Here is a 57,671-nt window from a genome sequence, read left to right as displayed (position 1 = left end):
AGAAGAACAATTCTACATATTCTTCCCTATCGTTCTACTGTTTTTACTTAAGAAAGTTAAGAAACTCAACAAGATTTTCACGATATTATTCATACTTTCTTTAGTGTCACTTGTGCTTATGATCATCATTTTCTCAATCACAGACAACAGTTCACGCGTATACTTCGGCACAGATACACGACTTCAAACCCTATTACTTGGTGTGCTACTCAGCTTTATCTGGCCACCATTTAATTTAAGACAACATCCACCGAAACGCGTCGTGATGTTCATTGATATTCTAGGATTTATCAGTTTAGCATTACTCATCCTATGTTTCTTCTTTATTACAGACAAGACAGGATGGATTTACAACGGCGGCTTCTACCTAATTTCGTTAATGACGTTATTCTTAATCGCCGCTTGTGCCCACCCAGCATCAAAGCTTGCGAAACTGATGGGTAACAAAGTATTCGTTTACATTGGTAAACGATCATACAGTTTATACTTATGGCATTTCCCTGTTATCACGCTACTTCATAACCATTTCGTCAAAGGCCAATATCCTTGGTACGTTTATCTATTAGACATTCTGATTATGTTAGCGTTAACAGAGTTCTCTTATAACTTCATTGAAAAGCCAATTCGAAAAGGCGGTTTCAAAAGTTTCAGTATCAACCCAGTTAAAGTTAAACGCTTTGTTAGAACAGCGCTAACAGCGTTAGTACTCGTTCCATCAATTCTAATTCTTTGCGGGGCTTTTAACCATTTAGGAAAAGACACAGCGAAAAAAGAAAAGAAACAAGAATTTACAAGTAACCAAGGCAATGCAGAACCTAAGCCACCAAGCAAAGAAGGCAGCGGTAACGAAAGCGAAGAAGAAGCAAACTACTTACTCATGGGTGACTCCGTTATGGTTGATATCGGTGAAAGAGTGAAACAAGATCACCCTAACGCCGTTATCGACGGTAAAGTCGGTCGTCAATTACGCGACGTTATCCCATTAGCAAATAATAAATATCAGAAATTCAATACCGAAAACTCTAAGATCATCTTAGAACTTGGTACAAACGGTGCCTTTACGAAGCAAGAGATGGATCAACTGACACAAGCATTTGATAAAGCACAAATTTACGTTGTGACAACGCGTGTTCCACGTGAATACGAAGCACAAGTTAATACTGCATTACATCAAGTAGCTGACGAAAAAGAAAACGTCAAACTGATCGATTGGTACAAAGCTTCAGAAGGTCATCAAGAATACTTTGCACATGACGGTATCCACCTAGAAAAACCTGGTATCGACCGTCTCGCACAATTAATTAATGAAGAAACTGAGGAAAAACCTTAAGAAGAGAAATAAAAAGATGAGGAGCATTTACGATTGCGTTCGTAAATGCTTCTTTTTTTATGGGTTATCGGGATTTTAGGAGTTGGGTATTTCGAGATAGCGTCGGTTTGATACTGGCATTCCGACGCTATTCGGCTTTTGCGTCGGTTTCGGTTGCTCATTCCGACGCTATTAGCGTTTTACATCGGTTTCAGCCTTTCATTCCGACGCTATTTGAGTTTTACATCGGTTTCAGTCGCTCATTCCGACGTTATTGGCGTTTTGCGTCGGTTTCGTTCGCTCATTCCGACGCTAATATTGAGTATTATTAATATCTAACTATTGATTCTATTGATATAGGCAACTTGTCGCATCTCCACTAGTTGCTTACGGGGCTTTTACCAACTTGTCATATCTCCACTAGTTGCTAACGAGGCTTTTACCAACTTGTCACCGAACCACAAGTCGTTATCAGCGCATTACAATTAACATTACTCCTCAAATACCCTACAACGCAAAAAAGCTACCGACACATTAGTGCCGATAGCTCTCTATTTTAAACATTCATTATATTTAATCGATTAGGATTATGCAGTTACCCAGTGACCTGCACCGTAGTTGTTGTATAAGTCCATAGCTGCTTGGTCTTGTACTGATTCAGGAGCTTGAGCTGGTGATACACCAACGTATTCAGCTGGAGCTACAGTGTCCCAAGTTGATTGTAAGAATTGGTATTTACCTGCTGCACCTGAAGATGGGTTGATAGCAGTTGGGTTATTACGTGATTCTCTGTAAGCGATAGCTTGTAAGTGTTCGTTTACTTGAACGCCACCGTTGTTAGCTTCTTGAGCTGGTTGCTCTTGAACTGGTTGTTGAACAGCTTGAGTTTGAGGAGCTGCTTCTTGTACTGGAGCTTCCTCTTGAACTGGAGCTTGTTCAGTAGTTTCTTCTTGTACTGGAGTTACTTCTTCTTGTGCTGGTGCTACTTCTTCAGCAGGAGCTTCAGTTGTTTCTTCAACTGGTTCACCTTCTAATAAATCTGAAGCGTCTTGTTCACCTGCACCATAACTCCAAGCCCAGTAAGTACCATTTGATACGAAGTTATAGTTTAAACCATTTTGTGAAAATGAGATATCATATGAACCTTCTTGAACAGGAGCATTGTTTAATGCTTCTGGGTTATTTTGAGCTTTGTTAGCTAATTCAGTTTGGTTACCTTCAGCAGCGTTAGCGTTACCTGCTACGCCAGTTACTCCTAGACCTAATGCTAATGTAGATGTTAATAATACTTTTTTCATTATAAAAAACCTCCAAAATTTTTTATTATCTATTTTTCTATAAAATTTCGTGATAGTTCATTTCTGAGTTACTTTGTTTCAAAAGACAATTAACACTTTAACATAAAATTCCGGGTTGTAAATTACAGACGTATAACAATTTACTATACACTTGAAATCTTTTGTTAATCATTGTTTGCAACTTATCTAGAAATCGCATAGGGACGGCATTAAAATTATTACAAAATGATTAAATCAATAAATTGTAAGATGAAATATTTTCAAATTTATTGATAAATTATCCATAGAATGCACAAAAAAGTTATTGTCAAAGAAATAGACCTGTGTTTAATGAGATTTTAGAATAGCCTATAACAACGCTTATTCCCCTTATTTAAAAAGCAATCCAAGAATATTAAATTGCTTCAGAGATCGACAACTTTTATGTGTCAATAACAATATTCAAATTAATTTAAGCATACTTGCTACTATTAATAGAATTACTTGTTAAAAGGAATATCCTTTAAACTATGTAATAGCTAACATACGATTTAAACTATCTTTAGCTGGGTGTGCGATATCCGCTTCAACACTAATTTGATTAGAAGTGTCGCCATTCATTATTTTATCTAAGCACCAAGTAAGATGCGGTAAATCAATACGGTTCATAGTTAAACAAGCGCACATAAGTGGATTTAATGATTCAATATTTAACTTAGGATAGTTTGTCCGAATACGATTCACCAAATTCATTTCCGTACCAATAACCCAACTACTACCAGGCTTAGCCTCTGATATCGTCTTCAAGATATATTTCGTCGACCCAGCATAATCTGCTTCCTGCACCACGTCAAACTTGCATTCTGGGTGAACAAGTACATTTACATCGGGATTGTTCTCTCGTGCGCGCTTGATATGCGTCGTATGAAATTTCTCATGAACAGTACAATGCCCTTTCCATAAGACAATTTTAATTTGATCGATATCACCGTCATAATAAAGTTCTTTACTTATAGGATCATAAGTCGCCATGGCTGATAGCGGTATACCTAATTCAAACGCTATATTGCGACCAAGATGTTGGTCAGGCAGGAATAAAACACGTTTACCTTGATCAAGTGCCCATTGAATGACTTTTCGTGCATTACCACTTGTAACGCATGATCCCCCTTTTAAACCGACAAATGCTTTAATCTCTGCAGTAGAATTTACATATGTTATAGGTAATAATGCTTCATTGAAGGTATCGGTCAGAATATCAAAGGCATTCTTTGCTTGATTAATATTCGCCATATCTGCCAAAGCACATCCGGCTGATAAATCAGGCAAATATATTTTTTGGTGATCATGTGTAAGAATATCAGCTGTTTCAGCCATAAAATGTACGCCATTGAACACAAAATATTTAGCTTCGGTGTTTTCACGGCAAATACGTGCAAGTTCTAAAGAATCACCCATAACATCTGCAAATTGAGCAACCTCATCCTTTTGATAATGATGTGTAGGCATGAAAAGGTCTTTTCCTAAGGTGTCTTTAATCGTTCTAACACGTTCTTCTAACTCTGCCGTAGTCATTCTCAAATAACGTTCTGGAATTTCACTTTCCATTTGAAATACTGAACCTTTCATTTATATCACCACTTTCATTGAGATATCGAGCGCTTTTGCTTCATAAAATAAAGCACCCATTGAAATAAAATCGACGCCTGATTCCGCATATGATCGAACATTCTTTTCCGAAATGTTGCCAGAAGCCTCAGTTTGAATATGTTTAGGTACGCTCGAAATATGTGACTTAATCCAATCTGCTGAACAATTATCAAACATAATAATATCTGCTTTAGCATCGATTGCCTCTTGTAGCATGTCTGAATTTTCAATTTCAACTTCAATTTTATCCATTGGATCTAAATGAGCACGTGCCAGTTCAACGGCTATTTTTAAAGATGGACTGTAAGCAATATGGTTATCCTTCAACATCAAACCATCATTTAAGTTACGACGATGATTCACACCGCCACCAACGCGCACGGCATACTTCTCGAACATACCAAGCCCTGGGGTAGTCTTTCTTGTATCCGTTAACTTCGCCTCAGTATGACTAATTTGGCGCACAATACGATTCGTTTTAGTAGCAATACCTGACATACGTTGAATTAAATTTAAAGCAATACGTTCCATTGATAAGATAGCACGTAAATTACCTTTAACTTCCGCTATCGTATCACCCACTTTAATTTCTTCTCCGTCACGAACATTTAGGCAAATTTTAGATTCGTTATCGACTAGCTTAAATGCTTCCTTTAAAATAAGTTCTCCTGTAAATACGCCATTAGATTTCGCTTTCACGTATAACGCACCTTGTTCATCATGATTAAAAATCGCACTAGATATATCTCCATAGTGACTATCTTCTAAGTAAAATTGTTTTAGTTTTTCTCGAACTAATAAAAGGTTCAATTTAAATTCCTCCATAAACTAGATTAAATATACCACACCGAAAATTTACATATAAGTTTACACATATGTTAACATATAAATGTTTAATATGTTTACAGTTAATTTAGTTTTAGGAGGATGTACCATGATTTATCTAGACCATGCTTCAACTACAAAACCTACTCAATCAGCACTTAACACTTATTTAAAAGCCCAAGAAAAACTTTTTTTTAATAGTGAAAGCATACATCAAGGCGGCGTCTTTGTGCAGCGTGCTTTAGATCATAGCCGTCACGTTATTCAAACATATTTCCAATGTGATAAAGATGTTATCTTCACGACAACCGGGTCTGAAGCAAATCGAATAGCGATTTCGATGTACTTAATTCATAAAAACTCTGGCACTATATGGGTAAGCCCTTATGAGCATCCTTCTATCTTTGCAAGTCTTTCCCCTTTTGAAAAGGACTTTAAGATACGTTATTTACCTTTAGATACAAGTGGTGAAATTGACGTCGAGGCTTTTAAAAGAGAGGACCACAATGATGATGTGTTAATTATTATGCAACACGTGAATTCAGAAACAGGCTATCGTTTACCTGTCGAATCTATAGGTGAAATTGCGAATGGCCACGGCACCCCAATGCACGTAGATGGCATCCAAGCAGTATTAAAAGTAGAACCGCTTAATATAGCATATGTGTCCTCTTATTCGGTATCTGGACACAAATTTGGTGGCTCTAAAGGGGCGGGGTTTCTTCTTGCAGACTTCAAATATATAAAACCATTAAACACTCATTTCCATCATGAGTACGGTATGCGTAATGGAACTCTAGATGTACCGAGTATTCTCGCAATGGTTAAAGTACTTGAAGAAACGCATACTCAAGCAAATGTTACATCCTTGAATCAGTTATTTAGGGAAGCGCTTGAAGATCTAGGGTTTAAAGTAATCGACTTTAGTTCGCAATCACCGTATATTCTAGGCGTATTAACACCTAAATTTGAAGGGCAATTCGTTATGCAAAGTTTATCAAGTCGCAATATCTATGTTTCGACTGGTACAGCATGTGGACACGGCACTTTAATGAGTAAAGGACTGCTTAATAAAATTTCGAGCTACGATAACTTTTCTGAAAAACAGTATTTACGGATTTCACTATGTGACACAACCCGTTATACTGAGATTAAGATATGTTACGAAACACTTGGTAAGATTTTAAAGGAGTAGAACCATGAATAAAACGGATAAACGCAGAGAAGCAATAGTTAAATATTTAGAAGAAGCTAACACGGCAGTAAGCGGTCGTGAGTTAAGTGAGACTTTCGAGGTTTCACGACAAATCATTGTTCGAGATATTGCTACACTTAAGACGATGGACTACCCTATCACTTCGACAAGTAAGGGTTATACCATAAGTAGAAAACCAGAAGGTCGTGCGTTTAAACGTGTCATTATGTGTTATCATTCGATGGGTCAAACGCAGGATGAACTTGAAATCGTGATAGACAATGGCGCAATGGTTGATGATGTGTTTGTCGAGCATTCTGTATATGGAACGATTAAGGCTGAGCTTATGATTGAAACTCATGAAGATATTGAATACTTTATTACATCAATGAGTAAAGAGAATAGTCACTTACTTGCACACTTAACAGATAATTATCACCTACATACTATTTCAGCACATACGTCCAAAATTTTAGAAAATGCAGTTGAAGATTTGAGCGCACATGGTTATTTAGTAGATGATGTGAAGTAGAAATGAAACATAGCACCGTGTCAGTTTTATAATTACAGGCTTTTGATTAAAGTGTTCTTACCATATTTTCCAGTAAGAACTACAACTTCCTTATTTATATGAAGAAAAGAGGCATACAGCCTCTTTTTCTAGTTTCTTCTATATAAATTGAGTTGTTGGCTTGAAAGGGCTTTTCAAGGAGGGGCGGTAAGGTTAATTAAATTAACGTGCTAGCTTTCGATGTAATCGATGACCATTTGTTCGACGGTTTCTTTAGCGTGGCTACGAAGCATGAGATGGGTCGCGTCTGGAACGCCGTCTAGTGTCTTGTGGTCGGTGCCCAGATGTTCGTGAATCCAGTGCGCACTTGTATGATAGCTCTCTGCGTCGTTTAAACCATACAGCACGTGCATCGGCGTGTCGATGTCTTGAACGTCCGCCATAATCTGCTCAATCATTTGAATGAATGCATCTGTACCTTTCGAATAAGTTTCAATCGCATTGGCCTCATGTTGACGTTCGTCCTCATCGAAACCGAGGATATCGTTCATGCGACGACCATAACTGTGCAGGCGATCGTGAATGCCTTCTGCGTCCTTCTCAATCGGAACAGACATGATGATGCCTTTATCGAATGATACGTCCTCAGCAAGCTTCAATGTAAATAGACCGCCAAGTGACGTGCCCACTACAATAATCTTGTTGTAACCTTCCTCTTTTAAAAAGTTAAACGCCGCCACAACGTCGTCGTACCAATCATTTACATCGTACTTAACAAGTTCACTTACATTAAGACCGTGACCACGGTAGTTCGGAATATAAGTCGCGTAACCGATCTTATTAAACCTTTTCGCAAAAGGACGGCACTCGTTAACGTTTCCTGTAAACGAATGTAGCAGAAGTATTGCGGTATCGGATGGCATTGCTTCATATATGTGCTCTGGACTTTTAATTTTCAATTCGTCGTCCCCTTTCGTTTGAGTTCGTTTATGTACAACATTTATGTTACCAATATCATTTAAATGGAACCAAAAAAATGACCCTAGCTTTGAATATCAAAACTAGGGTCGGTATGTATCTATTAGCGGAGGGAGAAGGATTTGAACCAACGCGAGCATAAGCTCCTAATTAATATAAAATATTAATCCTCTTAAGCCAGACTTGAGTATCCCTCCATGAACAAGACAATTAATAATATACCAATAAACTTCATAGAAATCAATACTAAATTTACAAAAAATTACTTTTTCATTAATATTATTCGTAAACCTTATCTCAGTGGTAACTGAATTTGTTGTTTTTTTATCGTTATTGCTATAAAATTACTAAATGGAACAATAGTCGTTGTTATACGATAATTGCTTTTCATACATATTAAAACGATAAATTTGAGCAATTATATTATGATGAATTTTTTAAAATTAATTAGATATGAGAATGTAAATACGTTAGCGAAAAGAGGTAAATTTATGCAATTTGTGAATATATCACGTGAAGAGTTCGAACGTTTTACGTCGGAACATTTTTCACACTATACGCAACTTGTTAAACACTATAACTATCGTAGAAAGTATCAAAACGATGTTCACCTTGTTGGTGTTAAGGACGATGACGGCAATGTTTTAGCGGCTTGCCTTTTAACGGAGGCGCCAGCGCTTAAGGTGTATCGTTACTTCTACACGCACCGCGGTCCGGTTATGGATTACACGAATATACCACTTGTTGAGTTCTTCTTCAAGGAGTTAACGGCGTATTTAAAACGCTTAAATGCTTTATTTGTGCTTGTAGATCCATATGAGCTTGAGAATTATCGCAATACTGAGGGCGAGATTATTGAGTCATTTGATAACCGTGCTTGGATGCGCACACTTGAAAAGCTAGGCTACAAACACCAAGGTTACACGGTTGGTTATTCGTCTACGAGTCAAATTAGATGGCTCTCTGTTCTTGATTTAAAAGGCAAGTCCGAGGATCAATTATTAAAAGAAATGGACTATCAAACACGCCGTAATATCAAGAAAACGTACGAAATGGGCGTTAAAGTGAAGACGTTACCGATTGAAGATACGGATACATTCTTTAAATTATTTAGAATGGCTGAGGAGCGTCACGGCTTTAAGTTTAAGGAAAAAGATTATTTCTACATTATGCAAAATATATACGAAGAAAACGCAATGTTAAAGCTTGCGTATGTAGACTTAAATGAATACTTAGACGAACTTAATAAAAAACATGATGACTTAACTTCTGAGCTTAATGAAGTTAACGAAGCCTTAAAAGAGAATTCAAATTCTAAAAAGCAAAAAAATAAAGCGAAACAGCTTGAGCAACAAGTTAATAGTAGTAAGAAAAAAATTGACCAAACTGAAGCGCTTAAGGCGGAACATGGTGATGTGTTAAATCTTGCATCAGCGTTATACATTTATAATGACCATGAAGTCTATTATTTATCAAGTGGCTCAAACCCTGAGTTTAACCGCTTCATGGGCGCGTACCGCTTACAGTGGGAAATGATTAAGTTTGCGAAGGATCATGGTATCGACCGTTATAACTTCTACGGTATCACTGGTGACTTTAGTGATGATGCTGAAGATTACGGTGTGCAACAGTTTAAGAAAGGCTTTAATGCGCATGTTGAAGAATATATCGGCGACTTTATTAAGCCTATTCAACCTACTGTTTATAAGCTTGCGAAAAAGCTAGGTCGTCTTTAAATCGTATATATTATAGAAGAAACTGGTTTATCCGATGCGGGTAAACCAGTTTTTCTTTGTTTGGGTGGAGGTGGTGGTCGTGGCTTTAAGGGGCGTGGTGACAATGGTTTCGGTGGATTGATAGATCTTATGCCTCGGGCGGTGGTATTTTTCGATCGCAGTTGCGGCATTATAGGTAACTCGTAGGGCTTGAGACTTGATTAGAATTTCACCATCAAGTTTGAACGGGCTTGAGACGTGATTAGGATTTCGTCATCAAGTTTGAAACGACCTGAGACTTGATTAGGATTCCGTCATCAAGTTTGAACGGGCTTGAGACGTGATTACGGTTCGCTCATCAAGTTTCAAACGCCCTGAGACTTGATTAGAGTTCGCTCATCAAGTTTCATATCTCATTTAACAGAGCGCGCAATATTGAAGCTTAAAATATCTCCCCTTTTATCAGTTATTATTTCCTAAACGCTGTAAGCGGCCGTATACCCCCATTTTCAAAAAGGCCTCTCGAAAAAGTTCATTTATCCCATGTAAAAAGAATACAAACTCAATACCTTAAACTTTCTAAATATTAGAAAATCTAAAAACTTAACTAAAAATAAAACTCCCAATATTTAATATGTTATATTAATATATAGTACATCTTAAATAAACAATTATTAATTATTATAATACATACTTATTAAATACGGAGGCAATTACCATGAAGCACGATTTCAACATTGATGTAGAACGTCGCTTTAGACCTGAAATCGAGGGTTTACGAATTGTAGCGGCATTGCTTGTAGCAATCTATCACATTTGGTTTAACAAGGTGTCTGGAGGCGTTGATGTTTTCTTCGTAATATCTGGCTTCCTCATCACGACTTCCATTATTTCTAAATTAAATAAACAAGGCGAATTAAAAGCGTGGCCTTACTTTAGAAATTTGATGAAGCGACTCTTACCAAGTGTACTAACGATTTTATTTATCGTGAGTATCCTAAGTTTTCTCTTCTTACCTGAGTCGATACTCGTTCAAACGATAAAGGAAATTATTGCATCACTCTTTTACTTTGAAAACTGGCAATTGGCCTTTTCAAACACGGATTACTTAGCACAAGATCAAATGAAGACGCCTGTTGAGCATTTCTGGGCGATGTCTATTCAAGGACAATTCTATATCATTTGGTTCTTACTATTTTCAGGCATGATTATCCTTGCCAAATCTTCGCGAAAAGTGAACTTAACGAAGCTGATTAACATCGTTTTAGGTATATTGTTTATCACTTCATTTAGTTTTTCTGTGTATCAAACAATCGTCAACCAACCATTTGCGTACTTTAATGTCGCAGCTCGCGTATGGGAATTCGCACTCGGCGGCTTACTGTGCATGAATATCTCGAAGTTTAAATTACCGAGTTGGTTATCTGTCATTATTGGTTGGTTAGGCCTAATCATGCTAATTATTACGGGCATGTTATTCAATGTATCGACGATGTTCCCTGGTTACATCGCTTTATGGCCTATGGTCAGCGCAATATTCATTATGATTGCTGGTAACAATCCTACGAATTTAGGCGTAGAGAAATTCTTAGGTTCACGCCCAATGATTAAATTAGGCGGCATTTCATTCGGAATTTACTTATGGCATTGGGTAATCCTGTCCTTTTATAGATACAACATCTCAACTAAGGTAGGCATCTTACAGGGTATCGCAATTATCTTAGTGTCAATCCTGCTAAGTTATCTCATGACACGCTTTATCGAGTCACCGGTTCGTAATTGTAAACAAACACCCTCTATCTTCAAGCGTCTTATCCCGATGTTTATCGTGAGCGCGCTTACGATTAGCGTGTTAGGCGTTCGCACTTATGCCATGAACAAAGCATCTTCAGAAATCAACTCATCGCATCCTGGTGCCATGGCTCTTGAAAAGGACTTTAAGAAATCTGATGAGAAGCCAATTCCTTCTTTTGCAAAAGCCAAAGAGGACACTGCCGACGCATATAAAGATGGTTATGATACGAAATTAAAGAAGAGCGACTTAAAAGTCGGTGAATATGGAGAAACTGAGAATTACAAGAAAACGATTGTCTTAAGTGGTGCATCTCATACGACGCATTATCTCGGTGCACTTCAAGAACTTGGTAAAAAGCACAACTACCGAATACTGTCTATAACAAAATCAGGTTGTCGCTTAAGTTCCGAACAAGACGACGACCCAGGTTGTGCACCATGGCGAGATAAAGCTATGAAGAAAATTATAGAAATCGACCCTGACCTCGTTGTGACTTTAGGTACCATTACGCATGAAAAAGAAGTCCCTAAAGGCTTTATCGATTACTTCAAGAAATTTAAAGAACACGACATCGATGTGATGGCGACACGAGATACGCCACGTTACAAGTTTAGTATTCCAAACCATCTTGAAAAGCTTGGTGAACAGAAAACCATTGAGGCTATGAACCAAAAGCCACAGCTAGAACACGAACAAGAATGGAAAGGAAATCCTGATATTCCAGATAACGTACACTTTGTTGATTACACGAAGTACTTTAAGGAAGATGGTAAATTTAAACCAGTAATCGGTAATGTCATCGTTTACTTTGATAAAGGTCATATATCTAACACATATGCTAAATCAATGGGACCTATCATGTATAAAGATATCAAAGAAATTATTGAAGAGAAGAAATAATGAGATGAAACCCCTGTTTCCGTTGTGGAAAACAGGGGTTTTTAGGTTGGTGTGGTATTTTTCGATGGTGGTTACGGTATGATAGGTAACTCGCGGTGCTTGAGACTTGATGAGGTTCCCGCCATCAAGTTTGAAACGCCTTGAGACTTGATTAGAGTTCGCTCATCAAGTTTGAACGGCCTTGAGACTTGATGAGGTTTCCGCCATCAAGTTTGAAACGCCCTGAGACGTGATGACGAATCCACTATCAAGTTTCACCATCTAAACAGTACGACCTGCTCTATAAGCATAAGCCAAATTCACCACTACCATCCCCGTACACCACCAATACCACAAAAAAAGCGACTTCCCGAAAGAAGTCGCTCTACCTAAAATTCTTATTTAAATGGACCTACTGTACCAGCGTCTTTATCGTGCTTGCCGTGTACGTAGTAATCAACGTATTCAGGTTCTAACGGTTTCTTACCGCGGATGATGTCTGCAGCTTTCTCAGCAAGCATTAATACTGGTGAGTGGATGTTACCGTTTGTAGTACGTGGCATTGCTGAAGCGTCTACAACGCGTAGGTTCTCCATGCCATGTACTTTCATCGTTAATGGGTCAACTACAGCCATTGGGTCTGTTTTAGGTCCCATCTTCGCACTACAAGATGGGTGAAGTGCTGTTTCCGCATCTTTACGTACCCAGTCTAAAATTTCTTCATCTGTTTGAACAGATGGTCCTGGTGAAATTTCACCTGCGTTAAATGGATCCATAGCTGGCTGAGATAAGATATGACGTGCTACACGGATTGCTTCAGTCCACTCACGCTTATCTTCTTCTGTAGATAAATAGTTAAATACGAAGTCTGGCTTTTCAAAAGGATCCTTAGACTTGATCTTAAGGCTACCACGAGAGTTTGAGTACATTGGACCAACGTGAACTTGGTAACCATGAGATGTCTTCGCCTTCTGACCGTCGTAACGTACGGCTAACGGTAAGAAGTGGAACATTAAGTTTGGATAGTCAACGTCGTCGTTAGAACGTACGAAGCCGCCACCTTCGAAGTGGTTAGATGCTGCGGCACCTTTACGTCTGAAGATCCAGTTTAAACCGATTAACGGCATCTTAAGTTTATCAAGACTTGGTTGCATAGAAACTGGCTGCTTACAAGCATGTTGGATGTACACTTCTAAGTGGTCCTCGAAGTTCTCACCAACACCTGGTAAGTGGATACGAGGTTCGATACCTAATGAACGTAAGTGTTCTGAATCACCAATACCTGATAATTGTAATAGTTGCGGCGTATTGAACGCACCACCTGATAAGATGACTTCATCAGCGTCTACAGTGTGTTTCTTGCCGTTCTTCTTATACGTAACACCAGTTACACGGTTGCCTTCGAATTCTAAGCTTGTAACGAAAGCACGTGTCTCAACTGATAAGTTTTTACGCTTCATAGCTGGGTGTAAGTAAGCTCTTGAAGCTGATACACGACGACCGCGGTGTACTTGGCTGTCGAACGGTCCGAAACCTTCTTGACGGAAACCGTTTACGTCAGGCGTTCTGTTGTAACCTGCTTGAACACCCGCTTCGAAAAAGGCATTGAATAATGGGTTCTTCGCTGGACCACGGCGTAACTTAATTGGACCATGGTGACCGCGGAACTTATCATCTTTCGTAGCACCAAAGGTCTTTTCAAGACGTTTAAAGTAAGGGAGACAATGTGCATAGTCCCAAGTGTCCATACCTTCAGGCTCGCCCCAACCTTCGTAATCGAGTGGGTTACCACGTTGGTAAATCATACCGTTGATTGAACTAGAACCACCTAGCACTTTACCACGCGCGTGACCGATCTTACGGCCGCCCATATGTGGTTCTTCGTTCGTTTGATAAATCCAGTCATAGAACGGATTACCTGATGGATACATTAAAGCTGCTGGCATTTGAATAAATAAATCCCAGAAATAGTCACTACGCCCTGCTTCTAATACAAGTACTTCTTTATCTTTATCTTCTGTTAAGCGGCTACCGAGCACTGAACCGGCACTACCGCCGCCGATGATAATATAATCATATTTTTTTGACATGTGATGAAACCCTCCTATTTGTATATCGTTTCATGTGTTACAAGAAATTTATTTACTGAACCAATTTACAGGCTCTGGATTTAAGTTCGTTAAGATGTGTTTTGATGTTAAATACTCTTCTAAACCTTCTTTACCGAGTTCACGGCCAATACCTGATTGCTTATAGCCACCCCATGGCGCTTGTGCGAAGTATGGGTGGAAGTCGTTAATCCAAACAGTTCCCATTTTAAGCTTCGTTGCCATGCGTTCAGCTTTGCCGATGTCTTTTGTAAAGATAGCGCCCGCTAAACCGTAGATAGAATCGTTCGCAAGCTCGATTGCTTCTTCCTCACTTGAAAAGCCCTCTACAGTTACAACCGGACCAAAGACTTCTTCTTGTACAATGCGCTGCGTCGTATTGCAGTCTGTGATAACTGTTGGTTCAAAGAAGAAACCGTCTTGTAGGTCTTCACGTTCAGGACGCTTACCACCTGTAGCGATTGTAACGCCTTCTTCTTTCGCAATTTCCATATACTTTTCAATCTTGTCACGGTGTGCTTCAGAGATAACCGGACCGCATTCAGTATCTTCGTCAAAGCCATTACCTAGCTTGATTTTCTTAGCACGGTCGATTAACGCCTTTTCAAATTCATCTTTAATATCATTGTGTACTAAGATACGTGAGCCTGCTGAGCAAACTTGACCTGCATGGAAAAAGGCACCGTTAAGTGCTTGGTCAACAGCAAGTTCAAAGTCCGCATCGTCGAAAATAATGTTAGGGTTCTTACCGCCAAGTTCTAACGCAATGTTCGTCACGTGATCGGCAGTTTGTTTCATAATGTGCTTACCAGTTTGAATACCACCAGTAAATGACACTAAGTCAACGTCTTTGTGAGATGATAAGACATCTCCAACTTCAGAACCTTTACCTAATACTAAGTTGATAACACCTTTAGGGAAACCAACCTCTTCCATTAATTCAAATACGCGAATTGTCGTAAGCGGTGTAATTTCACTTGGTTTCATAACAAGTGAACAACCTGTCGCAAGCGCTGGACCAATTTTCCATGAAGCTTGTAGTAATGGGTAGTTCCAAGGTGTGATTTGTATAACGACACCAACCGGTTCTTTAACGACTTTAGATTGCGTATTAGGGATCGGTGAATCGATTACTTCGCCACCATCTTTATCCGCTAAACCTGCGAAATACATAAATACATTTGAAATATCTTCCATATCAGCGCGTGATTCTTCTAACGTCTTACCAGTATCAAGCGTTTCTAACTTCGCTAATTCTTCTTTATGTTCTAAAATTTTATCCGCAATTGCACGTACTTTTTGACCTCTGACTTCACTTGTTTCATTTTTATAAGTGCCTTCTTCAAAAGCGCGTCGAGCAGCTAAAATTGCACGTTCAGAATCTTCCTTCGTACCTTCAGCTACTTCCATGATTACTTCTTGGTTATAAGGATTGATGATTTCGCGTGTCGCACCGTTCGCACTATCAACCCATTCGCCATCGATAAACTGACGACGTTCTAAGTTCTTTACAAGTTCCATCAAAATACCTCCGTTAAGTTTGTTAAATGTTTATTTAACGAATTTCACAAAGTTATCGTAGCACAATTCTAAAAACAATGTCAATCTGCCTAAGTTGGTTTAGAGTGAGTCGTGTGTCTGTACTTTCTTTTATTTTAATTTGGAAAAGCCACGTTGAGATCGTTATGGAATTTTGGGGGTAATGCTTCCTCTCAACTGAAAAATCACGCGTGCTTGCGCGAACTTAGGACAATACATAATTCTAGAATTGTGTAAAATTCCTCTCCTTTATTGTTTACGCTTCTCACAGAATTTAAAACATTGGTAATATATTCCAAATTTAAACAATTTCATGAATTATTTAATATGAAGGCTAAGAGTTTATTTAGAGGTACGGGTCGGGGTGTTTACGGGGGCTGTAATGACGTTAGGTTTTGTTGTATTAGTACTCGTTATGCGATTGTTTTTATTTTCTTTCGCGTAACGGGGCCCTTATGCGATTGTTTCGAATTTCTTTCGCGTAACGGACGCCTTATGCGATTGTTTTTATTTTCTTTCGCGTAACGGGGCCGTATAACTAAAGGGCTTTTCAGAAAGGGAATCAAAAAGAGGAAAAAAAGAGACAGGAAAATTGGGATAAAAAAAGAACAGCACGCCTAAGTGACGTGCTGCCTTATTTAAATGATTTATAGATTGTCGTCTTGCTTTGGTTCGCTCACTTGTGTGATGCTGAGTGATCTGCGTTCGACTTCTTTGAGTTTGTCGGCGCGCTTCTCGAGTTTGATACGGTCGCGTGACAGTGTGGAGATGAATGAAATCATCATCATGATGAAGATGACGATTAACGGCACACTTGCGAGGATGGACGCTGTCTTAAGGACGTCTAACGCACGTTCGCCGCCAACTAGCATCAGTGAGAACGGTAGTAAGCATAACGCGAATGCCCAGAATAAACGGTTCTCACGGATTGGTTCGCCAATGACTTTCTTTTGAGAAGCTGACGCTAGAATGTATGAACCTGAGTCGAATGTTGTCGCTAAGAATAAGAATGCTGAAATTAAGAATAAGACAATAATTAAGTTTGAGAACGGTAAGTGATGCATAACTTCAATAATTGTAGCCTCAGTACCATGTGAATTTAAGAATTCGATCACATTGAATTCATTTGTGATTTGTAGGTAAACTGCATAGTTACCAAAGATACCGAAAAATAATACGCAACCTAACGTACCGTATAGTAACGTACCTAGTACAACCTCTTTAAGCGTACGGCCTTTAGAAATTCGAGCGATGAATAGCCCGATAAACGGTGCGTACACGATCCACCATGACCAGTAGAAAATCGTCCATTGTTGTGGGAAGTTCGTTTCTTTACGACCATCGATACCACCAAATGGTTCTAACCATGTTGCCATGTGGAAGAAGTTCTTAAGCATGTTACCCAAACCTGTAACGGTCGTTTCCATTAGGAATACAGTTGGTCCGACGATAAAGACGAACGCGAGTAGTAAGAACGATAACCATACGTTCACGTCACTTAGCTTCTGAATCCCTTTCTTAAGTCCTGTGTACGAGCTGACTGCGAAGATGACTGTGATTGTAAGTAAGATAATACTTCGAACGAACATGTTCTCGCCGTCAATGCCCGTTAAGCGTTCAATACCAGCCGCAATCATTGGTACACCTAATGCAAGTGATGTAGCGGCACCGCCGAGTAGACCGAAGATAAATAAGATATCCACGATTTTACCGAGTAATTTATCTGTCTGGCCTTTTAAAATAGGGCGACACGCTTGGCTGATCTTATAAACCGGTTTCTTCTTAACGAAAACTAAGTAACCGATTGGTAAGGCAGGTAGAACGTATATTGCCCAGGCAATAGGTCCCCAGTGGAACATACCATACATTGTCGCGTATTCTAACGCTTGGTCAGTCATGCCTTTCGCGCCGTATGGTGGGTCTTGGTAGTAATACGCCCACTCAATAACACCCCAGTATAGAATGTCAGAGCCAATTCCAGCGCAGAATAACATCGCTGCCCAACTGAAATTACCAAATTCCGGCTTGTCACTTGCTTTACCTAGTGTGACGTTTCCATATTTACCAAAAGCAATGTATAGCACAAAGCAAAATATTGCTAAACCTAGAAATAAATAGACAGACCCCAAAGAACTTGAAATCATATCATTAATGCCCGTGATGACGTCTTGACTTGCTTTAGGAAAAATCATCATCGGTAGTACTGCGATTAATAATACGATTACAGTTCCTATGAAGGTCGTCCAGTCCATAATCTTGCGTTTTTGCAATTTAGACACCCCTCATCGAATATTTTTTCGCTTGAAACATGACGCAGATTCAGTTTTCAAATTTCTCTCTATTAGCCATTAAGAACATTAACTAAAATACAATTCCAATGCAAATTACATACAAAAGAATAAAAGCGGATAAATGAATAAATATATAAATTATAAGTTAAAAAAACATTTACACAAACGTCGTGATACTTACGTTAAGTTAATACTTAACAATCTTAACAAATTTTACCTATGCTTTAATATTGAATAAATATAAATTTAAAGTGAATAAAAATTCTTTTTCTTAAACTAGGTTTTACACATTAAAAAAGGAAGCAAACGCTTTAGACGTTTACTCCCTTAAAGTGTGCTATTTTGTATCTTCGGTAGAAATTAAATAATCAATTATGTCATGGTAAAACCCTTTTAATTCTTCAGGTGTTCGATGGATATCTAATGCGTCCTGACCAGTAAAGTCAGTATGGTCAAAGTCGTGCATGATCGGCATTACTTGCCAGATACCCTTCTGAGGTGCGTCACCTTTCTTAACATTGACGTGCTGCTCGTTCGTTGGATAGTCAGCCGAATATTCAGAGACCATTCCATCGTTTACACACCACTTTTCATCTTCAACACCACCGATTAAAGAACCTGTACCTCGGTGGATTAAGTGCATGTATGGATTAGGTACTTGTTTACCCGTAGGACCCTTGTGCACTGCTTCGCCACGATACGTCTTGTAATAAACATTAGGATTGACTGAAGTTTTTTCATTAAGTTTTTCGGCACCCTCACGTGTTAAATCATAGAGACCAGTATCGTTACTCGTCCAAAGTTTACTCTTTTCAACACGTTTTGAATACTCAATGTAAGACTCACCTTCACGTTGTTCAAGCCCCCATTGCTTAAGACCGAAATCAATCTTAGAACCGCGGTGTCCTTCAAGTTTTGCGACTTCATAAAGAATACGCTTAATCGTTTCTTTGTTGCCGAAATCGTCCGATGCATGCGTACCTTTGTGAGGTGTTGCGATCGTCGTAATTGAAGATATCATACCATCTTTATTTCCTGTATAAAGTGGGCTGATGTGACCGCCGTGCTCTTTTTGAAAAGCCCTTTCTTCAGGATCACCATTTCTTAAGTACTCTTCCAATAATCTTAACGTTTGACCACCCATACTATGTCCAACTAAGTGAACCTTTTGACCAGGTTTCCAATTCTTCTTTACACCTTCGTAAGTTTTGCCATAGCGCTCGTGACCATATTTCTTAGCATGCGCAGCACCATAGTCAACCTGACCGCCTTTTAAATAGTAATAAAGCTCGACAGCACGATCGTGATTACTCGCAAACGAACTTACATTCGCTTCATAAACTTCGTAATCATTGGCTTTAAGGTCCTCCATCATGTGATACTTCTCGCCACCCCAGTGCTTCATGCCATTTGGCATATGTGCTTCCGTAAATACGCCGAATCCGTGCAGAAAGACTACTGGATATTTGTTTTTATGAGAAGAATCATCTGCCTGAGCTTTGGCTTTCTCTTTAGATGAAAGGTCGCTTAACTGCGCGTCTTCAGGTACTGCACTTGGATTAAATTGATTTGAGTAATTTGAGCCTTCTTTAATAGGTGCTTCCGGAACCGTTTCGTCCGCATGAGCTGAGTATGCGAACGTCGTGAAAGATAGCCCTGTCGCAAGCGTTAAAGATACAATTCGTTTAAAAGCAAAAGTTTTCATTTAGAACCCCCGTGTAAATTTTTGTGTTTGTGGATGCTTAAGTTTCCTGATTACTTTTAACAAAAAGTATTTTATTAAATTTAGTGGGGTTTTTGGTACATTTTGCCCAACTCGTTGAAAATGGTTCCTAAGTGTTTTAGGGGAATAAAAAAGCGAGAATTAAGGATAGATCCTCAATCTCGCTATGAAGTGATTTAAAATTTGAATACTGAGTTTCATTGAAGAAATTTTTGAAGTCAGTATCTTGAACTTATACCTAAAATTACAGAGTACTAAAACGACGTGGTTAGTTACTTACGCAACATCAATGAATCACTTATACCTAAAATTATAGAGTACTAAAACATGCTCAAATAGAGTCGTGCAATCTTCCCAGAATCACTTATACCTAAAAATACAGAGTACTAAAACGCCATCTAAAAAATTAATAGTGTGTGTTTGAATCACTTATACCTAAAATTACAGAGTACTAAAACCAGAATAACCAGTTGTTTGACCAGTTACAGAATCACTTATACCTAAAATTACAGAGTACTAAAACGCATCTATTAAGGTTAAGAAACCGGATGCCGAATCACTTATACCTAAAATTACAGAGTACTAAAACTGTCGATAAGTTTGTTATTCGTTGTCATTTGAATCACTTATACCTAAAATTACAGAGTACTAAAACCTCTAGTAAATCAATTAACTTGTACTTAAACCTAAATATAATGCCAGTGGTTCACTAATTTTAGTATCATCAATATCTAAAATGTAATCTAATTTACAGAATCTAAGAAATCGTACAATTACATAGATATCTATATCTTTGAATACCATTATATCACCCAGGTGATAATTCGTTATAGTTGGATGAATTTCAAAACAGTGACTATATTGATCAAAAACATTTTTCAAACTAACTACTATATCTTCCCTCTTAAAATTCAATGGTGCTTCCCAATAACAATTTTCTATAAAATCGACTGTAATCATTTGCTTAGAATTACGTAAATAATTTAATCCATCAATAGAGTCTGCTAGAAAATAGCGAGATTGTGTTAGCACAATGATTTTAATTGGTAAGTCATTCAGTACTTCCCTGAAGATCAATCGTTCTTTAATGCTTAAATTCGCTTCAGGGTAAAGATAAATCAGTAGCCCTTTGTTATTTGATAGGTTGTTCATTTGCTCAACTAACAATGGCAATAATTGTTTCAACCTAACAATCAACCTTGAGTAATCTGCTTCTAATTCATATTCAAAATTTAATTGCTTAATGAATTGTTTAATATCAAATGGCTTAACTTTAAGAGGTAATTTTCTTTTAACTTCTTCAAGCAAATCTTCCATTAATACGTTTATGGAATTAATATAGCCGCTTACTTCGATATTTTGATTCATGTCATATTGTAACTTTTTATTTAAAATGCTCGAGGCCGCAAGTTGGTGTTCTTGCTCAATGTCATTATGACTTATCATGAAAGCAACGTGAGATTTACTTGATACCTCTACATCTTCGATTAATTCTTTAATCAACACATCTTTGTTTCGATTACGTGGCTGAAAATATTGATAAATAAGGCTTAATATCAATTCCTCATTAGTCTCATTCTCATTATAAATAGAGGTATACTCACCTAGGTTTAATGTTACATGATTAAGTTGGCTTGATCTTATTTGCCATATTTGTTTCATTGCTACACCTGCCTTAGAATAACAATGTTCTATTATCATTTAGTATTTTAATATTCTCGTCCTCATGTCCCAATAAAATTTGCATCTTTTCATATTGTTTCTCAGTAATCATGAGAGCCCGAACATGACCATTTGGTGGCAACATACGCTTAACAGAATTAATGCTACTATTGGCTGCATCTTTATTAATGCAACTTTTAATATAAATAGAATATTGCATCATTAAGAAGCCCTCTTGAATTAAGTGCTTTCGAAATTTATTATAAATGCGCACATCGTATTTCGTTTCTACAGGTAAATCAAACATGATTAATACTCTCATGAATCTATAACTCATAAAATGATACTTTCTTTAGACTTGGCATTTTCAATGTTTCATACTTACCAGATCTAAAGAATTCGATTATGGACTGAACCATGATTTCTATTGCTTGAATCACTGTTTGATTTTTACCGTCTATTAAAATACGTGCATGCATTAAGTTTACGAGTTCTAAACGATACGACTTCGTCATAAAACCTTCTTCAGGAGGATGTTGCAATAGATATAAATCAACCAAAGGTCTAAATACTTCAATAATATCAGATGTCAAATTAAAATGATTACGTCCACCGATATGATGAATCCCAATAGCTGGTATTAATCCTTTCGCGACGATTGTTCTGGCAATCGCCGCGTTAAGGACTGTATAACCATAATTAAGCACCATATTCTCTATTAAATCATCACGATCTCGTTTATAGTTTTTAAAGAATGAATTAAAATAATATTTTGCAGCCTGTCCTTCGATATTAAACTCATCTTTAATTGATAATTGTGATAAAATTTGACGCATTTTAATAATCCGCTCAGATTCTATTTTCAACTTCCTCATACACTCAATTTGATTACTGATTTTACGTTCAATAATGTAATACCATAATTCATCTTTACGATTTTGTGGCCATGAAAGTTGTTCTTTCATTTGATGATATTGTGTAAAATGACCATTTATAGGTTGCAATTGGCATTCCGGTAAGTGTTGCTGGTTACAAAAGATAACTAAAACATTATAATCAGATAATTCTACGAGAAGTCTAGCTGTTATACTTACTGTTAAATCCTCAATTATAAGTGCAAAAATATCGCGTAAGGGAACCTTAACTTCTAAATCACCTTTAACTATTTTTAAATTATTCATACTTAGTGCTAAGCGATCGACTTCAGAAGCATAAACGATTCGCCAAGCCATAATTAATCCCTAACCTTAAAGATAAATTGAGGTTTTTCAGGTGAAGATATTTTAAAAGTGTTACCGAGTATATCAGTAGTGTACTTCTCTAATATTGTGATAGATTTACCGATATTTTTTCTAATTCTAGGAGTTGTTGCTAAATTCATATTTTCTACATAATCACGGTACGATATATCAATCATATTAAGTTCTAACGTATTTTTAGCATCATCGTTTACACCAATTACACGTAGCAACTCACCATTAATTTTAATTAAGTCATTATTATAAAAACTTCCTATAAACTTAGCATTTTCACTAATTTTCTTTTGTTGCAATGCAAGTTTGTATTTCTCTTCGTCAATGACATAATAAGTATCCTTCTTAATAATATCTAGATATTTCACTGTAACAAATTTATATTTTCCGTCATCTAAATAAACATCGAATCGGAAAGGTTTAAGAGATAATTTAACAACTTTGTTATTAGAATTTTCATAATCATTTGTAATGTCTAGATGTGCATTTACTTGCTTTCCAATATATTTCAGCGACTTTACAATTGGTCCATTATCTTTTTTAGCATATTTAGTCAGATACTCGCCTGTTTCATCATGAAATTTATATAATGGATTCTTCTCATTCTTATATTGCTTCATAATGGTAGCTAATTTATCAAAAGTTTTAGGATCATGTTTATACATTAAGAACTTTTCAGGTGACTTATTAAACAATTTCTTTAATTGATCATTTTGCTTATCATAGATGTTATTAACTGTTTGGATTGTATAGGTTTTATTGTCAACTTTACGAGTAGAGTAAATCGTATCATTAATAAGCTCTCGATTCGGCTTTTTATCAACTCGGTGAGAGAATTTATAGTTATCATACAACTTGATCTCTTTAATTTGATCAGGTTCTCTAAACAATGATTCATAATGTTCATTATCTTCGACATTGTCTTTTTCAACTTGAACCTTACGACCTTCCATTACTTTCTTCGCGTTATCAAGTGCTTTAAGCTGTTTAAAAATAAAATCAACATTCGCAATAATTAAAGCATCTTCAGCATGATGTTTATAACCTGCATTACGATCTTTCTTGAAATCCCAACGCTTTCTTAGATAACTTGTAAATCCACCGTTAATGGCCTTAACTTTAACGTCGAGTTCATTAGCAGAAAAGTAAGCGCGTAATAACGTCATTAACTCTCTTGTGGCATAACGCGTATCAACTAAGTTACGGTTAATAAATTCCTTTTGAACACTAAATTTATTAATATCTCGTTCCTCTAATAGATACTCTTTCTTCTTCTTCGTGATGCGATCTTTAGTTTTACTAAGATTTAAAACATGTTGTTTAAATTGTTTAAAAGTAATATGCGTGTTACTAGAATTAAAGTACTGGAACGGCGTTTGATTACTCTTCTTAGAATTTTCTTCCTGAAGCACTAAAACTTTATTGTTCATAGAGTTATCATAAGACACTGAGCGTGGAATGATATGGTCTACTTCATAATGATGCGGATTATTAAGCAAGTCTTCTAATGGAATACTCTTTAATGAATATAAACATTTACCTTCTTGCTTATCGTGTAATATAAGCTTTTCAACCATACCTTTAGCTTTAGTTTTACCAGTTTCTTTAATGACTTTATCTACTAGGTCACGTGTTTGCTGATTACGTTTTTGAACGTCTCGAATAATTTTTCTTTCCTCATCAGAGTTTTTCTCACGTGCAAGCTCAATAATTATATCTTTAGGCAAACCATATTTTTAATTACAGCATTTATTACTTTAATAGACTGAATGAATGCGCGCTTAGCAACTGGTGAAATGATGAAGTCTTCCACTAATGATGTAGGGATTTTATTCGCTTTTGCTAAATCAACTTTTTGAGGTTTCATATTTAAACGAGTAAAGATTGTCATTTGGTTGTCGTTCGTTTCCCATAATTCATCGATAACGATTTGAATGGCTTTTAAAGAAAGTGCATGTGTACCAGTGTAACCAGTTAATTTAGAAATTCCCTCGATTTCTTCTTTCGTTAAAATAACATTCAAACTCTCAAGTTTTTCTTGGACTTCAATAGGAGATTGATATATCGTTAATACTTCAGCAATCGCGTCCAAAAGCTCTGTATCTTCTAACACTTTATCGTTAGATGTAACGGATTTAATATCATGATAAAGTTTAAACGACGTAAAGACTGGCGTTCCAGAAGCTGTCACACGATAGCCTCGAATATCTTCTGGTGCGACGTCAATCTCTTTAGCTATTTGTTTAAGCGTTGGCTTTTTCCTTTGTTTAAAAACATTCTCAACGATATGATATTTTTCTGGATACGTTAGCTTATCATTTTCATCCCTCACAATAACAAGGTTGTTTAAATCATTAAGAGCGTTAAATAAGTCTGCACTGTAAGCATATTTCACACTGCGCAATGATTCAGGGAAGTAAGTACAACGCCCCATAAGAAGTTCATACCATTTCTTAATGTCGCCATCCCAACCGTACGGACTACCTTTACCAGGGCCTTCATAGTATTCGCGTCTTGTTTCTAAAAGAGAGATATATTTATCAATAAATACTTGGTCTAGGTTGTGATGATCTTTCTGAATAGAAAGAATTTGTTTTGCTTCACGAACAAAATCTTGAGTTTTAAAGCGATTATTAGCACCACGTACTTTATTATCATTTAATAATCGTTCAAGTTGAAGTTCACAAACATAACGACTTTCAAGAGCTTTCTGATTCTTCGCTAGTTGTTCTTTAGTTGATAAGCCATTATCTGAACTATCTGATTCAGTATCCGTCACGTGAACATTATCAATTCCACGACGTTTAGCTAGGTGAAGTAGCGCAGCACTTAATTCGTCTGAAGTTAGCACTTCTTTCAAGCCTTTTACACGGATTTCATAAGGGTTCTTTTCACATTTTGGAAAAGGATTAAGTTGATAAGATTCTAATAGATTCCTAGTTCGAGCTAAGCGGTGCTTACGTCTACGTTGTAATCTTCTGGATCCACGTTTAGAACGACGCCCCTCATTATTTTCTACATTGGCTTCCTTAAATAAGCGCACACCTGCATCAATAACAGATTTATCATGATAATCAATTAAACCATATCCGACAGAAGTTATACCTATATCCAAACCTAATATGTAATCTTGTCCCATAATTTCAACCCCTTAAAAAATTATAAAAAAAATCTCGCCAATACAATTGACGAGATAAACACGGCATATTGCCTTGTTTTAGTAGATTCTGTAATTTTAGGTATAAGTACAAAATTAAATTTGTTACTTTATTTAAATTATAATACACTTAGTTTTGTACGTCAATACTTAATACGTTTAAATAAATTTTTTTATTTAAAAGCGTTTATCCTTACACCATAACAAATATTTACATTTTCTTCATATTTTATGTTTATTAATTGGATATGGTGGAATATTGGAAGTGCTTGAAATATACAAAAGGAGCATGATATATATGGGTATTATTATTATGTTAATTGTTGGCGGCCTTATCGGTTGGTTAGCCGGCATGATTCTTGGTAAAGATATCCCAGGCGGTATCATCGGTAACATCATCGCTGGTATCCTTGGTTCTATTTTAGGCGGCAAATTAATGGGCGGTTTCGGTCCAGAATTTGGCGGCATTCACATTATCCCAGCATTAATCGGTTCACTAATTTTAATTTTCTTAGTGTCACTAATTGTTAAAATGCTTAGCAAAAAGAGATAATTAGTTATATTTAAAATACCAACTAACCATCGTGTTAGTTGGTATTTTTTATTAGCTTATTCACGCTCATATATCTTTAACCCTTTCGCGGTATCCTCAACAAATCCTTCCTTCGAACACTTCCTTAAAATTAACATGATCATATAAAAGTCGCCTGTGCAACCGCCAGTATGAAACGTACCAACTACTTTAAAAATCTCAGGAGTTATAACATTTAAATGATACAAAATAAGCAGTAGTGTAGTTAAGACTAAGAATGGCGCTATAATAATAATGTTAAACTTCATTCTCGAATAGAGCGATCCCGGACTCGTAGTATACAACATGCCGGATACAAACCCATACTTCACTGGGCGTTCAGGCTTAAACACTTTAAAGAACAAACCGTGAATCAGTTCATGAACTATAAGAAATCCTATAAATAATAAAATAATATCTAGAAAATTATAGAAATTTACTACAAATTCTGAACCATCAAATATTGAAACATAAAACGCAAAGATGAGATAACTTGCAATGACCACAAATAAGCCATAAATATTTAATCGAATAGCCAACTTCTTATCATTTAAAATATCTAACTCATATGTTTCTTTCATAACTTATCCTCCCTATCATTTACGTCGCTTCGTCCCCCACTCATGTTCATCCATAACTTCAATACCGTATCGCTTCAATAAACTCGTGAAGACACCTTGACCGCTTCGTTTACCACCATTAAAGTGACCGTCATAGATTTCACCGCTACCACACGAAGGACTGCCTGATTTCAATATGACAAGCGACCCGCCAAACTCTCGTACAACTTCCAATGACGCTAGGGCACCCTTTTTGAAGTTCTCTGTTACGTCTCGTCCGCTTATCGTCATTACTTTCGCGCGACCTTCCCAGACATCATCACCGTTGCCGCCAACGATTTCAGAAGGCTCCCTCGGTACCGCCAATCCGCCTAGCACCTCTGTACACACGCTTACAGCCTTACCGTCCGCGACAAGCTGCCTTAAATCTTCTTTTAATTTATGGTCACCGTCGTATCTGACTGGTTCCCCCACCAAACATGCACTCACAATTATCACTGTAACACCACATTATAATATTTATAATAATCGTATCATATATTTTAGCAAATTTACGCATAAATTAAGACGCTTGTACATGACTCGTATACAAGCGTCAGATCCTGAATTCTCTATTTTCTCTTTTTGAAAAGGCCTTTTAAAAAGGGAACGCAATGGTTCTTAAAATTACATGTAAATCACATCTAATTACCCTATTAATACGCTAATTGATATAAAACTTCTGCCATGACCTCAATACCTTTCACAAGGTCGTCTATATCGGTATCTTCCTCAGGACTATGCGATATGCCATCAATAGAAGGTACGAAAATCATGCCTGTTGGTACATGTTGCGCGAATATTTGGGCGTCATGTCCGCCACCAGAACTCATGCGCTTGTATTTGCCAGGGGCTCTTAAAGAGGCGGCCTGCTCAATATCATGAACAATATTGGCATCAAGTTGTGTCGGCGCTTCGTCCATCCAGCAATCCATTTCAACATTCAACTTATGGGCGTTCGCGATATCTTGAATCGTACTTTCAACCTCTTCTGAGAATGCCTTCAGTTTAGCGGCATCATCGTGTCTCGTATCAACTGTAAACTCAATTTCGCCTGGCACGACGTTGACCACATTAGGGGTTAGACTGACCTGACCAAACGTTACTACAAGCGGATCCCCTTCTTCACGCGCACGTTTCGTAAGCGTTTGGATGATCTCAGCGTACGCAACCATCACATCGCGGCGCATACCCATAGGTGTCGTACCTGCATGATTCGTCTCACCTACAAGCTTTACCGTATAACGTTTCTGACCTACAATGCTTGTAACGACGCCAATTTGCTTCTCTTCCGCTTCAAGCACCTTACCCTGCTCGATATGCATTTCGATAAACGCCTTGAGGTCATTGTGCGGGTAGTCTTTTTTCCGAAAATCATACCCTGATTTATGCATAGCATCTTCAAATAAAATGCCCTCGTCATCCGTAATACCTGCTACATCCTCAGGCTTTGCGATATTGAAGAAATTCTTACTACCCCAGAATGTGTATGGAAAGCGGCTACCTTCCTCTTCGGCAAGAACGAGTAACTCAAGCGAACGTTTCGGTTTACCATAAGTATCCTTTAAATACTTCATCGCAAGAAACGCAGCCAAGATACCGTACTGTCCGTCTAAGTGACCACCTTCAACCACGGTATCGATATGAGACCCGGCCATAATCGTCTCCTTATGGTGCGTCGTCCCTTCGATTCGACCGATTAAATTACCGATATCGTCACTGCGCACTTCGAAATCTTCATTTTTAAGTAGTAATTTAAGATGATTAATGGCTTGTTCCCATTCTTTCGTATAAAGAAGCCTTGTAATTCCACCATTTTCAAGACCGCCAAAACTTGTAAACACGCGGTCGAGCTCCGTATAAGCTTGTTTAATGTTCAAATAATCATCTCCTTCGATATCTATTCTTAGCTATTTGAACACGTCGACTCATACTTTGTTATAACACAAAAAAGGATTAGGACGAAAACGGCTTGCCCTAACCCTTTTAATTTATTGAACTAGTTGCGTTAGTTCTGAAAGATCTTTGATTTCGTAAGTCGGTTTAGAGCCATTATCATTAAATAACTCACCGTTACGATTAACCCAAGCCGTGTCAAAACCAAACGAACTTGCGCCATTAATATCCCACGAATTCGAAGACACATACAGGATGTCCTCTCGCTTCAGCTTACTTTTATTCAAGATCAGGCGGTAACTCGCCGGACTCGGCTTAAACTGCCTAATCTGATCCACGCTGATAATATATTTGAAATGTTGGTCAACCTCTTTATTATAGGCAAGTTGATCCAGCATATGATCCGTACCATTCGATAGAATCGCATAATCCGCAATAGGCGCCTTCTTTAAAAGCCCTTTCGCATCTTCGAAAAGCGTAAGATCTGTATATTTACTTGCGATATACTGAATTTCCTTCTCAGTATGACCGACATTATAGTAATTAAGCGCATAACGGAGCGCGTTAATTGTTATCTCCTCAAAGTCAACATAGCTCTGCATCGCCTGTCTTAAAAACGCATGTTCAAGTTGCGTCTTACGCCAAAGCGCGCCGATTTCTTTAGTACGTTCACTTTCAAGCTGATCGATGGCCCCATCTATTGAGCGTACATCGAAAAGCGTTCCATATATATCAAAGACAATTAATTTATATGTCATCTCTCTCATCTCCTCTATCTTTATACTCTTATATCCCAAAATGTAAGCGATTAACCTGTGAAATTATGGAATTTTAGGAAATACTAGGAGTTTGTGCAGTTTCGGGACGAGTAGTGGTAGTAGACTGGGCTTTAGATTGGAGGCACGGACGCCCTTGTTACATTGTTTGTCTCAGTCTTTGTAACATGGCTTCCTTGTTTCATTGTTTGTCTCAGTCTTTGTAACATGGCTTCCTTGTTTCATTGTTTGCCTTAGTCTTTGTAACATGGCTTCCTTGTTTCATTGTTTGACTCGGTCTTTGTAATATGGCTTCCTTATTACATTGTTTGCCTCAGTCTTTGTAACATGGCTTCCTTATTACATTGTTTGTCTCAGTCTATGTAATATGGCTTCCTTATTACATTGTTTGCCTCAGTCTTTGTATTATGGCTTCCTTGTTACATTGTTTGTCTCAAACAATGTAACAAGCCTTCAGATTTATTATATTTGATTATATTAAAGAAATAAGATCCAATCATTAATAGTTTTATCTTTTAAAACAAGCATATATTCATGTTATTATATTTACAAACTACTCAGAAGGTATGTGAGCTATCTAATGAAATTACTTCGCAATACGATTAAAGCCTTAATTATAATAAGTTTGCTCTTTTGTATGCTTAATATATTCGAAATTCTACCACTAAATGACCCTGTCTTTTACTCATTAATATTAATAATCACTTTATCAGGTACTTTTCTAAACTTTACACGGACTGACTATGATAAATATCAATAAGTGTTAGTGCTTCTACCAAAAGTATGACTCGTAATTGTCTCGACCTAATACGCACTAGAACTACTTCCTACCCCTCTGCACAAGCTACTTCTCACCCTACTAATTTCGCCGCTAAAGACAGCGTTCGCTTAACTAAAGTGCTTTTCAAAAGTAATGGAAAATGAAGTCATACACATAATGATATTTATATAAATATTAAACTTTCGATAATGGTGAAAGTTTTGAAAAGTCATGTAATAATACTTGTGTTGTAGGGTGTTTTTTATCATACTAGATATGTAAAATAAATCAAAGGAGTGGAACTAATGAACCAAGAACAATTCGATAAGATTAAAAATGGTGAAGGGTTTATTGCAGCATTAGACCAAAGTGGTGGTAGTACACCTAAAGCACTTAAAGGTTACGGTATTGAAGAAGATCAATATAATAATGAAGAAGAAATGTTCGACCTTGTTCATGAAATGCGTACACGTATTGTAACATCACCTGCATTTACTTCAGATAAAGTAATCGGTGCGATTCTATTCGAACAAACGATTGACCGTGAAGTTGAAGGTAAATACACTACTCAGTACCTTGCTGACAAAGGCATTGTACCTTTCCTTAAAATTGATAAAGGTTTAGCTGAACAAGAGAACGGTGTTCAACTTATGAAACCTAATCCAGATTTAGAAGATTTATTACGCCGTGGTAATGAACGTGAAGTATTCGGTACTAAAATGCGTTCAAATATCCTAGAAGCTAACGAAGACGGCATCAAAGCTGTTGTTAAACAACAATTTGACGTTGCTAAAGAAGTTATCGCTGCTGGTTTAGTACCAATCATCGAACCAGAAGTTAACATCAAAGCTGAAGATAAAGAGAAGATCGAAGACATCTTAGCTGATGAAATCAAAGCTGAATTAGACGCTTTAAACGACGATCAATATGTAATGCTTAAATTAACAATCCCATCAGTTGCGAACCAATACAAGAAACTTATCGAGCACCCTAACGTTGTGCGCGTAGTTGCATTATCTGGTGGTTACACACGTTCAGAAGCTAATGAAATTCTTAAGAAGAACGATAACCTTATCGCAAGCTTCTCTCGTGCATTAATCAACGACTTAAACGTTAACCAAACTGATGAAGAATTCAATAAAGAATTACAAGAAAGTATCGACACTATTTACGATGCTTCAGTAAATAAAGGTTAATTTAACCGACTAGCTCAGTTCGCTTATTATGCGAGCTGGGCTTTTTCTTTTTGAAAAGACCTTCCAGGTCAGCTTCCTAATAAATATATTTTAAATTAATTGGTGTAAAATTTAATTATCTATGATATATTATAATTGTTAGAGGCGATGTGCTTTTAACGCTATATCATAGCTTCTGAGAAGTTGCCTAATTGTAGAGAGTTTTGTGTTTGTATTCAAGTTGCTAGCTGATGAATTTTGAATTCATTATCTCCTGATGTATTTACTGGGTTTTTTTCGTTTTTATTCCTAGTCTCGTGTATTTACCTACACCCATAGCGCTTAATCACTATACTTTTAGCCACATATCTCTGAAGTTATCACACTCTTCGAGACTTATGTCTCCATAAGAAAAACGGTGCAACAGATTACTCTGTCGCACCGTTCATTTATTTCTAAGAATTATTTACGGAAATTGTCGTCATTTGCTTTGTTTTCGAATTTGTCTAATTGTCTTTTAGCAAATTCTTTACCACCGATACCGAATGAGATAGCGAATGCTACCGCAACAGCACCAAGGATTAATAAGAATGCACCGTTTACAATGCTAGCTGCTAAATCTAATTGATCTAATGTCATGAATACAGCTACGATTACAACGATGTACTTAACTGCTTCACCAACCATGTTGTTACCAGTTGATTTTTTAACAACTTTGCTTAACATGTTACCACCGATGAATCCTAGTGCTAAGATGATTGCACCTGATAATAATAGTGGTAAGTAACCGATGATTGCAGTACCGATTTTGTTAAGTACTGATAAGTTAACTGTGTTAATAGCTTGAACTACGAAGAATAAACCGATTAATGCAGTTACGATCCAACCTGCTGTTTCAGGAATGTCTAAACCGTCTCTGTCATTTTTACCAAAGTTTAAGTAATGGTTATATTTGCTAGCGTTAATGCTGTTTAATAAGTTTTTGATTAATGTACCTAATACTTTTGCGATGAACATACCGATTGCAAGAATTACAACTGCAACGATAATTTTAGGTAAGAAATCAAAGATAGTGCCCATCATACCATTGATTGGTTTAGAAACTGATTTCATTTCTAAAGCGTCGAATACTGCTGGTAAGAATAATAAGAATACTAAGAAATAAGCTAATTTACCAAGTGTCTTGATAAGACCTTTAGACTCATCTTTTTTCTTGTCTGGGTCAGTTAAGCCTTTTTCACGAAGTTTCTTATCTAAGCCAATTGCTTTTAAACCTTTAACGATAATTGTTTTAACGATTGTCGCTACAATCCATGCAACTAATAAAAGAACTAATGCACTGATAATGTTAGGAATAAAGTCAATGATTGTCTTAAGAATTCCCATAAATTGATCTTTAATGTTTTCCATTTTAGAATTCCTCCTTTATAGATAATAAGTACCCTTACAAAAAGAAAATTAATCATAATTTGATAATTATTCTAAATAATTATAGATTATTACAACATTTTTTGTTTTCAAAAAGACACTACCTAAGACATTTTTGAAATTCTAAAATATGTAATAACGCTAATCCTTCGTAGTTACTAATTTAAAACAACAATCAAATTTAATGATTTATTTTTAAATGCTACCCTAATTCAAGGTTTTGTATTCATAATTTAGTCAAATTGTTAAGCGTTTGTTTATTTTGAAAAGTAAATTCAAAAAGATAATAGAACTTATATTTAAAATATTTATTATCTTTTTACGTCATATATATCCGCCGTCAAAACTTTTCAAGTAGTGTAAAAGTCGGAGGTGGATTTAACAATGAAAAAATTACTTATCGCAAGTTCAATACTTATAGGTGGCATCGCACTTACAACACCAATCGCACACGGTGCATCAGCGCAGTATGAAGTTAAGGTATACGCAGACGCAGATAAAATCGTGAAAGACAATCGACACATTGATCATGACGTGTTACACGACTTAGGCTCTGAAGATAAAGACGAAGACTTCAATGTACAATACATAGACGACGGAGCACGTTCCAACTTCAATAAGAAAACGACTTTCCGTGTAAGAAAGTCCGAAAACGATGATGAAACGAAGCTTCAATATAAAAAGCGTTATCCAATAACGGATGGTAACGTAGACGCTGCCATTCAAAAAGCTCAAGCTGATGGCTACGATGCAGAAGAATACGAAGTTGAATACGGGGAAGGTAAACAAACACTAAGCGTATCAAATAAGTCCAAAGTCACTTTAGACAACGAAGGAACGACACTTCCTGGTGCGACAAAGAGCCTTGATTTATTAAAGGCTGAGGCAGCAGCACCTTTCTCAACGCTGCTTAATCAAATTAAATCACCAGAAGTCATTGGTCCCGTTCACTTCGAACGCCACGAAGGTTCTATTGACGGTCATGATATCCGTATTGAGAACTGGAATATTCAAGACGATAACGTTGTAGAGGTCTCTGCGAAGGTATCTAGCGAATCTGAAGCCAAAGCCGTTCAACAAGCGATCATTAAGAAACTTGATGCATTAAATATTCATGAAACGAACGACCAACTCAAAACGAATATGATTTTCGAAAACTATTAACTAAAGAACCCCAATTCAAGTGAATTTCGACTTGAGTTGGGGTTTGACTTTTATATTGATTTATAAAGAAGTGAAATAAAGTTTTGTATCATCGGTGTAATGTAACGGTCAGATTTAAACACGAGCGATATATGACGGTTCTTCGGTGGATTTGGTAGTGGCTTAGATATTATGTCGGGATGATTCACGACACAAGCGCTCATTAGACTTAAAAACTCAGAACCTCGAATCGTCTCAATCAGGCTATTCATATTATTCGATTGCATCGTCGCATCTATTTCTAACAGATTAGCGTTTAACCACTCATCAATACTCTCTCTTGTAGAACCAGTACTATGTATGACAAAAGGGTATGATTTTATGTCTTGAAGGTGTATGTCGTCTTTAGAAGCGAGCGGATGTTCTTGATCCATCGATAACATTAATGGATTCTCAGTGAGCCGTTTTACTTCAAGACCTTCTAAGGGCAACCCATTTTCAGAAATGACGCCGACATCAACCTCCCTATTATGAATCATTTCGATAACGCGCGGCGCCGTATCTACAGATAGCTTCACATCTATTGTAGGATAAGCCTCTAAATATTGTTTTACCGTGTCAGGTAAGATACTGTATATCGGTGCGTTACTAGCACCAATTCTTAATGTGCCACGTTTCGACGTTTTAAAGTCCTCCATCAAATCTTCAGTTTCACTCATTAGCGTTAATATTTTGGTGCTATTTTGATATAACATTTGCCCCGCTTCTGTTAAATTGAGCTGTTTCCCCTTTTTTAAATAGAGCGGCACGCCGTACGATTTCTGTAGATTTTTTAGATGAAACGTGACGGTCGGTTGTGAAATTTGAAGCATCTCAGCAACGACATTTTCATTTTGTTGTTCAACGAAATGCTTAAATATCATTAATTGTTTCGTGTTCATTCAAAGACTCCTTTTCAAAAAGCGATTACCTAAATGAATCAAATATAGATTTTTTCTATACAGTTATACATATTACATATAAAATTTTGATTCTTCATTAACACGTTGTTTAATATTTATTAATACATTTTTATTATAGTAAGAGTTGAGTGAGGTGAAGACATGGAATTATCTATTAAAAATCTAAAAAAATCATTCGACCAAAACGAAGTTATTAAAAACATTAATCTTAACGTCGAAAAAGGACAATTCATATCGCTACTCGGTGCTTCTGGTAGTGGTAAAACGACACTACTTAGACTTATTGCTGGCCTTGAGAAACCAGATAATGGAGAAATCCTTCATAATGATCAAACGTTTTATCACGGTGCTGACCGCATTTTCGTGAAGCCGTCTAATCGTCAAATAGGTATGGTCTTTCAAGACTTTGCGTTATGGCCACATATGACCGTGTTTGAAAACGTCGCTTACCCTTTAAAGGTCAAAAAAGATACGAAAAATTTAAAACAGCGCGTTCGTGAGGTTCTTAAAGAAGTACATTTAGAAGGTTTTGAAAAACGCGCGGTACACGCTTTATCAGGTGGACAACAACAACGTGTCTCACTAGCAAGAGCAATCGTTTCTAAAGCAGACCTTATTCTAATGGATGAACCACTTTCTGCACTTGATGCTGGGTTACGTGAAGACATGCGCTTATTGATTCAACGCTTAATTAAGACATATGGTATGACGACGATATTCGTTACACATGATCAATACGAGGCTATGACCATGTCAGACAAAATCGCCGTTATGAAAGATGGCGAAATCGTTCAATTCGATACTCCAGAAAGATTGTACCAGCACCCTAAAAATAAAGCCGTCGCTACGTTCATCGGTAAAGGTACATATTTAACAGGTTATGTTAAGCATGGTGAATTTAGAACGCATGAAGGTATCACGTTACCAGTTAGTCAACCCGATGGTAAATACGGTTTATTCATTAGACCAGAACACGTGCACGTAGTAAATGACGGTATTAAAGCTCAAGTTGAAACGGTAAGTTTCACTGGAGAACGCTATCAGTACACCGCTTCAATAAAAGATAAAGAAATTAAATTTTATAACACACGTTACTTTGAACCCGGTACATCTGTTCATTTAGACATTCATTATAATGAAACAAAATTATTAAAAGTGGAGGCTTAAAATATGAAACAATTATCTAAATATGTTGTTCTTTTGATTGCTACAGTTATGCTTTTAGCTGCATGTCAAAATAAACCAGAAGGTGACAAAGGTAGTGACGCTAAAAGTAGCGGTGACAGTAAAGACAAACTTGTCGTATATACTTCAGGCCCTGGGAAAATGGCTAAAGATTTAGTTAAAGCTTATGAAAAGAAAAGCGGTAAGAAAGTTGAAGTCTTCCAAGGTACGACTGGTGAAGTATTAGGACGTCTTGAAGCTGAAAAAGACAATCCTAAAGCAGACGTTGTACAACTTGCTTCATTACCAGCAGCACTTGACTATAAGAAACAAGACTTAATTGAACCATACAAAGTTAAAAACCATGACAAGCTTTACGAAGATTGGGTTGATAAAGACGGTTACTACTACGGTTTCAGTGGTAGTGCACTCGGTATCTCTTACAACACAGACAAAGTTAAAAACCCACCTCAAGATATTGAAGACTTAACTAAAAAAGAATTCAAAGATCAAATCGCAGTTCCAGACCCATCAGAATCAGGTACAGCACTAGATTTATTATCAATTAAAGTTAATAACGAAGGCGACAAAGCTTGGGACGATTACCAATCACTTAAAGACAACGGCATGAAAGTTGCAGGCGCTAACAAACCTTCACTTGAAACAGTCATCAAGGGTGAGAATAAAGCAATCTATGGTGGCGTAGACTACATGGTATACAAAGCTAAAGATAAAGGTGAACCAGTAGACATCAAGTTCCCTAAATCAGGTACGTCAATTTCACCACGTCCAGCCTTCATCTTAAAATCAGCTGAACACAAAGAAAATGCGAAATCTTATATGGACTTTATTACAGGTAAAGAAGGTCAACAAATCGTCGATAAACACTATTTAATTCCTGCAGATAAATCTCAAAAGAAAAATAAAGCAACTAAAAAACGTGAGGATATTAAAGAACTTGAGTACGATTGGGAATCATTATCTAAAGACAAAGAAGATGTACTAAAAAAATTCATGGATCAAATGAGATAATATGCAACATCAAGTTAAGAGACTAAACCAAGTCCTTGCTTTGATTGTATTATTCATACTTGTGGTATTACCCCTATGCTTAATTTTGTATAGGGGTTTTGCACCAAGTGAGGCATCATCTTTCTTAGAGAATGTGCAACAAATTATACAATCAAGCAACTTAAAAATTCTTTGGAACTCTGTATTACTCGGACTTTCAGTGGTAATTTTGACAACACTAATCGCATTACCACTTAGTTATATCATGGTTAAAACATCTTTAAGTCGCCATCAATGGTTAGATGTACTCATTATGGTTCCTTTTATGACACCGCCATACATTGGCGCAATGGGCTGGATGTTAACAATGCAACATAACGGATTGCTTCATCAAATCAGTCCGATATTTTCACATTTAACACCGATATTCTTTTCATTCTTTGGAATGGTCGTTATCATGAGCTGTCACTTAACACCATTCTTATATGTCGTACTTAAGAAATCTTTATTAAACATACATCAATCTCAAGAAGAAGCAGCACTTATATACGGTGGTTCTTTCATGTACCGCTTCAAACGTATTATCGCACCACTCTTTGTATCAGGTTATAGCATGGGTGCCTTACTTGTTTTTGTAAAAGCCATTGGAGAGTTCGGTACGCCTGTAACTATGGGTAACCGCATTGGCTTTAAAGTTTTAACATCTGAAATTCACCATAGTGCATCGATTTGGCCTATCGACTTCCAAAGAGCTGCACTCTTATCTTCATTACTGCTGACGGTAAGTATGGGTGTCTGGGCCTTCCAACAGTGGTTCCAAACACGAACTAACTTTATCTCAAATAGCGGTAAAGGACAGAAGACACGCATCCTTCCGAAAGGCAAATGGGATATATTACTTTATCTCTTTGTATTTATTGAACTATTCGTAACAATCGTTTTACCTTATGCAAGTATTGTTATCAATGCTTTCGTAAAACGTTTATCTAAAGGTTTAACTCCTGACAACATTACGTTAGATAACTTTGTACAAGTACTAAGTGGTAACGGTGGTATCGCCCTATTTAACAGTGTATTACTTGCGGTTATTGCAGCAACGCTCGCAAGTATCTTAGGGTTATGGTACGTTTTATCGTCACAAAAGAGAAACCCTTTAAGTAAGCTAATAGACTTTTCAAGTTTACTTCCTAACACGGTTCCAGGGATCATTGTCGTAATTGGTTTAATCCTATTTTGGAACAGTAAGTTCAATCCAATACCACTTTATAACACTATCTTCATGTTAGTAGTGACGTATACCGTATTGTATATTCCGTACGCTGTACAAAATATCAAAAACGTGAAGCAAAACATCAGTCCTAACTTATTCGAAGCAGCTGAAATGAGTGGTAGTACAGGGTGGCAGAAGTTTAAGTCCATTACACTACCACTCCTTAGACCAGGTATCATTTCTGGGTGGATATTAATTTTCTGTATTTCAATGCGTGAACTTGTAGGTTCGCTAATGTTAAGACCACCTAATACTGATACGTCAGCTACGTTTATTTATCGCCAGTTTGAACAAGGTGATTCATCACAAGGTATGGCTATGGCGTTGTTATCAATAGGTATTACATCTATTATTTTAATCGCTATGGAACAATGGGAACGAAAACGTAAATTATAATCTTATATAGCTTTTCTCCCAAACTTTTCAAAAAGAAAGGGGGACGACCATGACACAACATCGGCTACTCGCAATCTCAGACATACACGGACATAAACAAGCACTTCAAAAATTGCTTCATGAAGCACAGTATAGCTCGCAAACAGACCAACTCGTCTTACTAGGCGACTACGTAAATAAAGGCCCCGATTCAACCGGCACTTTAGAATATGTTGAAGCTCTAGTTAGAAATGGTGCCAAGGCACTCATCGGTAATCATGAATTAAAATGGATTCATGAATGCACGAATCTCGACCATAAATGGGTGAATATAATCGGTCGCTTGGACTGCGTGATAGAACACGAACGCTATATTTTCGTACATGCAGGCATCGACACGCGTTATGCTTTAAATAACCAACCAGTGATACGTGCTACAGGGTATGAACCAAGCGATTATATCCAAACTCAATTTCCTGGGAAATGTGTCGTTCACGGGCACGTTCCAACATTCCGTGAAGGTTGTCATTTAGATGAAATTGTGATGTCTGAGGAAACGATTAATATTGACACTGGTGCTGGGCATGGTTATTACTTAACACTTCTTGATATTACCAATGAAAAGACCTATTCAATAAACGTTAATGAACTCGATTCGGTTAAAGTAAAGCAATTATAGTGTTTCAAAAAAGGACGTTGGCTCTTTAAGGTCACGTCCTTTTCTTTATCTAACGTTTATAGTTTTGTCGGTACTTATTCACCCTTCTCGATATCACGTCGTACCATTTCTTCATCTATCTTTTCATTTAAAAAGGCTTTATTGTCGATTGGGAAATGTTGTTCAAAGGTTTCGAAATTTTGTAACTCTATAGATGCATTCTCTATTTCAAAGTCTAATATATGTCCGCCATACATATTTTGATCATCCACAAAATGAATATGGAATCCCTTAGCGCCTATACCATGGAATAGATCTGGTGTGAAAAAGCCTACGATTGTACCTTTAATATCCATCAATGTTACTTCAGGCTGACTTTCTACAGAGTCCATAAGTTTCGTATAAGGTGGATCCTGCTTTGGCATCATCCGAACATGCATAGACTTAAAAGTACCTGTAGCCTTAACAGCCGAGAATAAATTCTCACTTAGCATCTCGCTCTTAACCTTATCTTTAAATGTATTTGAATCCATATGCTTTACGTTAAATTGGTGATCAGATTTAAAATGAGCAATTGTTGCATATGGTGTGCGTTCTTCACCAGAAAGTTGAACAAAGTCTCCATGCTCGTTCGCATGAAAGGCTTCACCCTCTAGGAAGATGACTTCACCATCAGACCCCGTTAAGGTCGCGATGCCAAAGTCCCCTTTAGTTAGTAATTCATCAACAGTGGCTGTCCCTTCAAGTAGCCCAGCCATTAAGGCACCAAGTGTGCCATGTTGATATAACTTATGCATGCCTATCCCTCCGTTATTTCTCTTTTCTAAGAATGTTTTCCATCTTTTTACCTCTACCAACTTCATCCACAAGTTTGTCGAGATAACGGATTTCTTGCATAAGGGGTTCTTCAATGTCTTCTACACGAACGCCACAGATTTTACCAGTTATAAGTTTACGATTTGGATTAAGCTCTGGTGCTTGGTCAAAAAATTCTTTTAGTGAAACCTTATCTTCCAATTGTTGCTCAAGCGCTTCTTGACTATAGCCAGTTAACCATTTAGTTACTAAATCTACATCATCTTTAGAAAGCTCTTTTTCTCAGCTTTAGTAATATAATGCGGATAAATTGAAGCTAAACTCATATCATAAATTTTATGATGTGCCATTTATAGATTCTCCTAACACGTTTAGTATAAGTTTGATGCAATTCATTTCTTATATTAACATAACACTTCTCATGTGTACCGCAGTATGTATAGTCCATATAAATATATTATAAGAAGAGACATACCCATTTTCTTTATTTAAAATACAGAATATGTCTCAACTTCAAAATTTACACTTTAAAATATCTCAGTGTTTGCGCTGCTTCACGTGGAATTATACGTTTTGATATAATTCCTAAACCTTCAACATTAGATTCAGAGATTAAGATAGAATCATCACTAAATACATGCTCCACAAAGGCCACATGCCCGTATTCTGCACTGGCACCTAATAGATTGCTATCAAATACCACCGCAGCGTGTAGAAGTGGCTCATGGTATATCGTGTAATCTTGATGTCTAGCTTGATCAATCCAATCTTTAGCATCACCCATTAAATAGTCTACACCTTCTCCGAATTGCTTCATGCGGTGATAAACGTACCACGTACATTGACCATAAGGATAATCAAAGGCAACTTCAGAAGTCTTAAACGGCACTATATCATTCGGGTCGTATGAGATATTAACTTCGTCGTAAAAAGGTAAAATCTTAAGATGAGCTACATGTCGTGTTGCCTCTGTTACCATACCTTCAAGTAACTGAACATCTGAATAATCGGAAGCTTTCGCATTGTCGTAACTTAAACTGTTGATAATTAAACTGATTAAAGCTGAACTTAGAATGAGTTTTACTTTCAAGTATCAAACTCCTTTCTATTTGATCTTAAACTTCAATTAGTACACATTTACATACAACCACCACGCGCTTCTCTGTATCCCGAATTGGATCCTCGCAAGTCGATAATGTAATAAGTTTATCCTTTTCAGTAATCCCTACATTTGTATGGATAACTGATTTCTTGAGCGTATTATATAGGAAGTCACGATATGCTTCTTTACTCGTAAATCGGGTTTGGATATAGTTATCATTCGTACTTGTTTGAAAAGCACTTAAAACTTCTAGGCGGTATTTACCAAATTGTGTATCAAATTGAATATTTGGGTTAAGTTTGTAAAAATCTTGTTTAAGATATTGAGGTAAAATATCAAACATCGTACCATCACCGACATGATGTCCGTATATGATAGTGTTATAAGATAATTGTTTAACATTGTTGCGATAGTCAAAGAATAAACTGCCCTTGTGACTATCTTCCTTGTTAAAGTCACGTTTTAAATAATCTAGATTATCTTTAGACTGAAGTACTGGATAGTTGAGAGACGTACCTTCTACATGAAGCCAACCGTGAATGTCTTTATTAACAGCCTTTAAGGCTTCGAATTGAGGTCTTAGTTTATTGTTTTTATCTTTAAACGTATAGGTTTGTTGTAGCGTTTCGTATTGATGTTGGATACGTTGATTCTTAGAAGATGACATATAGAGTTGAAAACTTGCGTATATAATCACGACTATTGCACTGATCTGAATAAATCTAATAAGTATTTTCATGGAATTTACCCTTGGACATCATGAACGTTTAATTTTTTCCATTTCTTACTTGTAAGCGTTAATCCTAGAACAGAGAAAGCGATAACTAACGCAACAATCCATAAACTTTGATGTGTTTGAGGTTGAACGACTTGAGATTCAGGTTTGATTTCTGCCTTATTTAATCGTTTCGGCTTAGGGATATCGCTATCACGATTAAATAAAAGATTTGGTTGATAATGTTGTTGTATTGTAGATGTACGTGGTTTAGGAGTTGGTTGATTAAAAGGGGTTGGTACATCATCTACATAACGTGTATTAACATCGATAGGTTGTTGAACATTAGAATCATTTAAACTTGAGTCATTATCGACTTTCACATCGTCTAATAACTTTAAGACATCGAACTCACTCGTAAGAGTGTTTTCCTCTAATTCATATTCTTTTGCAGGATCGTTCAATTCTATATCAAACCTTTTTTCTAAATCGTCCAAAGTAACCATTGTAATGGAAAGTTTATCTAACACGTCTTCTGAATCAACTAAAATTTTATATAGGTTTAATGCTTCGAAGTGATTTACATCGTAAGCATGCGCAATCACAAGTTCCTTAACTTCATACGGAACACTAAGAACGACTTCTTTAAATACCTTGTCACCTAATTCAATCTCTTTAATTTCATGAACTTCTATTTCAACATCATCTTGCAGTACTTCTAAATGAGATGAATCTTCAGATGCATAGACGACTTCTGATAAACACAGATAGAGTACGAAAACGAGCACTATCCATTTTAGACTATGAAACATGATGCGTTTTTCTTTTTCGAGATATAAAGAACGTGATTACAATGCCTATAAGTGCTACAATAATAAACTTTTCGTAAGCAACAGGCTCACCTGCGAATGTTTTAGGATTTGGTTCTACCTTTTCAGGTGTTGAGGATGTCGTTGCTTTATCAGTCGAAGCAGCTACGTCCCCTTTCAAATTAAACTCAACTTTGTATTCGTGGTCATATTTAAAAGGACTTCCATTAACTTTCTCATCGACTTCAACTTTTACTACACCTTTAACTTTGCCAGATGTTTGACTGAGTAGGAATTCAGATACCCTAGTGTCTTTCGTCTTATCTTCTTTAATGACAGTTTCCTTCTGTCCATCGATTAAGATAGATTTAATCCAATGGCTATGATTGATATCAAACCTTATAAAAGATTTTCCATCACGTTCAATAACTTTGGCAGGCTTTTCGAAGTATTCGTTTGCGATTGCTACTTCCTCTGAGCCTTCTTTTAAGACTTCAAACTGTAGTTCTTTAGTGGTTTCTGCATGTGCATAGTCCGTAATAACGGTTAATAATAAAAATGGAATCAGTATAATCTTAAAAATACGTTTCAAATGCTTTCCTCCAAATTCTAAAAAGATGACTGAGTTCTAAAGATAACGTTATTGATTAAGCATTAATGTATAAGATTCTCCTTTCTCAACAAGTAGCAGCACATTTATTATAGCACCACGCAACATATTTTTATATTTACTACAATTAATTTTTATAAGTTTTTATTTTACATTTAACAAAACTTTCGAAAGTTACACTTTTTCAAAATTCGACACTTCCAATTTCTTAAAGGGCTTTTCAAATAAATAAAAAAGGCGAGACAACTTAAGTGCCTCACCTTGAAATCTTATTTAGCTCATACCGATGATTAAACCTACGATATAAGGAATTAACCAGAATAACCATACGATTAAACTGAATTTGTGGAAGTTATGTTTCGCTTTGTCTGTACCTTTAATTAGTACAACGATTGCCCAAATAAAGTGGAATGCCATTAAGATAATTGCGGCTAAACCTGTGATTTGGTGTAGTGACATACCTGCATCCGCTTCGCTGCCTGCGAGTGTTGACATTAAAGTTGTACCGATTGTATCAAATATTAAACCTAAACCGAATAGTACGAGATGTCCTGGTTTAATTTCGCCTTTCTTTCTCTCTGAAAAGACACCCCATGTATAAAATACAAGTGCTAAAGAAATAGTGATAATTGCAAAGATAAGTGTCGTACTCATAAGAATCCCCTTTCTCTTTTTTGTGAATTTTCTTAATTAATACGTTATTCCCTTTGACACCACTTATACTATTCCTTCAATATGAACTATATATGAACAAATAAAAATTTTTTTAGTTCACATTCAGTTCAAATTCTTCCTTTATATTTAACGTATCATAAATAGAAAACTTGAAAGAAGGGGTTAGATGAAAAAGAAGAGCTTTGATATCGTCGCACTATTTCTATTACTCGGCGTATTTATGTCAGCACTTGATAACGGTATCATCAGTGCTGCATTAACGACGATTAACAATTCTTTTGATATCGATGCACAAATGGGATCATGGGGCATCACGATTTACACGCTTGGTATGGCGGTTACGACGCCTATAGCAGGTAAACTCGCTGATATGTATGGAAGAAAGAAAGTATTTATCGCAGAAGTTGTCTTATTTGGACTCGGTTCGTTACTTGTAGCGCTAAGTCCTAACTATATATTCTTTATTGTTGCGAGACTTATTCAGTCTCTTGGTGGCGGTGGCTTATTCGTTATCGCTAGTTCTCACATCATCTCAACGTACTCAAAAGAAAAACAAGGCTCTATGTTAGGTGGTCTTGGCGCAATGAATGGTATTGCGTCTGTACTTGGACCAAATATTGGTAGTCTACTCATTAATGTTACTGGAACTTGGCATTGGTTGTTCCTCATTAATGTACCTTTCGCAATCTTAATCGTTTTCTTTGTGGCCTTTAAAATGAAGGAAACGCAAGATAAAGTTAAAACTAAGATTGATAAGTACGCAATCTTAATGTTCTCTATTTCTACGTTACTAGTGATGTTCGCGATTAACAATGTTCAAACTGGTAACATTGCAGGTAGTATCCTGAGTTTCGCAGTCATTGGATTATTTATCTTAGCCATCTTAGGTTATGGCATCATGATCTTTATCGAATATATGAATGAAAATAAAGACGTTGACTCATTCTTACCGTTTAAATTATTAAAGAACCCTACATTCTCTGTAACGTTAATCATGGGTATCTTATCAGGTATGTTAATTGGTGCAATCATCTTCATACCGTCATTCGTTGAAAATGTATTAAATGTTAAAGCAGACAACAGTGGTTTCTGGATGACACCACTTGCACTAGCTTCAGGTGTAGGAGCTTCTATGGGTGGTAAGATCGTTGATAAGAAAGGTCCTATTTTCGCACTGATTTCAGCAAGTATCATCAGTATTATTGGTTATGGCGGTTTAGCGTTATTCACATTCTCACCGTTACCATTCTTTATCTTTTCAATTATTGCCGGAATTGGTTTCGGATTCACGATTGGCGCACCAATGACCGTTCTTGCGACACGCTCAGCTCACTCTAACAAGAATAACAGTACTGTTATTGGTACATTATCAGTTTCAAGACAGATTGGTATTACGATATCACCTACAATCTTCTCAACATTTATCGCGATTGGTTTTAGTAAAATGGGTGAAAAGATTAAGGACAATATGATGGAAGCTGGTTTTACGATGAAAGACGTGCCCGCTTCAGTGATGCGTACAATGAGCGAGAAAGGTAGTTCACAAGGACATATTATCGATAAGATCAAAGATATTCCTAATCCTGATTTAAAAGACGCAATGTTAAATGGTATTGAAAGTGCTACACACTTAGCTTACATGCCAATTTTCTTAACAGCTGCCATTGCGTCACTCGGTATTCTAGCACTCGTTCTTATCTTTAAAAAGAACTTTGAAGAAGCGAAATAATTATTTAGAAAAAGACGAACCACGGGACATCATTCACAATTCCCTTAAACAGCATGCTTTCCTGGGGCGTGGCCTGAGCCTGTAGTCTCAGGACGCACGCTACTCCCCTAGGAGTCAGCTGTTTTAGGGAATTGTATGAAATAAAGCTTCAATGCTCTATTTCTCAAAATTTGTCTCAAGGTTCGTCTTTATTTTTATTATGTAGAATTTTCGATTGTTGTATGTCGCCCTGCGCCAGCACAAAATGTCATCATGACGATAGCGGTTATTAATAATAATATGAACGATGCTAGCCAACTATGTGTGAGATCATGGAGAAGGCCAAAACATAAAGGACCGATACAAGCTATCAAGTAACCTAACGCTTGGGCCATACCTGATAATCTGGCAGCCATGATACTGCTTTCTGTTCTTAAACCGAAAAATGTATTGACTAACCCAAACGAAATACCACTAGCTACTCCGATAAGTATAACGCCTATCATCACCAAATCAGTATGCAACATCGTTAATAAAACGCCTAACCCAAACATAACCAGCTATCACGATTACGACAACTTGTCGCTTCATCCTTTCGATAAGTATTGGTGTTAAAAAAGTTGTAGGAATCAGACACAATTGTAAAATCGTTAAATAAGTTCCCGAAGTACTTATTGCAACACCTTTCTCAGATAAATATTCAGGTAACCAATTTAAGAATGAATAAAAGATTAAAGATTGACTACCGATAAAAAATGTAATTTGCCAAGCTAGTGTCGAACGCCAAATATTAATCGGTTCTGTTGAAGACGCTTCTATCTTTAAAGGCTTATTCTTAAGTTGAGAGCTCCAAATAACTAAAGTAATGAGTGTTAATATAATGATTAAATTGATTGAGATACTGTAGTTAAATGCTTTTGTTAAAGGTTCCGTTATAAAGGATGATAAGGCACCGAAGAGATTCATGATAACGGTATATAAAGCCGTCATAAGTCCTATTCGGTGCGGGAAGTAGCCTTTAATGACTGCCGGAGTTAATACATTACTGTAAGCATTGCCGATTCCAATTAGTAATGTTCCAATGAATAAGCATGCAATATGTGTGATACCTCTAAATACTAAACCAATTACAAGTAAAATTAACGCAAAAAAAATTGTACGCTCTAGTCCTAGTCTATTACCTGTCTTAGCTGCAAATAGCGACGCTGTGGCAAATGCGAGTAATGGGACAATCGTGATTAAACTTGCTACTGAGTTAGAAATACCGAGTTGTGCTTTTATTGAAGGTAACGCAACGCCAATGGAAGTGATCGGTGCGCGTAAATTAGCACCAATGAGCAGAATACCGATGAACATTAAAATATACGTGTTCGAAAATCTTCGTTTGTATTCAAACATCTAGACCCACCTTAATAAGAGTTGAGAAATATAGCGCTCAAAATTTCCGTTATAACGTACATTATGAGTGTACAATTTGTCCGTTATATTGTAAAGGATGTACAATAATAGTGAACAGGAGGTTATTATGCATAATATTCAAAGAACCGTTTCTAAAAATATTTATGATTATCGACGAAATGAAAACCTGAGTTTGGAAAAATTATCTCAATTAACAGGCGTTAGTAAAACGATGTTAAACCAAATTGAAAAAGGTGAATCAAATCCCACAATAACGACACTATGGAAAATTGCGAACGGCCTGCATATTCCTTTAACAACCTTAATTACACCTAAGCATAATCAAATTTCAGTAATAGATAAATCCGATATCACACCAATTTATAACCACGATCAATCAACTACCGTGTTTCCTTACTTTTTATATGAGGAAGAAAAACAATTTGAAATGTTCAAGATGGAGATTCAACAGAACGGTGAAATGTTAGCAGAGGGGCATCATTCCGAGTCAGAGATTTATATCATCGTTACTGAAGGCGATGTTGAATTAGAAATTAACGACAAATCGTACCAATTAAGTAAAGATCAAGGTATCCGATTTAAGTCAGATTTTAAACATATTTATAGAAACATTGGTAAAGGTGTCGCTTCAATTATTTCTTCAATACAGTATAAATAAGACGAACCATGGGACATCATTCACAATTCCTTTAAACAGCATGCTTTCCTGTAAAGTCCAACTCAAACTTTAGTTTGTTAGTTGGACTTACAAAGTAGCATAGCTACTTTGTACCATTCCTAAGCCCCCGGCTTGCATAGCTTGGTAATTTGCTTGCGCAAATTTCTGTGGCGGGGCCCCGCCCCTATGAGTCAGCTGTTTAGGGAATTATATGAAATAAAGCTTCAATGCTCTATTTCTCAACCTTTATCCCAAGGTTCGTCTTTGTTTTATTTCTGATTAATAATTTGATAGTACTTGCGTGATGTTACGAAGTAGATTAAACCGTAAAGTGCTATAATCGCAAGCGTTACGAATAAATAACTTGTTAGGAATAAGCTAATTTCTCGAATGCCTAATACACTAATTAAGTTATAAATAATATTAAATCCAAATGCGAGATGAATTAGAGAAACAGCTATCGGCAACATAAACAACCATAAGATCTGTTTTTGAATAACACGTTTAATTTGTTTATCTGAAAGTCCTACTTTCTTCATAATTTGGTAATTATATTTATCATCCATGCCTTCAGAAATTTGCTTATAATACACGATCAAGAACATACCAATCAGTAATACTGCTGATACAACGATACCTAAGAAAATAAGTCCGCCGTTCGTTTCATATAACATCGTAGCAGTTTCAGAACGTTGATTGATGTGAATATTATATTTCTTTTCAAAGGATTTAATGTGTTTATCAAGGGCTTTATGGTCACCCTTAACATCAAAGGCTATATCCGTATATATAGGTGAGTCCTGCTTTTCGCCAGCTTTAAAATTATAACTCGTATAGAAGTCATTCATTTTGTATAACTCGGCTTCATCCTTCACAACGATGTACAAGCTATCGACAGCAATGTTAGAACCAACATAGTCGCCTTTTAAATGCTTAACGTGATAAGTCTGATCTTTAAGTCGAATGTTATCAAAGTTCTTGAAACGTTTCGCATTTGAACTGACCGCGACTTCTCCATCCTTAAGATGTAAATTCGTATCTTTTAATGCATTAAAACCTTCCTCAGTCACAACGTAGCTATACATATAATTCTTAGAAGACGTTTGTTCTTGATACTTAGGCAACATGGGTTTAAAGTCTCCATCTAAATGAACCATAGGCGCGTTGACACTGATTAAACGCTTAACGTCCACATCAGGCTCGTATTGATTAATGTCCTTTTCAAAGTTATCAATCTGCTTAGCGATTTGACGATCTTTCTTATAATTACCGTCAAACGTTGTTTCGTAGTCGTTAAACATCGCATGATCAATTTGTGTTTCAATACCTCGATATGTCGTTAAAGCCATACCGAGTGTCACGATAACGAAAGTACATAGCATTGTAATACTCGCTAATCCCACTGCATTACTACGCATTCTTGGCAACATACCTGAAATAAAGAAGAAGTGCTTCTGTTTGTAATAAAAACGCTTTCGTTTCTGTAAGAATTGTAGGACTAAAATCGTTAATGACATAAAGAGGAAATATGTTCCTACCATTACGGCTAATACGCCAAGAAACACCTTCGTTAAGGCGTCCATGCCACCTTCAGTAGTTACACCAATAACGTACCCGTAACCAAGCGCGATTGCTCCTATTACGAAATAGATGATAATCATAACCTTGCGAGATTTCTTTTCACCAGACCTTTTTGTGCTGAATAGCTGAGAGGGCTTTTGCATGGTGATTTGAATATGACTGATGACATATAGGAGTACCAAAGTCACGCCTAACATGATGAGTACAATGATCATCGCGTTCACGTCGAACGGATAATTCATGAGTTTGATTCCAGAATCTTGAACCAACGTATTTAGGAAAAGGAAAACAAGATTACCGAATAGATAGCCGCCTAAAATACTTAGGAATGCGATAATCGCAAATTGGAGTATCAGTTCCATAAATATGAGTAATCGAATGTGTTTCCTTTCCATACCGAGTGTCATATTGAGCGCAAATTCTTGCTTACGTTGTTTCATCACGAAGCGATGGGCGTACAACACGAATATTAGAACGAGTAGTGTCACGATAACGCTTGAAAATCTCATCAACATCGGTAAGTTCTCATGACGCTGTTGTAGGTAGTCATTGTTTATGAGCGAGATAATGATATATTCTAAGCCAAACATGACGGATGCTGAGATAATGAATGGAATCATCGTTTTACTAAGGGCTTTAAAGTTTTTGAATACGAGTTTGGATAATAATTTTAGAGGCACCTTAGACACCTCGCTCGTTTAACATGGCTAAACTATTAGAAATACGTTGTTGAAAGTCAAATTGCGCTTCCTCTCCGCGATAGATTTCATGAAATAATTCACCATCTTTGATAAATAAGACGCGATTCGCATAAGACGCATCTTTAATCGAATGTGTAACCATGAGCAGGGTTTGATTTGAAGCATTGATATCGCGAAAGACATTCATAATTTCTTCAGACGTGTTCGAATCGAGTGCACCGGTTGGTTCGTCCGCAAGTAAGAGACTAGGATTTGAGATTAGCGCACGCGCGATTGCGACACGTTGTTGCTGACCGCCTGATATTTCGTAAGGATATTTATCTACTAAATGTGAGATACCAAGCATCGATGTTACCTTCTCCAAACGAGGCATCATCTCTTTAGGTTGCTTGTTAGAAAGGACAAGAGGCATGAGGATATTGTCTTTATTGTCCATCGTGTGTAGTACGTTGAAATCTTGGAACACAAAGCCTAGTGATTCACGACGGAATTTCGCGACATCTTTATTTTTCAGTTTCGAAATATCATTACCGTCAAGGTAAATCATGCCTTCAGTTGGTTCATCAAAGGTCGCGATAATATTCAGCAAGGTAGACTTCCCTGACCCTGACTCACCCATTATTGCGACAAATTCGCCTTTCTCTATTGAAAAGTTCATTTGGTTTAGGGCCGTAATTTGATTATTCCCTTTACCATAAATCTTCTTTAAGTTTTGGATATCTAATAACATCTCATCACACCTTTCTTCTGATACGTACACTTTATCTCATATAAAAAGAGACAACATTTATAATTTCTTACAAATGTTATCTCGAATCTTACAATTATGTAAGGTTATGGTTCGTTTGATGAAAATGAATAGAAAACGTCGTACCTGCGCCGAGTTGCGACTGAACGTGTACTGGGTGATTGAGCTTATTTGAGATCGTCTTAACGATAAATAATCCGATACCACTTGATTGTTCCTTAAGGCGCCCATTGAAGCCTGAGTAACCTCTGTCGAAGATCTTAGGTAAGTCACTTTCACGAATACCGATGCCGTTATCTTCTATATAAAAGGTTTGTTGATGCGCATCGTAAGATAAATAAATGTCGCCGCCTTTCGCATACTTCAAAGCGTTATTGAGTATCTGCTCGATCATGATTTCAGCCCATTTGGCATCTGTTAAAACGTCGTGGTGAATCGGCTCATAGTGTAGTTTCGTCTTATGTTGTATAAACTGTATCGAGTATTTCTTGATGAGCGGTCGCACAATATCATCGAGTTGAACGGGCATAAATACCATGTTCGTATCATTATTTTGAAGCTTTAGGTAACTCAGTACTAAGTTCGTATAATTCTCTATTTGTAAAACTTCTTGGCGGACCTTTTCGGCGTCCATTGACGAATTCTGTTCTAACACAAGCTTAGAAGCTGTAATTGGTGTCTTAATTTGGTGAACCCACGTTAGAAAGAAACTTTCAATTTGGCTTTTGTATTGTGCGTGCTGATTGCGTTCGTTGATAACTTGTTCTTGTAACGCATCACGTTTTTGTTTCACATTTTGCGTTTCTTGAAATGTCGTAAACGCAATAAACTGAAACACGCCAAAGACAAATACGGTAATCGCTAAAGCGAGTAGAAACCCTTCCATCGGTAGCGACATTAATACAAAGATGACGAAAAACAATAACAGTATGCCTAACAACGTGATATATAAAGACTTCTGAGCTTTAATAAATTTCATCTTATCGCACTCCTAAACTTTATAGCCCATGTTTTTCTTCGTTTGAATCAAATCCTGAACGCCAATCGACTTTAACTTTTTACGAAGCCGCGTCATATTTACAGCGAGCGTATTGTCATCAATGAAATGTTCTGACTCCCAACACGTTTCAATCAATTTATTACGACTCACGTACTGCCCCTCATTTTTGAAAAGTTGGTGCACAATCTGAAGTTCGGTAAATGTAAGGTCAATCACTTGATCGTCGTAGTAAAGCTTGCCTTCTTCAACGACAAGTTTACAACCTTGTACGTCAAGGTGATGCGACGTTGCATTGAAGTCGTACGTACGTCTAAGTAAGGCTTGTATTTTACTAATGGTAACTGTCATGTCGAAGGGCTTTTCAATGTAGTCATCGCCACCCATCTCAATTGCCATAACTTTGTCCATGCTATCAGAACGTGAACTAATGAAGATAATCGGCACATTAGAGACTTTGCGAATTTCCTGGCACCAGTAATATCCGTTAAAGGAAGGTAAGTTAATATCAAGTAGGATAAGGTGAATGTCCGGTTTCACGTAGTCATCTACAATATGGTTAAAATTTGTAACGATTTCCGCTTCAAGTTGCCATTTATTCAAGGCTTGCTTTAGTGCTTGTGCAATCACGCGATCGTCCTCAACGATTAAAATCTTCATTAACATCACCCTCTCTCAGTTCTTACTAGTAGTATGACACACTTGGTTTTGTACGTATAGTTCGGGGCGAAATGTTAGTTTTACTAACATATTGCGTTACATTACTTTACCAAAATTTTATTTTACAAAATATTTCATATAAAATAACGATAATATATGAAATGGAGATGATGCGATGAATGCTTCGGATACACTTTTACTTATGTTTTGTACGTTATTAGTTTGGATTATGACACCTGGACTTGCCTTATTTTACGGCGGGCTCGTACAGTCTAAAAACGTGTTGACCACTGCCATGCATAGTATGTCAGCAATTATGGTCGTGACACTGACTTGGATTATTCTAGGATTCTCGCTTAGTTTCGGCGGTAGTCATACTTTAATCGGTGACTTATCATTCTTTATGTTGAACGATGTGAACTTCGACGTTCATAAGGACTTTTCAGAGACGGTGCCCTTCTCGTTAATTATGCTGTTTCAATTAACATTCTGCACCATCGCGGTCTCGATCTTAACGGGGTCTGTCGCAGAGCGCATGAAGTTTATACCGTTTCTCATCTTTATGGTACTTTGGGTTGTGTTTGTATACAGTCCCGTGGCGCACTGGGTTTGGGGTGGCGGTTGGATCCATCAGCTTGGCGCAATTGACTACGCGGGCGGAACGGTTGTACATATTTCATCCGGCGTTTCGGGTCTCGTTCTCGCTTTAATGCTCGGTTCGCGTAACAAGCAAAATATGAAACCGCCGCATAACTTAATGACAACATTGATTGGTGGTATCTTGATTTGGTTCGGATGGTTCGGTTTTAATGCTGGTTCGAGTTTAAGTCTCAACGAAATTTCGTTACTCTCATTGGTGAATACGTTTATCGCGTCAAACTGTGGCGTGCTCGGTTGGGTTATTTTGGAATACGTGACGAAGCAGAAAGTGACGTTGATTGGTACGCTTTCAGGTATGCTTGCGGGTCTCGTGACGATTACGCCTGCAGCTGGTTACGTGAGCTACACAAGTTCGATTATCTTAGGGATTGTCGGCGGTATGGCGTGTTATTACGTCATCACGCATCTCAAGATTTTATTGAACTACGATGACGCACTTGATGCATTCGGCCTGCATGGTGTCGGCGGCATTATCGGTGCGATTGGTACTGGTTTATTCCAACAACATAGCGTTAACGGCGATATCGTTGACGGTCTGTTGTTCGGCGGTGGCTTCTACCCTGTGTTCGTTCAAGTTGTTGCTGTAGTTGCGACCATCGCGTTTAGCGTCGTGATGACTTTCTTAATTGCGACACTAATCGGCCGCTTCACACAGCTTAGAACGTCTAAGCACGAAGAGTCGAAAGGCCTCGACCACGTGTTTCACGGGGAACATGCCTATAATTATGAAGTATAGATATTTCATGGGGCCGATTCAGGTGCCCCTCCTTGAAAAGCCCTTGGAGAAATTCGTTTTATTGCGAATTTCTTCAATTTTTTGGTGGGATGTATGCAATTTACATGTAATTCTTTAGGAAAATGGGGGCTGGCGCCTGGAACTAGGGTTGTGAGGGTATACGGTTTATCACGTTTGAAAGCTAATCAAGTCTCAGAGCCTTTCAAACTTGATGACGAAACCCTAATCAAGTCTCAGGGGGCTTCAAACTTGATGACGAAATCTTAATCAAGTCTCAGGGCCTTTCAAACTTGATGACGAAATCCTAATCAAGTCTCAGAGCCTTTCAAACTTGATGACGAAACCCTAATCAAGTCTCAGGGCCTTTCAAACTTGATGACAAAATCCTAATCAAGTTTCAAGCTAAGCCCCCATAACCTAAAAAAGAAGACACGCCCTCGCGTGTCTCAGACTGTCGACAAAGTCCTACGGACTTGTCGGCATTTTTTATTTTTCAATATTTTACATAACAACCTGTTTGCCCATTTCTAGTATAATAATAGTAATAAGATATTGAGGTGATAGTATGCTAAATAAATCTTCCAATAACAGAGAACAATTTGAAATGATTTCAATATCTCAGTTAGTTCCTGATGATCACTTGTTACGTAAAGTTGAAAAAGTCTTAGATCTTAACTTTGTTTATGATTTAGTGAAAGATAAATACTGCTTAGATAATGGCAGACCTTCTATAGACCCTGTAATTCTAGTAAAAATCCTTCTAATTCAAAAATTATTCGGTATTAAATCTATGAGACAAACTATAAAAGAAATTCACACTAATGTAGCGTACCGATGGTACTTAGGTTATGGATTCTTTGATAAAGTCCCTCATTTCGGTACTTTTAGCAAAAACTATACCCGCCGATTTTATGATAATAAGGTATTTGAAGAAATCTTCCAACACATCTTAGAAATTGCTTTTGAAAATGATCTTATTAATACCGAGCAAATTTTTATCGATTCAACTCATATTAAAGCCAATGCCAATAAAAATAAATATATTAAGAAAGTTGTTCAAATTGAAGCCAAAGCATACCAAAAAGAATTGGATGATGAAGTAAATCTTCTAAGAAAAGCCGATGGAAAAAAGCCTATAAAAAAGAAAAAGGAAGTGAAAACTAAATATATAAAAGAAAGTAAAACTGATCCAGAGTCTGGTTATTATGTGAAGAGCGAGAGAGAAAAGCAATTTGCCTATTCGCTACATGCATGTGTCGATAGACACGGCTTCATTTTAGATTCACATGTCACTCCAGGAAATGTCCATGATAGTACACAATTGAAACCTATGATAGAAAGAATGGAGAAATTAGGTTTAAAGGCGAGATATGTAGCAGTTGATTCTGGTTATAAGACTCCAGCTAACGCACACTATCTTATTGAAAAATTAATGATACCCGTGATGCCGTATACTCGGCCAAAAGGAAAAGAAGGTTTCTTCAAAAATCGCGATTTCATCTACGATGAATATTATGATAGTTATATTTGTCCTAATGATGAGTTTTTAACTTACAAAAGAACTATGCCCACTGGACACAGACTATATATGTCAAGTTCTGACACATGTCGTGAATGCCCATTATTGAGTAAATGTACCGAAAATAAACAGTTTCAAAAACAAATCCAAAGGCATGTATGGCAAGATGATTTGGATATAGTTGAAGACTTAAGGTTTATGGATTCAATTAAAAAAATATATAAAATGAGAAGCCAAACAATAGAAAGACGATTTGGTGATGCTAAAGAGCAACATGGTATGAGATGGACACGTTTTCGAGGTTTAGGAAAGGTGACAATGGATACGATGTTTACTTGTGCTGCGATGAATTTGAAAAAAGTAGCTACGTGGCTTACATAAGAGTCCGTGAGGACTTCTATTTTAAAGAATTTTATACATATTTTCGAAAAAATCATAAAAAAACAAACTACCGTTACACTTTTTATATGCTATAACGATAGTTTGTCTACAGTCTGAGACACGCCCTCGCGTGTCTTCCTTATTTAAATCAACTAATCATGTATAACACCAAATAACTCAGCTTCACAAGTACGAATTACGTGCTTCAACACTTTAATTCGAGCTGTCTTCTTATGATTGGTCGCAATCACATGCCACGGCGCGTAAGATGTATGCGTTTTATGAATCATATCTAAACTTGCTTCTTGGTACTCGGCCCATTTATCTCGGTTGCGCCAATCTTCATCCGTTATTTTCCAATTCTTGTCAACGTTTTCAACACGGTCGTTAAAACGTTTCAATTGTTCATCTTTATCAATCGTTAAGAAGAACTTTAAGATAATCGCGTGCTCGTCCGTCCACATTTTTTCAAAGGCATTAATCTCATCATATGCACGTTGCCATTCATCCACAGTCGCAAAGCCCTCAACACGTTCGACCAACACACGACCATACCAACTGCGGTCAAACAACTCAATGTGCCCTGACTTAGGCATATCTTTCGCAAAGCGCCATAGATAATGACGGTTCAATTCGTCTTCAGTCGGCGCACCAATCGCGTTTACCTCATATCCCGTCGGATCAAGCTTTTGACGAAGGCGTTTAATATTACCGCCTTTACCAGCTGCATCCATACCTTCATACACGATGATAAGCGGAATCTTTCGCTCATACAACGCAAATTGGAGCTCAGTTAGACGTGATTGCAATGCATCAATTTGTTGATCATAAGCATCCTTTTTCACCTTATCCGTCATCATCTCGAATGCATCATCTGAAAAGCCCTCTGTGAAATGTCCGTTTCTTTCAGTGCATTTCCTTTCATGACGAGAAATCGCAGCCTCTAAACGTTGAATCATGTGTTCATACATTAGAAGCGTCGCATGTTCGCGGTTCGTATAATCGATTACCTCCCAATCTTGAGATTCATCAACAAACGCTTTCATATTCGCTTCGTAAATTTTAGATTCAATGACATCTTCGTATTCTTGCGCTTTCCACTTCGTTAACGGATTCTGACGCATTTCTCTAATATGCTCTAAGCGCTTCTCTTCGTCAATCTCTATATAAAACTTAATAATCTCATGATTGTCTGCAATTAACATACTTTCAAATTGGTGAATTTGCTCTCGTAACGTTTGATAATCTTTGTAGAAGTCTTCCTTAATACGGTTCTCTTTAAAATCGATATAATGCGCATACCAACTTCTGAAATACACATTAATATCACCTTTCTTAGGAAGACCGTTCCAATACTTTTGGAAAAATTGATACCTTAAATCCTCTTCAGATGGCGATTTCGTAGCGATGAAGGAACTATACTTACCGTCTAAAGTTAGTAACAGTTCATTACATAAACGCGTTTTACCTGAAGCTGGAATACCCTCAAATAAAATCATCACAGGTATACCAAGTTCATGC

The 57,671-nt window shown here is 37.0% G+C and carries 45 protein-coding genes, 1 tRNA gene, 2 pseudogenes and 1 CRISPR repeat array (2 of these 49 cut by a window edge); of the genes and pseudogenes, 16 read left to right on the top strand and 32 right to left on the bottom strand.

The window, feature by feature from the left end:
* Positions 1-1,330: the 3' portion of an acyltransferase family protein gene (locus tag ACF3N8_RS02980; protein ID WP_338421029.1), read on the top strand. 407 nt of this gene lie to the left of the window's left edge; the window shows 1,330 of its 1,737 coding nt (coding positions 408-1,737); the start codon falls outside the window, past its left edge; its stop codon occupies positions 1,328-1,330.
* 566 nt (positions 1,331-1,896) lie between these two features.
* Here ACF3N8_RS02980 and ACF3N8_RS02975 read toward each other — a convergent pair.
* From ACF3N8_RS02975 to nadC, 3 genes are all read right to left on the bottom strand, one after another.
* A complete protein-coding gene (locus ACF3N8_RS02975) occupies positions 1,897-2,607 on the bottom strand; it encodes a transglycosylase family protein (protein ID WP_392450222.1) in 711 nt (236 codons plus the stop codon).
* Positions 2,608-3,114: 507 nt separating this feature from the next.
* Positions 3,115-4,215 carry a quinolinate synthase NadA gene (gene nadA, locus ACF3N8_RS02970; RefSeq protein WP_392450220.1) on the bottom strand — a complete coding sequence of 367 codons (1,101 nt, stop codon included), beginning with the start codon at positions 4,213-4,215 and terminating at the stop codon, positions 3,115-3,117.
* Positions 4,216-5,046 (bottom strand): carboxylating nicotinate-nucleotide diphosphorylase, encoded by an 831-nt coding sequence (gene nadC / locus ACF3N8_RS02965; RefSeq protein ID WP_392450218.1) that lies wholly within the window; start codon positions 5,044-5,046, stop codon positions 4,216-4,218.
* Between the two features lie 124 nt (positions 5,047-5,170).
* Here nadC and ACF3N8_RS02960 point away from each other — a divergent pair, with 124 nt between their 5' ends.
* Both ACF3N8_RS02960 and ACF3N8_RS02955 read left to right on the top strand, forming a co-directional pair.
* The gene (locus ACF3N8_RS02960; RefSeq protein WP_017176702.1) at positions 5,171-6,256 is read left to right on the top strand and encodes a cysteine desulfurase family protein; all 1,086 of its coding nucleotides are present in this window, start codon (positions 5,171-5,173) and stop codon (positions 6,254-6,256) included.
* Positions 6,257-6,260: 4 nt separating this feature from the next.
* Positions 6,261-6,788: a transcription repressor NadR gene (locus ACF3N8_RS02955; RefSeq protein ID WP_009382337.1), complete on the top strand. Its 528-nt coding sequence runs from the start codon at positions 6,261-6,263 to the stop codon at positions 6,786-6,788.
* A 209-nt stretch (positions 6,789-6,997) separates the two neighbouring features.
* Here the strand turns inward: ACF3N8_RS02955 and ACF3N8_RS02950 are convergent, their stop codons facing one another.
* Both ACF3N8_RS02950 and ACF3N8_RS02945 read right to left on the bottom strand, forming a co-directional pair.
* The gene (locus ACF3N8_RS02950; protein ID WP_392450216.1) at positions 6,998-7,726 is read right to left on the bottom strand and encodes an alpha/beta hydrolase; all 729 of its coding nucleotides are present in this window, start codon (positions 7,724-7,726) and stop codon (positions 6,998-7,000) included.
* 126 nt (positions 7,727-7,852) lie between these two features.
* Positions 7,853-7,942: transfer RNA gene (locus tag ACF3N8_RS02945), tRNA-Lys, on the bottom strand.
* A 294-nt stretch (positions 7,943-8,236) separates the two neighbouring features.
* Here ACF3N8_RS02945 and ACF3N8_RS02940 point away from each other — a divergent pair.
* On the top strand, positions 8,237-9,481 hold the full coding sequence (locus ACF3N8_RS02940) for an aminoacyltransferase (RefSeq protein WP_009382341.1): 1,245 nt from the start codon (positions 8,237-8,239) through the stop codon (positions 9,479-9,481).
* A 697-nt stretch (positions 9,482-10,178) separates the two neighbouring features.
* Positions 10,179-12,155 carry an acyltransferase family protein gene (locus ACF3N8_RS02935; protein ID WP_009382343.1) on the top strand — a complete coding sequence of 659 codons (1,977 nt, stop codon included), beginning with the start codon at positions 10,179-10,181 and terminating at the stop codon, positions 12,153-12,155.
* Between the two features lie 377 nt (positions 12,156-12,532).
* Here the strand turns inward: ACF3N8_RS02935 and betA are convergent, their stop codons facing one another.
* The 8 genes and pseudogenes from betA to cas9 all read right to left on the bottom strand — a co-directional run bounded on the left by betA (position 12,533) and on the right by cas9 (position 25,849).
* Entirely contained in the window at positions 12,533-14,224 is a 1,692-nt protein-coding gene (gene betA, locus ACF3N8_RS02930) for a choline dehydrogenase (protein WP_009382345.1), read from the bottom strand.
* A gap of 48 nt (positions 14,225-14,272) precedes the next feature.
* On the bottom strand, positions 14,273-15,763 hold the full coding sequence (gene betB / locus ACF3N8_RS02925) for a betaine-aldehyde dehydrogenase (protein ID WP_009382347.1): 1,491 nt from the start codon (positions 15,761-15,763) through the stop codon (positions 14,273-14,275).
* A gap of 665 nt (positions 15,764-16,428) precedes the next feature.
* Positions 16,429-18,051, bottom strand: a complete 1,623-nt coding sequence (locus ACF3N8_RS02920) for a BCCT family transporter (protein ID WP_009382349.1) — start codon at positions 18,049-18,051, stop codon at positions 16,429-16,431.
* A 358-nt stretch (positions 18,052-18,409) separates the two neighbouring features.
* A complete protein-coding gene (gene lip, locus ACF3N8_RS02915; RefSeq protein ID WP_392450212.1) occupies positions 18,410-19,777 on the bottom strand; it encodes a YSIRK-targeted triacylglycerol lipase in 1,368 nt (455 codons plus the stop codon).
* Positions 19,778-20,020: 243 nt separating this feature from the next.
* Positions 20,021-20,450: direct repeats of the CRISPR family, unit length 36 nt; unit sequence GAATCACTTATACCTAAAATTACAGAGTACTAAAAC.
* A gap of 14 nt (positions 20,451-20,464) precedes the next feature.
* On the bottom strand, positions 20,465-21,457 hold the full coding sequence (locus ACF3N8_RS02910) for a hypothetical protein (protein ID WP_235044490.1): 993 nt from the start codon (positions 21,455-21,457) through the stop codon (positions 20,465-20,467).
* Between the two features lie 13 nt (positions 21,458-21,470).
* Entirely contained in the window at positions 21,471-21,779 is a 309-nt protein-coding gene (gene cas2 / locus ACF3N8_RS02905; protein ID WP_009382352.1) for a CRISPR-associated endonuclease Cas2, read from the bottom strand.
* A gap of 4 nt (positions 21,780-21,783) precedes the next feature.
* Entirely contained in the window at positions 21,784-22,689 is a 906-nt protein-coding gene (gene cas1, locus ACF3N8_RS02900; protein ID WP_392450211.1) for a type II CRISPR-associated endonuclease Cas1, read from the bottom strand.
* A 2-nt stretch (positions 22,690-22,691) separates the two neighbouring features.
* Positions 22,692-25,849: pseudogene (cas9, locus tag ACF3N8_RS02895) on the bottom strand (type II CRISPR RNA-guided endonuclease Cas9).
* A gap of 316 nt (positions 25,850-26,165) precedes the next feature.
* Here cas9 and ACF3N8_RS02890 point away from each other — a divergent pair.
* Positions 26,166-26,420: a GlsB/YeaQ/YmgE family stress response membrane protein gene (locus tag ACF3N8_RS02890; protein ID WP_009382364.1), complete on the top strand. Its 255-nt coding sequence runs from the start codon at positions 26,166-26,168 to the stop codon at positions 26,418-26,420.
* Positions 26,421-26,476: 56 nt separating this feature from the next.
* Here ACF3N8_RS02890 and ACF3N8_RS02885 read toward each other — a convergent pair whose 3' ends face one another.
* From ACF3N8_RS02885 to ACF3N8_RS02870, 4 genes are all read right to left on the bottom strand, one after another.
* Entirely contained in the window at positions 26,477-27,019 is a 543-nt protein-coding gene (locus ACF3N8_RS02885) for a DUF3267 domain-containing protein (RefSeq protein WP_392450209.1), read from the bottom strand.
* 15 nt (positions 27,020-27,034) lie between these two features.
* Positions 27,035-27,496, bottom strand: coding sequence for a DUF523 domain-containing protein (locus ACF3N8_RS02880; protein WP_238102050.1), 462 nt, complete (start codon positions 27,494-27,496; stop codon positions 27,035-27,037).
* 197 nt (positions 27,497-27,693) lie between these two features.
* Positions 27,694-28,917 carry an allantoate deiminase gene (allC, locus tag ACF3N8_RS02875; RefSeq protein ID WP_009382367.1) on the bottom strand — a complete coding sequence of 408 codons (1,224 nt, stop codon included), beginning with the start codon at positions 28,915-28,917 and terminating at the stop codon, positions 27,694-27,696.
* A 111-nt stretch (positions 28,918-29,028) separates the two neighbouring features.
* Positions 29,029-29,691: a haloacid dehalogenase type II gene (locus ACF3N8_RS02870; protein WP_238094023.1), complete on the bottom strand. Its 663-nt coding sequence runs from the start codon at positions 29,689-29,691 to the stop codon at positions 29,029-29,031.
* A 1,083-nt stretch (positions 29,692-30,774) separates the two neighbouring features.
* On the opposite strand from ACF3N8_RS02870, the gene ACF3N8_RS02865 reads away from it, so the two are divergent.
* A complete protein-coding gene (locus ACF3N8_RS02865; RefSeq protein ID WP_017176706.1) occupies positions 30,775-31,665 on the top strand; it encodes a fructose bisphosphate aldolase in 891 nt (296 codons plus the stop codon).
* 441 nt (positions 31,666-32,106) lie between these two features.
* Here the strand turns inward: ACF3N8_RS02865 and ACF3N8_RS02860 are convergent, their stop codons facing one another.
* Positions 32,107-33,054, bottom strand: coding sequence for a mechanosensitive ion channel (locus ACF3N8_RS02860; protein ID WP_009382370.1), 948 nt, complete (start codon positions 33,052-33,054; stop codon positions 32,107-32,109).
* A gap of 402 nt (positions 33,055-33,456) precedes the next feature.
* Between ACF3N8_RS02860 and ACF3N8_RS02855 the strand changes: the two genes are divergently transcribed.
* On the top strand, positions 33,457-34,236 hold the full coding sequence (locus ACF3N8_RS02855) for a hypothetical protein (RefSeq protein WP_238101150.1): 780 nt from the start codon (positions 33,457-33,459) through the stop codon (positions 34,234-34,236).
* Between the two features lie 50 nt (positions 34,237-34,286).
* Here the strand turns inward: ACF3N8_RS02855 and ACF3N8_RS02850 are convergent, their stop codons facing one another.
* A complete protein-coding gene (locus ACF3N8_RS02850; protein WP_009382372.1) occupies positions 34,287-35,156 on the bottom strand; it encodes a LysR family transcriptional regulator in 870 nt (289 codons plus the stop codon).
* A gap of 162 nt (positions 35,157-35,318) precedes the next feature.
* Between ACF3N8_RS02850 and ACF3N8_RS02845 the strand changes: the two genes are divergently transcribed.
* From ACF3N8_RS02845 to ACF3N8_RS02830, 4 genes are read left to right on the top strand one after another with little or no spacing between them, the layout of a single operon-like run.
* Entirely contained in the window at positions 35,319-36,344 is a 1,026-nt protein-coding gene (locus tag ACF3N8_RS02845) for an ABC transporter ATP-binding protein (protein WP_238094020.1), read from the top strand.
* Between the two features lie 3 nt (positions 36,345-36,347).
* Complete coding sequence (locus tag ACF3N8_RS02840) at positions 36,348-37,373, top strand: ABC transporter substrate-binding protein (RefSeq protein ID WP_009382375.1); 1,026 nt, start codon at positions 36,348-36,350, stop codon at positions 37,371-37,373.
* A gap of 1 nt (position 37,374) precedes the next feature.
* Positions 37,375-39,018, top strand: a complete 1,644-nt coding sequence (locus tag ACF3N8_RS02835; RefSeq protein ID WP_238094018.1) for an iron ABC transporter permease — start codon at positions 37,375-37,377, stop codon at positions 39,016-39,018.
* A 49-nt stretch (positions 39,019-39,067) separates the two neighbouring features.
* A complete protein-coding gene (locus tag ACF3N8_RS02830; RefSeq protein ID WP_009382377.1) occupies positions 39,068-39,676 on the top strand; it encodes a metallophosphoesterase in 609 nt (202 codons plus the stop codon).
* Positions 39,677-39,750: 74 nt separating this feature from the next.
* Here ACF3N8_RS02830 and budA read toward each other — a convergent pair whose 3' ends face one another.
* The 7 genes and pseudogenes from budA to ACF3N8_RS02795 form a co-directional block, all read right to left on the bottom strand.
* Complete coding sequence (budA, locus tag ACF3N8_RS02825; protein WP_238094017.1) at positions 39,751-40,452, bottom strand: acetolactate decarboxylase; 702 nt, start codon at positions 40,450-40,452, stop codon at positions 39,751-39,753.
* Positions 40,453-40,465: 13 nt separating this feature from the next.
* Positions 40,466-40,821 (bottom strand): annotated as a pseudogene (locus ACF3N8_RS02820) (DUF2200 domain-containing protein).
* Between the two features lie 170 nt (positions 40,822-40,991).
* Positions 40,992-41,561, bottom strand: a complete 570-nt coding sequence (locus ACF3N8_RS02815) for a CHAP domain-containing protein (RefSeq protein ID WP_392450205.1) — start codon at positions 41,559-41,561, stop codon at positions 40,992-40,994.
* A 25-nt stretch (positions 41,562-41,586) separates the two neighbouring features.
* A complete protein-coding gene (gene srtB, locus ACF3N8_RS02810; RefSeq protein ID WP_392450203.1) occupies positions 41,587-42,312 on the bottom strand; it encodes a class B sortase in 726 nt (241 codons plus the stop codon).
* Between the two features lie 5 nt (positions 42,313-42,317).
* Entirely contained in the window at positions 42,318-43,100 is a 783-nt protein-coding gene (locus ACF3N8_RS02805; RefSeq protein WP_238094015.1) for a hypothetical protein, read from the bottom strand.
* Positions 43,090-43,689 (bottom strand): NEAT domain-containing protein, encoded by a 600-nt coding sequence (locus ACF3N8_RS02800; protein ID WP_009382383.1) that lies wholly within the window; start codon positions 43,687-43,689, stop codon positions 43,090-43,092. The genes ACF3N8_RS02805 and ACF3N8_RS02800 overlap by 11 nt, the downstream gene beginning before the upstream one ends.
* Before the next feature lie 291 nt (positions 43,690-43,980).
* Entirely contained in the window at positions 43,981-44,361 is a 381-nt protein-coding gene (locus ACF3N8_RS02795; RefSeq protein ID WP_009382384.1) for an HsmA family protein, read from the bottom strand.
* 187 nt (positions 44,362-44,548) lie between these two features.
* Here ACF3N8_RS02795 and ACF3N8_RS02790 point away from each other — a divergent pair, with 187 nt between their 5' ends.
* Positions 44,549-46,111 carry an MFS transporter gene (locus ACF3N8_RS02790; RefSeq protein WP_009382389.1) on the top strand — a complete coding sequence of 521 codons (1,563 nt, stop codon included), beginning with the start codon at positions 44,549-44,551 and terminating at the stop codon, positions 46,109-46,111.
* A 492-nt stretch (positions 46,112-46,603) separates the two neighbouring features.
* On the opposite strand, the gene ACF3N8_RS02785 is transcribed toward ACF3N8_RS02790, so the two are convergent.
* Positions 46,604-47,488, bottom strand: coding sequence for an MFS transporter (locus ACF3N8_RS02785; protein ID WP_392450200.1), 885 nt, complete (start codon positions 47,486-47,488; stop codon positions 46,604-46,606).
* 127 nt (positions 47,489-47,615) lie between these two features.
* On the opposite strand from ACF3N8_RS02785, the gene ACF3N8_RS02780 reads away from it, so the two are divergent.
* Positions 47,616-48,167, top strand: coding sequence for a helix-turn-helix domain-containing protein (locus tag ACF3N8_RS02780; RefSeq protein ID WP_009382390.1), 552 nt, complete (start codon positions 47,616-47,618; stop codon positions 48,165-48,167).
* A 269-nt stretch (positions 48,168-48,436) separates the two neighbouring features.
* Here ACF3N8_RS02780 and ACF3N8_RS02775 read toward each other — a convergent pair whose 3' ends face one another.
* The 4 genes from ACF3N8_RS02775 to ACF3N8_RS02760 all read right to left on the bottom strand — a co-directional run bounded on the left by ACF3N8_RS02775 (position 48,437) and on the right by ACF3N8_RS02760 (position 52,854).
* On the bottom strand, positions 48,437-50,428 hold the full coding sequence (locus tag ACF3N8_RS02775) for an ABC transporter permease (protein ID WP_009382392.1): 1,992 nt from the start codon (positions 50,426-50,428) through the stop codon (positions 48,437-48,439).
* 1 nt (position 50,429) lies between these two features.
* Entirely contained in the window at positions 50,430-51,179 is a 750-nt protein-coding gene (locus tag ACF3N8_RS02770) for an ABC transporter ATP-binding protein (RefSeq protein WP_009382394.1), read from the bottom strand.
* A gap of 94 nt (positions 51,180-51,273) precedes the next feature.
* A complete protein-coding gene (locus tag ACF3N8_RS02765) occupies positions 51,274-52,176 on the bottom strand; it encodes a sensor histidine kinase (RefSeq protein ID WP_009382395.1) in 903 nt (300 codons plus the stop codon).
* Positions 52,177-52,188: 12 nt separating this feature from the next.
* Entirely contained in the window at positions 52,189-52,854 is a 666-nt protein-coding gene (locus tag ACF3N8_RS02760; protein ID WP_009382397.1) for a response regulator transcription factor, read from the bottom strand.
* A 175-nt stretch (positions 52,855-53,029) separates the two neighbouring features.
* Between ACF3N8_RS02760 and ACF3N8_RS02755 the strand changes: the two genes are divergently transcribed.
* Both ACF3N8_RS02755 and ACF3N8_RS02750 read left to right on the top strand, forming a co-directional pair.
* Complete coding sequence (locus tag ACF3N8_RS02755; protein ID WP_009382399.1) at positions 53,030-54,250, top strand: ammonium transporter; 1,221 nt, start codon at positions 53,030-53,032, stop codon at positions 54,248-54,250.
* 565 nt (positions 54,251-54,815) lie between these two features.
* A complete protein-coding gene (locus tag ACF3N8_RS02750; RefSeq protein WP_103370597.1) occupies positions 54,816-56,150 on the top strand; it encodes an IS1182 family transposase in 1,335 nt (444 codons plus the stop codon).
* A gap of 152 nt (positions 56,151-56,302) precedes the next feature.
* Here the strand turns inward: ACF3N8_RS02750 and ACF3N8_RS02745 are convergent, their stop codons facing one another.
* On the bottom strand, positions 56,303-57,671 hold the 3' portion of the coding sequence (locus tag ACF3N8_RS02745; protein ID WP_392450198.1) for a phosphate--AMP phosphotransferase. 56 nt of this gene lie beyond the right edge of the window; the window shows 1,369 of its 1,425 coding nt (coding positions 57-1,425); its start codon lies off the right edge, out of view; its stop codon occupies positions 56,303-56,305.

This window comes from Staphylococcus massiliensis, from assembly GCF_043186315.1.
GTDB lineage: Bacteria > Bacillota > Bacilli > Staphylococcales > Staphylococcaceae > Staphylococcus > Staphylococcus massiliensis.
This window is presented reverse-complemented; position numbering and strand designations above follow the sequence as displayed.

Bases quoted from the DNA above. Each gene is read 5' to 3' on its own strand.
- cas2 (WP_009382352.1), bottom strand. From the start codon at position 21,779: ATGAGAGTATTAATCATGTTTGATTTACCTGTAGAAACGAAATACGAT.
- ACF3N8_RS02850 (WP_009382372.1), bottom strand. From the start codon at position 35,156: ATGAACACGAAACAATTAATGATATTTAAGCATTTCGTTGAACAACAA.
- ACF3N8_RS02865 (WP_017176706.1), top strand. From the start codon at position 30,775: ATGAACCAAGAACAATTCGATAAGATTAAAAATGGTGAAGGGTTTATT.
- nadA (WP_392450220.1), bottom strand. From the start codon at position 4,215: ATGAAAGGTTCAGTATTTCAAATGGAAAGTGAAATTCCAGAACGTTAT.
- budA (WP_238094017.1), bottom strand. From the start codon at position 40,452: ATGCATAAGTTATATCAACATGGCACACTTGGTGCCTTAATGGCTGGG.
- ACF3N8_RS02845 (WP_238094020.1), top strand. From the start codon at position 35,319: ATGGAATTATCTATTAAAAATCTAAAAAAATCATTCGACCAAAACGAA.
- ACF3N8_RS02955 (WP_009382337.1), top strand. From the start codon at position 6,261: ATGAATAAAACGGATAAACGCAGAGAAGCAATAGTTAAATATTTAGAA.
- betA (WP_009382345.1), bottom strand. From the start codon at position 14,224: ATGTCAAAAAAATATGATTATATTATCATCGGCGGCGGTAGTGCCGGT.
- ACF3N8_RS02770 (WP_009382394.1), bottom strand. From the start codon at position 51,179: ATGTTATTAGATATCCAAAACTTAAAGAAGATTTATGGTAAAGGGAAT.
- ACF3N8_RS02885 (WP_392450209.1), bottom strand. From the start codon at position 27,019: ATGAAAGAAACATATGAGTTAGATATTTTAAATGATAAGAAGTTGGCT.
- ACF3N8_RS02870 (WP_238094023.1), bottom strand. From the start codon at position 29,691: ATGACATATAAATTAATTGTCTTTGATATATATGGAACGCTTTTCGAT.
- ACF3N8_RS02765 (WP_009382395.1), bottom strand. From the start codon at position 52,176: ATGAAATTTATTAAAGCTCAGAAGTCTTTATATATCACGTTGTTAGGC.
- ACF3N8_RS02795 (WP_009382384.1), bottom strand. From the start codon at position 44,361: ATGAGTACGACACTTATCTTTGCAATTATCACTATTTCTTTAGCACTT.
- betB (WP_009382347.1), bottom strand. From the start codon at position 15,763: ATGGAACTTGTAAAGAACTTAGAACGTCGTCAGTTTATCGATGGCGAA.
- ACF3N8_RS02835 (WP_238094018.1), top strand. From the start codon at position 37,375: ATGCAACATCAAGTTAAGAGACTAAACCAAGTCCTTGCTTTGATTGTA.
- ACF3N8_RS02830 (WP_009382377.1), top strand. From the start codon at position 39,068: ATGACACAACATCGGCTACTCGCAATCTCAGACATACACGGACATAAA.
- ACF3N8_RS02750 (WP_103370597.1), top strand. From the start codon at position 54,816: ATGCTAAATAAATCTTCCAATAACAGAGAACAATTTGAAATGATTTCA.
- ACF3N8_RS02935 (WP_009382343.1), top strand. From the start codon at position 10,179: ATGAAGCACGATTTCAACATTGATGTAGAACGTCGCTTTAGACCTGAA.
- ACF3N8_RS02785 (WP_392450200.1), bottom strand. From the start codon at position 47,488: ATGTTTGAATACAAACGAAGATTTTCGAACACGTATATTTTAATGTTC.
- ACF3N8_RS02805 (WP_238094015.1), bottom strand. From the start codon at position 43,100: ATGTTTCATAGTCTAAAATGGATAGTGCTCGTTTTCGTACTCTATCTG.
- ACF3N8_RS02855 (WP_238101150.1), top strand. From the start codon at position 33,457: ATGAAAAAATTACTTATCGCAAGTTCAATACTTATAGGTGGCATCGCA.
- ACF3N8_RS02890 (WP_009382364.1), top strand. From the start codon at position 26,166: ATGGGTATTATTATTATGTTAATTGTTGGCGGCCTTATCGGTTGGTTA.
- ACF3N8_RS02960 (WP_017176702.1), top strand. From the start codon at position 5,171: ATGATTTATCTAGACCATGCTTCAACTACAAAACCTACTCAATCAGCA.
- ACF3N8_RS02760 (WP_009382397.1), bottom strand. From the start codon at position 52,854: ATGAAGATTTTAATCGTTGAGGACGATCGCGTGATTGCACAAGCACTA.
- ACF3N8_RS02910 (WP_235044490.1), bottom strand. From the start codon at position 21,457: ATGAAACAAATATGGCAAATAAGATCAAGCCAACTTAATCATGTAACA.
- srtB (WP_392450203.1), bottom strand. From the start codon at position 42,312: ATGAAAATACTTATTAGATTTATTCAGATCAGTGCAATAGTCGTGATT.
- cas1 (WP_392450211.1), bottom strand. From the start codon at position 22,689: ATGGCTTGGCGAATCGTTTATGCTTCTGAAGTCGATCGCTTAGCACTA.
- ACF3N8_RS02755 (WP_009382399.1), top strand. From the start codon at position 53,030: ATGAATGCTTCGGATACACTTTTACTTATGTTTTGTACGTTATTAGTT.
- ACF3N8_RS02940 (WP_009382341.1), top strand. From the start codon at position 8,237: ATGCAATTTGTGAATATATCACGTGAAGAGTTCGAACGTTTTACGTCG.
- lip (WP_392450212.1), bottom strand. From the start codon at position 19,777: ATGAAAACTTTTGCTTTTAAACGAATTGTATCTTTAACGCTTGCGACA.
- ACF3N8_RS02860 (WP_009382370.1), bottom strand. From the start codon at position 33,054: ATGGAAAACATTAAAGATCAATTTATGGGAATTCTTAAGACAATCATT.
- ACF3N8_RS02840 (WP_009382375.1), top strand. From the start codon at position 36,348: ATGAAACAATTATCTAAATATGTTGTTCTTTTGATTGCTACAGTTATG.
- ACF3N8_RS02790 (WP_009382389.1), top strand. From the start codon at position 44,549: ATGAAAAAGAAGAGCTTTGATATCGTCGCACTATTTCTATTACTCGGC.
- ACF3N8_RS02975 (WP_392450222.1), bottom strand. From the start codon at position 2,607: ATGAAAAAAGTATTATTAACATCTACATTAGCATTAGGTCTAGGAGTA.
- ACF3N8_RS02780 (WP_009382390.1), top strand. From the start codon at position 47,616: ATGCATAATATTCAAAGAACCGTTTCTAAAAATATTTATGATTATCGA.